We start from the raw sequence: 43,090 nt of genomic DNA, 5'->3' as shown, positions 1-43,090 counted from the left end.
GCACTGAAGGGCGGAAACCCTCCAACACTTAGCACTCATCGTTTACGGCGTGGACTACCAGGGTATCTAATCCTGTTTGCTCCCCACGCTTTCGAGCCTCAGCGTCAGTTACAGACCAGAGAGCCGCCTTCGCCACTGGTGTTCCTCCATATATCTACGCATTTCACCGCTACACATGGAATTCCACTCTCCTCTTCTGCACTCAAGTCTCCCAGTTTCCAATGACCCTCCCCGGTTGAGCCGGGGGCTTTCACATCAGACTTAAGAAACCGCCTGCGCTCGCTTTACGCCCAATAAATCCGGACAACGCTTGCCACCTACGTATTACCGCGGCTGCTGGCACGTAGTTAGCCGTGGCTTTCTGGTTAGATACCGTCAGGGGACGTTCAGTTACTAACGTCCTTGTTCTTCTCTAACAACAGAGTTTTACGATCCGAAAACCTTCTTCACTCACGCGGCGTTGCTCGGTCAGACTTTCGTCCATTGCCGAAGATTCCCTACTGCTGCCTCCCGTAGGAGTCTGGGCCGTGTCTCAGTCCCAGTGTGGCCGATCACCCTCTCAGGTCGGCTATGCATCGTGGCCTTGGTGAGCCGTTACCTCACCAACTAGCTAATGCACCGCGGGTCCATCCATCAGCGACACCCGAAAGCGCCTTTCACTCTTATGCCATGCGGCATAAACTGTTATGCGGTATTAGCACCTGTTTCCAAGTGTTATCCCCCTCTGATGGGTAGGTTACCCACGTGTTACTCACCCGTCCGCCACTCCTCTTTCCAATTGAGTGCAAGCACTCGGGAGGAAAGAAGCGTTCGACTTGCATGTATTAGGCACGCCGCCAGCGTTCGTCCTGAGCCAGGATCAAACTCTCATAATAAAAGTTAGAACAATCTTGCGATTGTTAAGCTCAATTTGTTTGCTAGCATATTGCTTGCTTGTTAAAAATGTTTGTTGTCTTGAATTGAATCAAGACGCCCTACACATTTGGTTCGTCTATTCTTTGTTCAGTTTTCAAAGGTCTACGTTACCTCGCAGCAACTTTTATATCATAACAAACTTTCGTTTGAATGTCAAGAACTTTTTTAAAAAAGTTTTTTAAGTTGTTTTGCTCGGTTGTTGTTGTCTGTTGTGACAACTTCTATATCTTATCATCTCGCTTGTTATTTGTCAACAACTTTTTTGTTGTTTTTTCAAACTTTTTTCGAGAGATTCGAAATCAAGAATTGTTATTTAATTATTGATTTCTGAATCGCTCAGCTGTGTGACTCGCCTTGCGACATGTAATAATATACCAAGATTTCAAGCATTGGTCAATCATTATTTTCACTTTTTTTGAACTTTTTTTCAATACCGATTATTCTTCCTTATCCGATTAGATAAAGTTCGTTTTTTTATCAGATTACCCATTCTTTTTATTACTCATCTTCGATTTTTTTAGAAAAAAAGAATTGGTTTCAATTGTTTTTTATTTAATTTTTTGCGAATACAAAAAAAAGATGCCCTTAAGGCATCTTTTTTTATCTCATTGTTGGGAATAATAATACATCACGAATTGATTGGGCATCGGTTAATAACATAACTAGTCGATCAATCCCAATACCTAATCCTCCGGTTGGTGGCAAGCCATATTCTAAGGCTTCGATGAAATCTTCATCTACTCCGTGTGCTTCATCATTTCCTTGTTCCCGTTCTTTTTCTTGTTCTTCAAAACGTTCACGTTGGTCAATTGGATCATTTAATTCTGTAAATGCATTAGCAAACTCTTTTCCGATAATAAATAGTTCAAAGCGGTCAGTGAAACGACCATCTTCTGGATTTTTCTTCGCTAATGGTGAAACAGCGACTGGGTGACCATAAATAAATGTTGGTTGTTGCAATGTATCTTCTACAAATGTTTCGAAAAATTCATTAATGATATGACCGACTGTCATGGCATCTGTAATTTCAACATTATGTTCTTTAGCCAACGCACGGGCTTCTTCTATCGTCATCTCTTGCCAAAAATCTACGCCCGTTTGTTCTTTGACCGCATCTACCATGTGTAGACGTTTGAAAGGACTGCCTAAATCAACCGCTTGACCATCGTACGTGATATCAGTAGTTCCTAAGACTTTTTCCGCAGCATTACGAATAATTCCCTCTGTTAAATCCATCACATCTTGATAATCAGTATAAGCGGTATAAGCTTCTAGCATTGTAAATTCTGGGTTATGAGTGGTATCGATTCCTTCATTACGGAAGACACGACCAATTTCATATACTTTTTCCATGCCACCGACAATTAAACGTTTTAAATGTAACTCTAGGGCAATGCGTAAGTATAAGTCCATATCTAATGCATTATGGTGTGTGATAAATGGACGAGCAGCAGCTCCTCCTGCTTCGTTATGCAAGACAGGCGTTTCTACTTCGACATAGCCATTGCCATCTAGATAACGACGGATTTCGCTAATAATTTGACTGCGTTTCATGAAACGATCAAAGCTTTCTTTGTTACTGATTAAATCCAAATAGCGTTGACGATAGCGTTGTTCCACATTCGTTAATCCATGGTATTTATCTGGCAATGGACGCAAAGCTTTAGTTAATAACGTAATTGTTTGAGCTTTAACAGTAACTTCCCCCGTATTGGTTTTCATTACTTGACCTGTCACACCAAAGAAGTCGCCTAAGTCAGCATGTTTAAATAGTTCATAGGCTTCGTCTCCAACTTGGTCCTTCCGAACATAAATTTGAATTTGGCCTTCACGGTCTTGCAAATGGGCGAAACCAGCTTTTCCTTTACCACGTTTTGTCATCATACGTCCAGCAACGCTGACTTCTGTATTCATTTCACTAAGTTCTTCTTTTGTATGATTATCATATTGTTCATGAAGTTCTGCTGAATTATGAGTGCGATCGAAACGTTTACCGAAAGGATCAATCCCTTCTTCACGTAAAGCTTCCATTTTTTCGCGGCGCACGAGCATTTGATCATTTAAATCCTCTAAATGCGCTTGTTGTTCTTCTGCCACTGTTGTTCCTCCATTCTTGATTTTAACCTATCCTAATAATGCCACAGTAATTCGAAAAAAAGCAAGCCGAATTTTACTTTCGGCTTGAATTTTTTATTCTTCTATAGTAGTTACAGCAACTTTGGAAATCTTCTCTACAAAGGCATCCAGTAAATCGACAACTGCTTGTTGTGTTTCAACTTGGTTAATCGCAACTTTGACTTTGGCCGCTCGCGAGATTCCTTTTAGATAGTAAGAAGCATGTTGGCGAAACTCACGGACCGCAATTTTTTCACCTTTTAAATCCACTAATCGTTGTAAATGAACTTTTGCAATATTGATTTTTTCAGCTGGTGAAGGCTCAGGCATCAATTCGCCCGTTTCCAAGTATTCTTTCGTCCGTTGAATCATCCAAGGATTGCCCAAAGCAGCTCGACCAATCATCACACCATCCGCTCCAACATATTCTAACATGCGTTTAGCATCTTCAGGCGTTTTGACATCGCCATTTCCCATAAAAGGAATGGTTAAATGCTTTTTCACTTCCTTTAAAACGTCCCAGTTGGCTGTCCCTTCGTACATTTGGACACGTGTTCGACCATGCATAGCAATTGCCGAAGCCCCTGCTTGTTCGGCAGCCAAAGCGTTGTCTACAGCATATAGATGATCTTCATCCCAGCCTGTTCGCATTTTTACAGTGACAGGCAAAGAAACTGCCGAAGAGACTGCGTGAACCATCTCATGCACTTTATTCGGATCTAGCAACCATTTCGCACCAGCTTCAGCTTTAATTATTTTATTGACAGGACAACCCATGTTAATATCAATAATCGCCGCTTGCGTATTTTCTTCAACAAACTTAGCAGCTTCCACTAATGTTTCTTTATCTCCACCAAAAATTTGTACACTTAAAGGATATTCCCGCTCATCAATATATAGCATTTCTAAGGTTTTTTTGTTTCTTAATTTAATTCCCTTATCACTAATCATTTCACAAACGACTAATCCTGCGCCAAATTCTTTTACAGTCACACGAAAAGCGGCGTTACTAATACCCGCCATCGGAGCTACGACAACACGGTTGGGGATTTCAACGTCTCCAATTTTCCACATAGTCTTTCCTCCTACTTTTGTTTCGTATTGCGAATCGCTTCATCGCGAAGTTCAATTAATTCTTCTTCACTATAGTGATATTTATTGTTACAGAATTGACAAACTGCTTCTGCTCCATGATCTTCATCAATCATCGCATTTAATTCATCGATCCCAACAGCAATCAAAGCGGTCGCAAATTTTTCTTTGGAACAGTCACATTTAAATTGTACAGGCATTTTTTCTAAAATTTCTACTTCGTCTTCTCCCAATAAGCGATACAAGACTTGTTCAGGTGTTTCTCCATTTTCTAGTAATTGTGAAATTGGTGGCACTTCCGCTAGACGCTGTTCAATAAAATCAATGGTACTTTCATCGGCACCTGGCATTACTTGAATCATAAAACCACCGGCTGCTTTCACAGATTCATCCGTGTCCACCAATACACCTAAACCGATAGCTGAAGGAACTTGTTCAGAGACCGCCATAAAATATGTAAAGTCTTCACCGATTTCACCAGAAACAATAGGTGTTTGTCCAGAAAAGGTTTCTTTTAATCCTAAATCTTTAATGACTGTGAAAATTCCTTCGTTACCGACAGCGCCACGTACATCAATTTTACCTGTTGCATTCAACTTTAAGCTGACATGTGGATTTTTAATGTAGCCTTTTGTTTCTCCACGGCCATTACTATCGACAATAATAGCGCCAGCTGGGCCATTTCCTTGTACTTTTACAGTTAATTTATCGTCACCTTTTAAAGTCGCTCCTAGTAAAAGGGCTCCAATCAATGTGCGCCCTAACGCTGCGGTAGAAGAACTCCATGTATCATGTCTTCTTTGCGCTTCACTAACAGTTTCAGTGGCACTGATGGCATATGCTCGAATTGAACCTTTATAACAAAGGGCTTTTACTAAATAATCTTCCATTCTTTTTCCTCTTCTCTTGGTGCTTTTTTGTCCATTAGTCAGATAATACTAGGAATCAGGTGTTTTTTCAACCAAATAATCTTCCTTCTATAGAATATCTTAATATTATAGAAGGTGCAGTATTCGTCATCTCGACAAATACTGCACCTTCTACTAATTGGTTATTTATAACGATCTTCGTAGTTATTGCGATCATATTCAGAATTGGAATCTGAATCTTTTTTCTCTTCAGATTGGACTTCTTTTTCTGTTTGTTCGCTTTCTACTTTGACTTCTTCTGCTTCATCATGTAATTCTTTTTTCGCTTCTTCAAAGTCTTGCTTTTCTTCAACTTGTTTTTGCGCTTCTTTTTCTTCTAAAGCACGTTTTGCTTCTTCGAATGTTTGCGCTTCTTTTTCACTAGGATAGTCGCTGTCAGCACCTTCAGGCATTTTACCTGTTTCAAATAATGATTTGATTGCTTTTGCATCTAATGTTTCATATTCTAATAGTTTTTCAGCGATTAGTTTATGTTGTTCACGGTGCGCTTCAATAATTTCATGCGCTTTTGTATGAGCATCCATTAAGATACGACGAACTTCCTGATCGATTTCAAACGCCACTTGTTCTGAGTAAGCTTTTGTTTGACCATAATCACGACCGACAAAGACTTGATGGTTTCCTTCATATTGAACAGGTCCTAATTTGTCACTCATTCCATATTCCGTTACCATGCTACGGGCAATCCCTGTTGCTTGTTCAAAGTCATTTGAAGCCCCTGTTGATTGAACGCCAAAGATAATTTCTTCTGCTGTACGTCCACCAAGTAAGCCAACGATTTGTTCAAACATATCTTCTTTAGTCATTAAGAATTGATCTTCTTTTGGTAAAGCAATCATATAACCGCCTGCGCGACCACGAGGGATAATTGTTACTTTATGGACAACACGGGCACGGCTTAAGACTAAACCAACGATTGTGTGTCCCGCTTCATGGTAAGCCACCATTTCGCGTTCTTTTTTATTAATCACGCGATCTTTTTTAGCTGGACCAGCAATTACGCGATCTTCGGCTTCATCCACATCAGAAGCATCAATTTTTTTCTTGTTACGACGAGCGGCAACTAAGGCTGCTTCGTTTAAGACATTTTCTAAATCAGCACCAGCAAAACCTGGTGTTTGTTGTGCAACAACTTTCAAATCAACGTCATCAGCTAACGGTTTGTTTTTCGCATGAACACGTAAAATCGCTTCACGACCTTTGACATCTGGACGTCCTACCAAGATTTGGCGGTCAAAACGACCTGGACGTAACAACGCTGGGTCTAACACGTCTGAACGGTTCGTTGCAGCAATTACGATAACTCCTTCATTGCCATCAAAACCATCCATCTCAACTAATAATTGGTTAAGGGTTTGTTCACGTTCGTCGTGTCCGCCACCCATACCAGCACCACGTTGACGACCAACTGCATCGATTTCATCGATAAAGATAATCGCAGGCGCGTTTTTCTTCGCTGTTTCAAATAAATCCCGGACACGGCTAGCACCGACCCCGACAAACATTTCAACGAAATCTGAACCTGAGATTGAGTAAAATGGCACACCTGCTTCACCTGCTACGGCTTTAGCAAGTAACGTTTTACCAGTCCCTGGAGGTCCTTCTAATAGTACGCCCGCAGGAATCCGTGCGCCTAATTCAGCGAAACGACGTGGATCTTTTAAGAATTCCACTACTTCAACTAATTCTTGTTTTTCTTCTTCCGCACCAGCTACATCTGAGAAGCGGACACGGTTAGCTTTTTTATCGGCTTCTTTGGCTTTTGATTTACCGAAGTTCATCACACGGCCACCGCCGCCACCGCCACCGCCTTGTTGGCTCATCATCATGTAGAAGAAGAAGAAAATAATCACTAATGGTAAGAAACTAAACAACAGTGACAACCAAGCGCCACTTGTTGATTGTTCTTTGACAACTAGCTTCACCTTGTTATTTTGTGCCGCATCTTGAATGCCAGCTAAGGTTGTATCACTAGGTAAAACGGTTGTTGTGAAGCCTTTTGACGACGCTTGCGTTGAGCCCCACAATGACAGACCACCTGTGTCTTTCACTTCTTGTTTTTCTTTATACTGACCTTCAATCCGGTAAACCCCATTGGTTGGTTGAATGGTCATGTCTTTGACTTTTCCGTCTTCCAATTGTTGTTGGAAGGTTGAGTAATCGATGTCTGGCGATTGTTGGTTGTTATTTCCAAAAATGAAATAGACAACCATGACCATGGCAAGTACTACTAAGACGTAGTATAAACCATTTTTCATGCCATTATTCTTTTTGTTCATGCCTGTCCTCCTTATGCTCATCATTACAATTCATGTTATTCTTTTATCAATCCTGACCTTTACATTGTAACACAATTAATTCCTTGATAGATATTAATTTGATTCGTAAACTTCAGGTTTTAAAACGCCAATATAAGGCAAGTTGCGGTACGTTTCTGCATAGTCTAATCCGTAACCGACCACAAACTCATTGGGCACATCAAACCCTACGTAGTCAGCTTTAATGTCTACTACACGGCCTTCTGGTTTATCTAATAAGGTAACAATTTTCACAGATGCAGCTTTACGGTATCTAAACAAATCTACTAAATACGCTAATGTACGACCACTATCGATGATATCTTCTACGATTAAAATATGTCTACCTTCGACATTTGTGTCCAAGTCTTTGACAATTTTTACTTCGCCTGAAGAAACTGTCGCGTTGCCGTAGCTAGATACATCCATAAAGTCCAATTCTAAATAAGTATTGATTTCACGAGTCAAATCAGCCATAAATGGTACTGCACCTTTTAAAATACCGACCACTAAAGGATTTTTCCCTTGATATTCTTCTGTCAGTTGCTTGCCAAGCTCTGCAGACTTCGCAAGAATTTCTTCTTTGGAGATTAGGACTTTCTCAATATCTTTTTCTATCATAGTGCGCTCCTTTCAGCATTACTCCTTTGTCTTAAAAAGGAGTCTGTAGTGTATTTTATCAGTTTCTAAAGGAATACTCAAATAGGAATTTGCAAATTTTGGTACCCAAATGATTTCCTCTTGCTCATCCGTAATGACCCAAGCACTCTCTCTCGCTTCATTTGGCACTTTTTGATCAATAAAAACTCTGCTTAATTTTTTCGTAAACCCTGGTTTTAATGTAATCCGATCACCACTTTGGCGATGACGAACGGTCAAAGGTGTGGCTGTGGTCAACGGGATCGCTAACAACTGACCCGTCCACTGATTAATCTCTTCAGGAAGAGGAAACGGTTTGTCTGTCGCAATTAATCCTAGCCACTCGGTTTCCGATAAATAAATCCCCGCGCCAGGTACTAATAAATGTGTAACTTCTTCTCGCAGTGCAACCTGTTTTTGTTCTAAGCACAGCCAATCGTAACTTTTAGCTAGTTGCCATTGCTGTTCTAACATAACCGAGCCTTGCGGTTGGCGTTCATCATTCAAAACTTTTAAAATTTGTGTCATCTGGCGTTGGTTTAACGAAACCCCTAATGGCACTAATGTTTTTTGGAAAAACGCGGTTAAAAAGAAGTGCTGGTACGCAGGCGTTTCTTTTAATAATCTCTTCAAAGGAATGCGCCAGCCTTGTTTGGTTGGTTCTACGGCTTCAGATAATTGAGGCTCAATTTGTTCTTGAATAAATTCTTGGGCAAAACGTTGTTCATTACTAAAAGAAGCAATCTGATCTAAGAATTGCGGATTTTCCTGCTTTAATAGCGGCAAAACCTGATTACGGAGCCGATTTCTCAAATATTCATTGGTTTGGTTCGTTTCATCCTCAAAATAAACGAATGCTTGGCGCTGTGCAAATTGATACAATTCTTCTTTTGGATAAATAAGTAACGGACGAATCAATTCCCCTGTCGCAAAAGGACGTCTCTCTTTAATGCCTGCGGAATGGGAAAAATTAGTTCCTCGAATCAGCTTCATTAAAATCGTTTCCGCTTGATCGTCTAGATGATGTGCCGTCATTAAGACCGCCGCACCTTCAATTTCCATGACTTCTTTAAAAAATTCATAACGAAATGTGCGCGCTTTTGCTTCTAAATTTCGTTGCTTTTCAGGGTCTTCCCAACGTGTTTCATAATACGTTAGCTCTCGCTGCTGACAATAGGTAGCGAGATATTGCGCTTCCTGTGCCGACGCTTCTCGCAATTGATGATTGACGTGTGCAACAACCAATTGTAATTGTTCTTTTTCTGCCACCTGTTCCATTAACGTCAAAAGGGCCATGGAGTCTACACCACCAGAAACGGCGACCACGATTGTTTGATGCGGTTGCCAAAATCCTTGTTCTTTTCCTCGTTTATAAAACTGCCAAAACATTGTTCGCCCTTCTTTCTTCCTTAGAATAAAAGAGGAACCGAGAAATAACCCATTCGTTATCCCCAGTCCCCCTATTTGTTTGTGCTTAGCCGCGACGTCCGCCACGTCCGCCACGTTTGCCTTCAGTATTACGTTTTAATGAAGATAAACGGTCATCACTATCTTTCAAGAAAGAGCTCATCAATGAGTCAAAATCTTGTTTATTGTTATTGTTATTTGCTTGTGGTTTATTGAAAGGCTTTTTGCCCCCTGCGCGTGGATTACGGTCACGATTCTCATAATTGTTTTCACGACGTTGAAATTCACGTTTTGGTTGTTGCCCTTCTGCTGGCTCTTGCGCTTTACGGATCGATAAGCCAATTTTGCCGTCGTCACCAACTGAGGTTACTTTCACTGTTACTTCGTCACCTACTGTTAATACATCATGAATATCTTTAACGAATCCATTAGACACTTCACTGATGTGTACTAACCCAGTTTTTCCTTCTCCTAAATCAATAAATGCACCAAAGTTAGTAATCCCTGACACTTTTCCTGGCAATTTAGCTCCTACTTCGATTGACATAAAAAAATTGTTCCTCCTATTTTTTCCCTAATTATAATTGCAGTTTATTCAGCTGAAGACTTAGTTGTTTCAGTTGAAGACTGTGATTGACTATTTTTTTCTGAACTGCTCTTGCTTTCTTCCGCTCCAGAAGTCTGTGTTTTTTTCATTTGTTCTGGTGTGGGATAAATCTGTTCGCCTTCTTTTGAGAGAAGGAAACGGCTACGTGCTAATTTTGCCACATAATCATCATCTTTTAACAAAGCAACGTCTTTTTTTAGATCCTTGACCTTCTTATCAACTGCTACGGATTCAGCAATTGCGTCTGCTCGTTCTTGTTTGAAAGCACCTAAGCGATGATAATCTTTCATCAATTGGATGCCAGAAAAGGCAAAAATAATGAAGGCCACGAGAAAAATCGCTGCCAAGCGTCTGCGTCTAAAAATCAATTGTTTCTGTTGTTTTTGGAATTCGACATACTGTTCTTTCGTGTAGTCATTTTCCAATGCCGCAACTTTCTTCGAGTTTTTTTCATTCTTTCCCATCGTCTCGCTCCACTCGCTTTGGATTGTCCGTTTTATTATACCAACATCTAAGAACCTTGTCTAATGTTAATTTCAGAGAAGTTAAAGAAAATCAAGCTTTTTTCTAAAATATTCTTTGCTTTTGAAATAACAGTGGTTGATTTATTAATTTTTTTCAAAAGCGGCGCGTCTGTTTCATTAAAACGCTGAAAGGATGAAGCGCTTGGAATATTCATCTTTTCAATGAACTTGCCAAGCGTTCCATCCTCACCTGTTTATTCTTCAGAGACACGTGTTTCTGATTTTATTTCATACATTTTTGTGGCATCTTCTTTTTTCGTAGAGTCATTCAGTTGCAGGACTTCTACTTCTAAAATTCTGTTCCCAAATTGAATTTTGACAAGGTCACCAATCTTCACAGTACTAGAAGATTTGGCTAAGACTCCGTTGATTTGAATCCGACCTTTATCAGCGACTTCTTTGGCAACTGTTCTTCTTTTAATAATGCGAGAAACTTTTAAAAATTTATCTAACCGCATCACATTCACCTCTTTTATTTTTTTTGTCTCATCCGTAAAATTTTTGCGCCATACGGTAAACTTAACCATTCACGTATCGTAAATAATTCTAACTTAATGATGGTGCTAATAAAAACTGTACCACCCACTGCAACACCTAAAACTGTAACGAAAAACGCTTGACTTCGGTGATGCACACCTTGGAACAAGATGGAGATAATTCCTTGATAGACCAGTAATGACAGCATCATGATTGCTAAACTAAGCAACAGTTTTTTCAAAAAGCTTCGTTCTCGAACAAAACAATTAATCGCTGCATCCGATTGTCGGACTAAAACGAATAACGTCGCTAGTAACCCAAGAATAGTAGACCAACTAGCACCTAATGTTCCCCAACGAATGGTGAAAAAGCCTGTTGTCAGTAACTTCACTAATAAGCCCACACCAGCTGCCACTAAAGGACCTTTAAAACGATTGCGACTTTGTTCAATACTTTGGTAGGCCTGAATAATGGCCATAAAAGCGATGGATAAAACATACACCCCTAAAACATCATTTCCTTTATAATCTTTAAAAAGTGTAAAGTTCATGTACGGCAATAACATCATCAGACCAATCGAAGCCGCCGATGCCAAGGTTGTGGTAAGACGCAAAAAGATTTTTGCAACTTGTAAAAATTGTTGACGGTCTTTTTTCATAAAATATTTTGTCAAACCTGGTAAAAAGGTCGAGCTTAAAGCTAAAGCAATTACCAATCCTAATTGAACTAGTGGTTGTCCTCTATCATAGACCCCTTTGTCCACTTTCGCAGCTAAATCAGAGAGCCCGAAAAGCATGAGAGCATTTTTTACTTTAAAGGAATCAATTAATTGAAATAGAATCAGAAAAGCACTATATAAAGAGACCAAACCACCCTCAATCATTAAACGTTTAAATAGTCCTGTGGTTTGAGGCATAATCTTCCATTGATGCAAGTATTCCGTACTTCCACTAAGAATTTTTCGATTGTAGTACCATAAGACAAGTACCGCTAAGACACCGCCAGCCAACGCACCACTCATGGCCACCGTCCCCGTTTGGTAAATGGAGCCACCAAAGTAATGATAGGACAACGCAGCTACTAGAATAACCCCAACACGCACAAACTGTTCCATCACCTGTGAAATACCACTAGGCACCATCAACAAATGTCCTTGAAAATTCCCACGATAGAAGGAAAGAATTGGAACGAGTAAAAAGGTAAAGGAAACAACTTCCATTAATGGTTGGAGTGCAGCATCCCCCATACTAATAGCAATTTCTTGACTACCAAAGAAAAAGAAGGCCCAACAAGCAATCGCTAACCATAACACATAGGGATATAGTTGGCGCAACACTTGTTTTTGACTCCGAATATCTGGTTGTTCAGCAACAATTTTGGAAATAAATTGCGGTAAGCCTGACAATGCTAATGTCATCGCAATCCCATAGATTGGATAAACTTGCTGATACACGTAAAATCCTTCATCCCCTACAAAGTTCTGAAAAGGAACGCGATAAAACGCACTCAACACTTTTGCAATGAAGGAAGCAACGGTTAACACAACGGCACCTTGCATCATTCGTTGCATTTCTTTTTGTGCCATCTTCTAGGCCTCCTTTTAAAGGGAATCCGTTTCTTGCGAATGTTTGTATTTTTCTTGTCGCAATGCGGTTGTAAAAGTAGCAATTTCTTGAATCCAAACAGCTTCTTTACAATCTTTCGGCAACTTCAAGGAAATAGTCATTTGTTCTTTCTCAACTGCTAGATCCGCTTTTAAGCTGGTGGCCGATAACGCTTCAAACAACTGCTCCACAGAGTATGTTTTTGTGCCAATTTTACTTAACACAAACTTGACTTTTTGGTCGCGTTTACGAATACTTTCTAACAAGGCACGGTCGCCATCCATTTTGATACGGCCAGTGGTTAATAAATGCGCCACTTCGTCAGGATACTCTCCAAAGCGGTCTAACAAGTCCGCTTCTAATTCTTCGTACATATCCATATTTTCTAATTGACGAATCCGTTTATAAATTTCAATTTTTTGTCGTTCGTCTGTAATGTACGTTCCTGGAATATAAGCATCAATGCCCAAATCAATTTCAACAGACGTTTTTTGGTCTTGGATATTTTTCCCTTGTTTACGAGCAACTGCCTCAGATAACATCTGTGAGTACATATCAAACCCAACCGAATCAATGAAGCCATGTTGTTGGGCACCAAGAAGGTTTCCGGCCCCTCGAATGGAAAGGTCACGCATCGCAATTTTGAACCCAGAACCTAATTCCGTAAAGTCTTTAATTGCTTCTAAACGTTTCTCACTAACTTCGTTTAGGATTTTTTGCTGTTCGTACATAAAATAAGCATAGGCCACTCGATTGCTACGCCCCACACGACCACGTAATTGATACAACGTAGATAAGCCCATGTAGTCCGCATTTTCTACAAACAAGGTATTAGCATTAGGAATATCTACTCCTGTTTCAATAATTGTTGTAGTGACTAATATATCATATTGTCCTTCAATAAAATCAAACAAAGTATTCTCGAGCTGTACTTCTGTCATTTGACCATGTGCATACGCAATTCGTGCATCTGGAACTAGTGCTTGTAACTCTTCAACTTTTCGTTCAATCGTATCTACTCGATTGTATAAATAAAAGACTTGACCATCTCGGGCCATTTCTCGCTCAATCGCTTCCCGAATCGCCCCAGGATTATTTTCCATGACATACGTTTGGATCGGATAACGATTCTCTGGTGGGGTTTCGATGACGGATAAATCACGGACACCTAACATCGACATATGAAGGGTCCTTGGGATTGGCGTTGCTGTTAACGTCAAGACATCCACTTGTGAACGCAATTGTTTTAGTCGTTCTTTATGTTTCACTCCAAACCGTTGTTCCTCATCAATAACCAACAAGCCTAAATCACTAAAATTAATATCTTGCGACAATAAACGATGGGTACCAATCACAATATCTACTTGGCCATGTTTAATTTTTTCAATTGTTTCATTTTGCTGTTTTTTCGTGCGGAAACGACTTAATAAACCAATTTCTACAGGAAAGCCCTCAAACCGCTCTTGAATCGTTTCGTAATGTTGTTGCGCTAAAATAGTTGTTGGCACTAAAAAGGCAACCTGTTTATTGTTGCTAACAGCTTTGAAAGCCGCTCGTAAAGCCACTTCTGTTTTACCAAACCCTACATCGCCAACTAACAAACGATCCATTGGTCGAGATTTTTCCATGTCGTGTTTAATTTCGGCAGCACTACGTAATTGATCATCTGTTTCAGAATACGGAAAAGCCTCTTCAAATTCTTTTTGATACGCATCATCTGGCGGAAAAGCATAGCCTTTTTCCGACTCTCTTGTCGCATAAAGTAAGATTAAATCATCCGCGATATCTTCAATTTTCGAAGCAACTTTTCGTTTAGTTTTCGTCCATTCACTGCCGCCTAGCTTGTTAATTTTCGGCGTTTTAGACTCGGAAGCAACGAACTTTTGAATCAAGTTCAATTGTGTTACTGGAATAAATAACTTGTCATCATTTTGGTACAAGATAGTCATGTAATCTTGATGAACCCCATCAACTTCTAAGGTTTCCATACCAATATATTTACCAATCCCGTGATTCGCATGAACAACATAATCGCCCGTTTTTAAGTCGCTGTAACTTTTCAAACGTTCCGCATTAGAGATTGTTTGACGACGTGCCCGTTTTTTGGTCGTTGTATGAAAAATTTCTTTTTCCGTAATCGCCACGAGCTTGTTTTTAGGTAATTCAAACCCTGTTTGTAATGCCCCTTGGACAATTTGGACATGCCCATCTAACAACTGATCCCAATTGCTTACTACGCTAGGTATGTCAAAGTCCTGAAATAGCTCTTCGACTTTTTGAATCCGTTCTTTCGTAGGAACAAAAACAACGACCGTTTGGTTTTGCTTTTGCCAACGGTCCACTTCCGCTTTTAGCAACGGCATTTGACCGAAGAATTGTTGCATTGAACGATATTGGAAATTATGGACTTCTTGGAAACGAAGATTCCCCATTCCTTTTTGAAAAAGTGAAAAGAAGGTCGTATTTCGTGCAGTTTTTCGCAATTGATCATGAAAGTCTACGCCAAAAGTTTGTTCAGAAAACACGCGCATTTCTTCAATTTTCAGGGTTTGCCATTTCGCTTCCTCTCTAGCGATTTCTCGCTCCGTTTCCATCATACGAGAATAATCATCCACAAAAAGCAAACTATTTTCTGGTAAATAATCTAACAGCGTAGTTTTTTGTTGGTACAGAAAATCTGTATAATAGTGAGCATTTTCTGTAGGAATCCCTTGTTCCCAAAAAGACAGCAACTGACCAAAATATTCTTCTAAAAAATCGGTCTCCGTTTGATCTTTAGCTGTCGCTAAACGTTTTTCTAGAGCATCTTGTAACCTCGTCATGCCATGATTCATATCTGCCTTTGAGAATACTAAATCAGTCATTGGTGAAATCGTTACTTCTTCAAGATTTTCTAATGAGCGTTGAGTATCCGCTTCAAAATAACGGATTGAGTCAATTTCAACATCAAACAGTTCCACCCGAACAGGGTATTCGGCATTTAGCGGATAGACATCAACAATGCTTCCGCGAATACTAAATTCGCCAGGCTTTCCGACCATCGATTGGCGTTCATAGCCCATTAACACTAAGCGTTGCGCGAGGATTTCAGGTTCTACTTCTGTCCCGATTTCCCAATGAAGTTGCGCATTTTGCCACGTTTCTTTCGTTGGCAAATATTTTCGTAGTCCAGCTACTGGTACGACCACGATTCCTGCATTCGCTGTCATCAGGAAATTTAACGCACTCACTCGATCTGCGCGCGCTTCTGGTGAAGAAAAGGCCATTTCGGCGGATAACACTTCATCTACTGGAAATAGATGAACTTGTTCTGAAGGTAAAATATTTAAAAAATCATCTACTAATTGATTGGCATAGTATAGGTTTGGTACCGCAATAACAATTTTTTGATGCGTCTTTTGTAAAGCGCCTGCCATCAGTAATGTTTTAGCAGAGCCTGATAACCCAGTAATTAGTTGGCGCGTTCCTGTTGTCATTAGTTGACTGCGCCATGATTTAGCAATTTCTGTTTGGCTAATTCGTTCGATAATATTCAAACAAGGGCCCTCCTTTCTGCTATTTTCCATTAAATTGATTCATTGTTTCAACAAACGTATGTCCTTCACATGCATATAAAGCGGCATCGGCTGCTTTTTTTACAGCAAGTAACATCTCTTCGTGTGTTTCTTTGGGAAAAGTACTTAGTACATGGTGGATAACTGTATCATTTTTTGAGGGCCGACCAATGCCAATTTTAATTCTAGGAAAGACATTTGTTCCTAAATGGGCAATCAGACTTTTTATCCCATTGTGGCCGCCAGCACTACCTTTTTGCCGTAAACGAATTTTACCGACCTCTAAGTCTAAGTCATCATAAATAACAATCAAGTCTTCCTCATCTACCCCAAAGTAGGTCAACAGCGGCCCAACAGAGCGACCTGATTCATTCATAAATGTTAATGGTTTCACTAACAATACTTTCTCAGTCCCTATAAAAAACTCTGCAATATCTGCTTCAAAATTACTATTATTAAACGAAACATTTTGCCGATACGCAATTTCATCTAGCGTAATAAAGCCAATGTTGTGTTTTGTTTCTTTGTATTTACTACCGGGATTTCCCAGTCCTACGATTACTTTCATCTTTCATTCTCCTTGGATTATAAGCTTGCCAACACAAAATGGCTGGGAAGCGTATGCGCTACCCAGTTTTATTCATTATACCATAGAAATAAAAAAACTCGCAGTCTTTGAAGATTAAGAAAGATGTAAAAAAATTTTTTAGAAATTTAAATATGCGCAAGATAGTGAAATTACGCACATGTAAGAGCTACCATTTTGAAACAGGTCTGAAAACTGTATCATTTTTACAATCAAAGTTCGTGACATTTTTTACAAACCATGTTACTATCACTTTAGCAACAGGAAATAAAAACTCGTTGCTCACGAAAAAGAATGTAGAGGAAGGAATGGTACACATGACTGCAGCCGCAGGGAATAAAGATCACCAAAAAGTAATTTTAGTCGGGGACGGTGCCGTAGGTTCTAGCTATGCCTTTGCTTTAGTAACTCAGAATATTGCTCAAGAAGTTGGGATTATTGATATTAATGTACCAAAAACTGAAGGAGACGCGTTGGACTTATCTCACGCATTAGCATTTACTTCTCCTAAAAAAATCTATGCTGCTACTTATGACGATTGCCATGATGCAGACTTAGTTGTCTTAACAGCTGGTGCGCCTCAAAAACCAGGCGAAACTCGTTTAGACTTAGTTCATAAAAACTTGAAAATTAATAAAGAAATCGTTACAACAATTGTTGATTCTGGTTTCAACGGTATCTTCTTAGTTGCCGCAAACCCAGTTGATATTTTGACTTATTCAACTTGGAAATTCTCTGGCTTCCCGAAAGAACGAGTAATCGGTTCAGGAACTTCACTAGATTCTGCTCGTTTCCGTCAAGCAATTGCCGAATTAGTTGATGTTGATGCACGAAATGTCCATGCCTACATCTTAGGGGAACACGGAGATACAGAATTCCCAGTTTGGTCACATGCGAATGTCGCTGGCTTACAAATTTACGAATGGGTGAAAAATAATCCTGACGTCGATGAAGAAGCAATGGTTAATTTATTCTTCAACGTACGCGACGCTGCTTACACAATCATCGAGAAAAAAGGAGCTACTTTCTATGGAATCGCGGTGGCACTAGCGCGTATCACTAAAGCTATCCTAAACGATGAAAACTCTGTGTTACCATTATCTGTTTATTTAGAAGGTGAATATGGTCAAAACGATATTTATATCGGTGCACCAGCGATCATCAACCGCCAAGGAGTTAAACAAGTCATTGAAATTCCATTAACAGATGCTGAACAAGAAAAAATGGAAGCTTCTGCTTCTGCATTAAAAGAAGTTATTGAAACAGCTTTTGCTAAATTTGAAGCAGAAGAAGCAAAATAACTCCTTCTATAATAGTCGAAAATTGAAAATAACCAAGAGTGACCACTATTGTTACTCCGCTTTAAAGCCTGGTACAAAAATCCAAAGTGATTTTTGCACCAGGCTTTACTTTTAATCTGTTTTACTTTACTCATCACTCAACTTTTTAAAAAATTATTGTTTTGTTTAGCTCGAAAAATAACAATAACCAAAAATAAGTTTGTTATCTAAAATTCACTACACTACTTAATACAGTCCATCTGCTTCTTCTTTTGTCACAATGTAAATATTTTTCATTTGCGTATAAGCATCTAGCATTGATTTATGCGTTTCTCGACCAATTCCTGATTTTTTATAACCGCCAAATGGCGCGCCCGCAGGCAATTGATTGTATGTGTTGACCCACATCCGACCTGTCCGTACACCACGAGCAACCCGTAATGCCACATTGATATCTTGAGAAAAGACGGCACCACCTAGACCATATTCAGAATCATTAGCTAAACGAATGACTTCTTCTTCCGTTTCAAATTTAATCACTGTTGCAACAGGACCAAAGATTTCTTCTTGGGCCACGCACATTGTATTCGTGCCGTTCGCTAATAACGTAGGTGCTAAAAATGCCCCCTTGTCTAGCCCATTTTCTGTTAAACGTTGCCCACCAGTAATCAGTGTAGCTCCTTCCTTCACACCAATTTCGACATATTTTAAAATTTCTTCCAATTGATGCTCATTGATCTGAGCGCCCATTTCAACATCTTTTTCCCACGGGAAACCAACGTTCACTTGTTCAAACTTTTCCTTTAAAGCTTCTACAAATTGATCATAAATACCTGACTGAACGAACACACGAGACCCAGCACAACAAACTTGCCCTTGATTGAATAAAATCCCTAACTGCACGCCTTCTAATGCACGTTCCCAATTGGCATCTTCAAAAATAATGTTGGCTGATTTTCCGCCAAGTTCTAAAGTGGCTGGAATTAGGCGGTCGGCCGCAGCTTTAGCGACAGTGTACCCCACCTCTGTTGAGCCTGTAAAAGCTAGCTTATCAAACCCTGGATGTGCCAACATATAATTTCCTGAATCAGAACCACGACCGGTGATTAAATTCACTACTCCTTTCGGCAAGACTTGATCAAAAATCTTAAACAATTCCAACAGACTTAATGATGTGCTCGAGGATGGATGAATCACAACCGTATTACCTGCTGCCAACGCTGGCGCTAATTTCCAAGCGCCCATTAATAAGGGGAAATTCCACGGAATAATTTGACCCACAACACCAATGGGTTCTTTCACAACAATGAATAACGTATCCTTATCAAATTCTTTGACAGACCCTTCTTCTCCACGAATCACACTAGCAAAATACCGAAAATGGTCTGCACTGGCAGGGACATCAATTGATTGCGTTTCCCGAAGCGGTTTTCCATTATCTAAAGTCTCCACCATAGCCAAATGTTCTTGATTTTCTTCAATCAAATCAGCAATTTTCAATAAAAGATTGCTTCTTGTTACAACATCAACATCTTTCCATGTCTGAAACGCTTCTTGGGCTGCTTCTACAGCTCGATCCACATCTGCATTTGTGGCATCTACAAATTCTGCTAATTTTTCACCATTACTAGGATTGTAACTAGCAATCATTTTGTTACCACTACCTGTTGTCCACTCTCCATTAATATACAATTGATAGCTACTGGCAACTACTTGATTTATTTCTTTTTTACTCATTTACCCACCTCTTTTTTTATTTTTGTATCCGCTTACAATTATAAGACATCTTCCACCTAAAAGTAAATGATTCTACCTAAAAAAAATATAGCTCTCAGCGACTGTTGCTAACTCATCCCGACCTGAAATCTCCTGGCAATATCTGAATGTATTAAACTTTATTGGAGAGAACTTTTGCCACAAAAAAAGCTAGCACTGAAGAATTAAAATTGCTTCTTCAGTGCTAGCTTTGATTTTTCCAACTCATTCGTTCTTATTGACAAAGAGCTGATTTTTTTATTTATCTTTTGGAACGATATAGTTCATTAAATGTGTTTCATCGGCTGAGATTGTACGTGTCGAAACAACGTTTAATCCCTTCACGTTCATTTCAGAAATTAAGATGCTACCATCTTTAAAGACTTTTTCCACAAATGCGACATGACCATAAGTATTGTCTGCGCCTAAAACGCCAGCTGGGAAGGAAACCGCTGCGCCTGCTTTTGGTGTACGACTTACTTTGTACCCGCGTGCACGACCTGTTTCGCCCCAATCTTGACCATTCCCCATTGTTAAGTCCACACGTTTACCTAATTGCGTAATACGGTTGTAGACATATTGTGTACAGTTGCCCCAAGCATAACTATTAAAGGTGTCATAGTTTTTGCCATTATAGGCTGGGAAATTTGATTCCATTGGTTCAACGGTTGCTTTTTCTTTATCATAATAAGTTAAATCGTATGTTTTAATTAACGCATTTAATTTCTTATGGTAATCTTTGTCCGTTGCGTATTTTCCTGTTAGGAAACGTGTCGCTTCTTTGTATGATTTGGCTTCCGTTTTCCAGACACCATGATAGAAATCTTTATTGGAATCTAAACCATTTTTCAATAATTTCGCATAATCTTCCATTGATTCTTTATACGTTGGATATTGACGGAATTTTGCTTCTACTGTGTATAGGTTACCGAAACCATTGTCTTCATAGGTAATAAAAGAAACAGATTGACCTTTGTAATCGCCTTTAATACCAAACAAATTGTAGTTTGGTTTCTGGCTTAATTTACTATTGCCGCTGCCACTTTCTAAAATTGCTTGAGCAATCATCACACTAGCATATAAGTTTTTGTCCTTGGCCACTTTCCGAGCAGATTCACCGATTTCTTGAATAAACTCTTCTGTCTTCTTCGTTTTGCTGACCGTAAACGTCTCATCGTCTTCCACTAACCCAACCGTTTCATTTGTAACCGGTGGGACTATTTCGGGCTGCGGTGTTGACGCTGCTGGTTGTTCTACTGGCTTTTCAGCTGGCGCTGTTGGTGTCACTGGTTTCGCCGGCTGTTTTGATTCAGAAGTACTCGTGCCAGGTTTTGGCTGTTCTTTAGAAGAACTTGGTGTAGTCGTCGGCGTGGTACTTGATTCAGTTGTACTTGTTGACGTAGAATCTGTGGTTGACTCTGTTGTACTCGTCGAGGCGGAGTCAGTAGTCGATTCTGTCGTACTTGTGGATGTAGAATCCGTTGTGGAATCTGTCGTTTCGGTTCCTGACGTTTCCGTGGACTCCGTGGTTGCAGATTCACTTGATTCGGTTGAACTTTCTGTTTCAGTTGTTGATTCTTCTGTCGCTTCTGTTGTTTCACTAGTCGCTGTCGTTTCAGTGGCTTCAGCAGTTGTTGCTTCTGCGGTTGTTTCTGCAACAGAACTATTTTCAGCTACCAAGTTATTACCTTCTGCAAATGCACCTACTGGCATTGATGAACCTAAAAGTAATAAGGTAGAGAACAGGGCAAATTGTTTTTTCATACTCATTCTCCTTTTTTATTTTTCTCCATTTATTTTTATGTACCAACATAATAATTGACATAGTTATTGTTTAAATGGCTCCTTTTTTAATAGTATACTGTTTCATAAAAAATTTCTAGCAAAAAGTTAAAAAAATAGAAGAAAATTCACAAATTCTTCTATCTTTTTTTGGTAATTTTCTAAGAAAAAAAAGAAAGGGCTTGAACAAACATCAACGTCCTCTCTTTTTCTCGTTATCCTTCAAACAAAATACTTTTTTTTCGAAGCGCCTCTTTGATTTCTTGGAAAGTTTCTTCGTCTGCACAGCGAATAGTATGCAGATGGACGCCTCCTGTTAAAACTGATAGTAATGTAGCATGCTCTTTTTGATACTTGTCCATAAATTTATCAATATCTTTCTCTGATTGAATGCGCAAACTGCCGATTAATTCCCCATAAAGCGGATGTGCAATACTCACATCTACCACTTCTCCACCTTTGGCAACAATGACTGACAATTCTTCTCTCGTTTGTTCAGGTGTATGTTGACAAGCAATTTTCCGTTCAATTCCTTCTAAAGGTTGTTCCAACATATACCCTCGAGCTGTTGCGACAATTTCGACCCCTGTCGCCCGTAATAGAGCGACATCTCCTACAATAATTTGTCTGCTGACATCAAAAGCTTTTGCAAAACGAGTGGCACTAATTGGCTTTTCGGTCTCTCTTAATCTTTTAACAATCTCTCTTCTTCTGATTTCTCCATCCACGACCTTCGCCTCACTCTCCTAAATGTTTTTCTTGGAAACGTTTAGAGGCGTCCATAATTCCCTGGAAAGTCTCAGATAATGTCTCTTCATAATCGGCATTTTCAACATGATTCAGAATAGTTTCTAATACTTGTTGTTCTCTTTCAGAATCAAAAACCGCATGACCTGCTTTCTTTTTCACTGCAGCAATCTCTGCGACGACGTCCATCCGCTGTTCTAATAAACGGACCAGTTCCTTATCGATTTGGTTAATCTTTGCTCGTTGTTGTTCTAAAGAAGTTGTTGGGGCGTCATCTTCAGTCAATTCTTTAATTATCCGTGCTGGATTACCTGCGATCACACAGTTTTCTGGGAACGATTTAGTCACAACAGCACCTGCTGCCACCACTACATTATCGCCTAATGTTACGCCAGGAAGGACAATCGCTCCACCGCCAATCCAAACATTGTTGCCAATGATAATTCGTTTCCCTGATTCCATTCCGCTATTACGCTTGGCCGCTTGTAATGGATGCTCGGCTGTATAAAGTTGCACATTGGGTCCAAACATACAGTTATCGCCAATTTCGATTGGACAAACATCTAAAAAAACGTTATTAAAATTGGCATAGAAATTTTTTCCCACAGAAATGTTGTAGCCATAATCAAATTGAATCATCGGTTCGATGTACGTCCCGACACCCACTTTTCCAAACGTTTCTTCTATTAATTGACGACGAATATATGTGTCTGGTTGTTGGTTAATTAACGCCATTTGTTCACGGGCTTTTTTGCGATCAGCCACTAATTCAGGATCTGAGGCAAAATATAGTGCACCTGCGATCATTTTTTCTTTTTCTGATTTAAATTCTTCCATTCCGTTACTCCTTTATCGTTAATTCTGCAAATATCGTTTCGGCTTTCGCTTCTAAAAAATAATAAGGTTGTTGTAAAAATAGCGGCGTTTGATTAATGGCTAAAATAGCTGCCGTTGGTTGTTTATAATGAATCAAATCGCAAAATGGATGCACTTGAAAACTCGTGCCGACAATCACGATTAAGTCGGCAGAAGCAACGGCCTGAATGGCTTTTTCGATTGCCTCTTCGGATAAGCCTTCTTCATACAAAGTAATAGCTGGACGGATTTGTCCATGACAATCAGCGTGCCGATCACTAAGCAAATAGTCTTGCCAAGGAACCGTTGTACCACAAGTTTGGCAATAACATTCATATAAATTACCATGAAAGTCCACCACTTCTTGGCTACCTGCTTTTCGATGAAGCCCATCAATATTTTGTGAAACAATTTTTCCCCGTTTCATTTGCTCTAATTGTGCCATTTTCTGGTGAATGATATTAGGTTGTGCGTCTGGATGATAGAGCGTTTTAACGAATTGATAAAACTTTTCTGGCTCTGTTTTTAAGCAAGTCCGGCTCAATAAGTATTCCGGTTGCTGGATTCCTTGATAGACACCTTTTAAGGAACGATAATCTGGCACACCTGAGGCTGTCGAGATACCCGCACCTGTTAAAAATGTGATTTTTTGTTGGGTTGCCAACCAATGAATTGCCTCAGCTTGCGTGATATCTTGCATATCGATTCAGCTCCTAATCTTCTATATTATAACGTATTTTAACATTAGCACCAAAAGTTTTTCCACTTTTTGAAAACTTCTTACCTATATATTGATTTATCTTGAAAGAGTTTGTGACAAATTTCTCAACTCGTGGTAAAATATGCATGAGTAAAAGTGAGGTGAAACAACAATGGTCGCATTTATTATTTATTGGGCTGCAATTATTGCCTGCATCGCTTGGGGCGTTTTAAGCATTTGGTTCTCTGTTTTTTATCTTTCTCGTAAAGAAAACGGAAATCTTTGGGCTTTTGCGTTCTTCAACGTTATCGCTATTATCGCCTTAGCAATTGTTTTATTAGTTTACAAAACTTGGGATTTCGGTATCTTAACTTACTCAAGTCTAATTTATACAATTTTAGCTTCTTTAGGTGTATTGACTGTTCTTCAAGCTATTTTAGGTCGTGAACCAAAAGCTGTCAAAGCTTAAGTAAAAAGCAACTGTTCCTTTAGGAATGGTTGCTTTTTTCGTATTAGTTTCTATTTCGTAGGGAAAATGTTACGCTAATTTCATGGTGTTTGTGTCCTCTTGATAAATTCCTTTGCTGGAACATATTGACTTTCTTCTGGATTTATCCTAAAATTAATAACTGAATTTAATAACTGAATAGTGCCTCAAAAAAGAGGTAGAGGTCGCGGTTTTTATTACGCTTGTGGAGTGAGAGGACACTGGGAAGCAAGTTTAGGATCAATCGCCGAAATGCATAACGGAGCCTCTTCTGTTGTGTGTTGGGACGTAAGTTAAGAGCTTGCGGACTGTCTTAGTAGTGATGCTAAGTTGTGCTATGTTTCGTTGAGGAATTTTTTTCGACATTACCTAGCAACCTTACATCTGTTTGGTTGTTTTTTTGTATTCAAAAATAGGTTGTGACAGAAGTATTCTCCTTTAAAAAGACAGAATCGCTTTTGCTCAGCTGATTATCAAAGCTTGTTGATTGAAAAAAGACAAAACGATCAATCAGACAAGAAATTTAAAGGAGAGAAAAAGATGAACAAAAAAGTTTTTTCATTCAGTCTACTACTTGTCACGCTATTTTCGTTACTTGGCATGACAACCAACGCTTCGGCGGAGGAAAATGGTGAATTTCGTGTCGGCATGGAAGCTGGCTACGCCCCTTTTAACTGGTCACAGAAAAATGACGCACATGGCGCAGTGCCTATTCAAGGCAACTCTTATGCAGGCGGCTATGATGTTCAAATTTCTAAAAAAATTGCCGATGGTTTAGGTCGTAAATTAGTAATCGTCCAAACCAAATGGGATGGCTTGGCGCCCGCCTTACAATCTGGAAAAATTGATGCCATTATCGCCGGAATGAGCCCAACCGCTGAACGAAAAAAAGAAATTGCTTTTACAAACCCTTATTATGAATCACAATTTGTCGTAATTGTAAAAAAAGATGGCAAATACGCTAATGCAAAAAGCTTGAAAGATTTAGCTGATGCTAAAATTACAGCTCAACTAAATACATTCCACTACGGATTAATTGATCAAATTCCAAATGTCAATAAACAGCAAGCAATGGATAACTTTTCAGCTATGCGAACAGCACTTGCTTCTGGCATGATTGATGGGTATGTTAGTGAACGCCCCGAAGGCATAACAGCAACTAGTGTCAATAAAGAATTAAAAATGTTAGAATTTCCAAAAGAAAATGGCTTTGATGCTAGCGCTGAAGACTCGCAAGTAGCAGTCGGCATGCGTAAAGGCGATCCAGACATTGAAAAAGTAAACAAAATTTTAGCAGGTATTTCTCAAGATGAACGGACAAAAATTATGGACCAAGCAATCAAGGATCAACCTGCAGCAACAGATAGTGATGAACAAAAAACAGGACTTATTAACGATTTCAAAAATATTTGGAATCAATATGGCGACATGTTTTTACGTGGTGCTGGTTTAACGCTATTTATCGCGTTAATTGGGACGGTCGTCGGAACAACCCTTGGTTTACTAATTGGTGTCTTCCGTACAATTCCAGATTCTGAAAACCCAGTCGCTCGTTTCTTCCAAAAATTAGGAAATTTAATTCTTTCTATTTATATTGAAGTTTTCCGTGGTACACCAATGATGGTTCAAGCAATGGTTATTTTCTATGGTTTAGCTCTAGCTTTTGGCATCTCTTTAGACCGAACAGTGGCCGCACTATTTATCGTTTCTGTGAATACTGGTGCCTATATGTCTGAAATTGTTCGCGGAGGTATTTTCGCAGTAGATAAAGGACAATTCGAGGCAGCACAAGCGATTGGGATGACCCATGGACAAACAATGCGTAAAGTCGTTATTCCCCAAGTATTACGTAATATTTTACCTGCAACAGGGAATGAATTTGTCATTAATATCAAAGATACAGCCGTGTTAAGTGTTATCGGTGTCGCAGATTTATTCTTCCAAGGGAATGCTGCTTCTGGCGCAAACTTCCAGTTCTTCCAAACCTTTACAATTGTCGGCATCATGTACTTGGTAATGACTTTTGTGATTACACGAATCTTACGTGTTGTGGAACGTAAAATGGATGGCCCTTCTGCTTACGTTAAAGTAGAAGAATTAACTGAAGAAGGAAAAGAAAGCTAGGAGGCAAACAGATGAGTGCAATTATTGAAATTGAACATTTACGAAAAAGCTTTGGCGAAAACGAAGTATTAAAAGATATCAATATGAACGTCAATAAAGGAGAAGTTGTCACCATTATCGGTTCTTCTGGTTCTGGTAAATCAACGTTATTACGTTGTATTAATTTGTTAGAAAAACCAACAGATGGCAAAATCATCTATAATGGTAAAAATGTTTTAGAACGTGGTTATAGTTTGCCCAAATATCGGACCCATTTAGGCATGGTTTTCCAATCATTCAATTTATTTAATAACATGAATGTCTTAGAAAACTGTACTTCTGGTCAGATGACTGTCCTAAAAAGAAACAAAGAAGAAGCCAAAAAAATTGCCTTAGAAAATTTAGAAAAAGTTGGCATGGCTCGTTTTATTGATGCCAAACCTGCTCAATTATCTGGTGGACAAAAGCAACGGGTAGCCATTGCTCGAGCATTATCAATGGATCCAGATGTTTTACTTTTCGATGAACCAACTTCTGCATTGGATCCTGAAATGGTTGGCGAAGTGCTAAAAACGATGAAAAATCTTGCCCATACTGGGCTAACAATGGTGATTGTAACACATGAAATGGAATTTGCGCGGGACGTATCCGATCGTGTTATTTTCATGGATAAAGGTGTCATTGCCGAAGAAGGGACCGCTGAAGATATTTTTGTCCATCCAAAAGAAGCTCGGACAAAAGAGTTCTTACATCGGATTTTAACGAAAAACTAGTAAAAAAGAGGCAGTCATTCTGGTTAGAGTGACTGCCTCTTTTGTTATTTTTTGTATTGACGAATCATTGGCGGTTCATAGGAATCAATAAATGCACCAATTTCTTCTAAGGAATCTGAAATGAAAATTTTAGCTCGATCCGCCGCTGTTAAGAAATTAGTTTCTACCATTTTATCAAAAAAAGCAGCTAATAAATCATAGTAACCATTCACGTTGTATAAAATACAAGGGTTCATATGTTCACCGACTCGGCCCCAAGAGATCACCTCGCTAATTTCTTCGAGTGTGCCGGGACCACCGGGTAAAGCTAAATACACATCTGCCAATTCAATCATTTTTTTCTTACGCGCATGCATATCACTGACTGTATGCATCTTTGTAATGCCATTATGTGCAATCTCCCGCTCCATTAAAAAAGTGGGCATGACACCAATTACCTCTCCACCTTCTGCTAAAAGCGTGTCAGCCACCGTACCCATTAGACCAACATTGCCACCGCCATAAACTAGATCATAGTGATTTTCTTTCATCCAAGCGGCTAACGCTACTGCAGCTTGCTGATAGATTGGCTCATTCCCCAGACTGGCGCCACAATATACTGCCATTTTTTTCACAAACATACCCTCCATTTAGATAGATTCTTTTTTACCATCTATCCTCTGGTAGCTATGGTAGCATATTTTGATTTTATCGAAAAGGTGCAGCCATTTTTCTTTTCGTTTTAAAAGTATTTGAATTTTCAGACAATAAATGCTATAGTCTTTTTATATTTTAAAATTTCAGAAAAAGGAGCCCTATTATCTTGTCTACCTCACTCACTATTCGCTTAGTTGCCGAAGCAGATTGGCCCGCATTACATGCCTTGGACCAAATCATTTGGACAAAAAAGAATACCCCTGCCGAGATACAACCACTCTCGCTTACGGCATATCAGGAAAAAATGAAAGATGAAACGATTTTTGTTGCCATCAGCGGACAACAACTCGCTGGATTTATTGAAGTCCATCCGCCCACTTCGTTAGCAGCTCATCAAAAGCAATGGCTACTAAGTATTGGCGTTTCGCCAGATTTCCAAGGACAAGGGATTGGCGGTTCTTTGCTGTCGTATGTCAAAGATATGGCTCAGATAAGCGGGATTCATAAGCTGAGTTTGCGAGTAATGGCTACCAATCAAGAAGCCGTTCGATTCTATGAAAAACATGGTTTTGTGCAGGAAGCACATTTTAAAGAAGAATTTTATATAAATGGACACTATTGTGATGATTATCAGTATGCTTATTTCATAGAAAAATAAGAAAACCAATGTTTTCTATAAAAACTGGTTGCTCTCTGTTTCTTCTTCTGTTATTTTAAATAATAAGACAATATTAAGGAGTGTGAATCTATGCAAAAAAAGTTAGTTTGGCGTGATTATCTATACGTTGGTTCAATGTTATTCGGTTTGTTTTTCGGTGCTGGAAATTTAATTTTCCCTGTACATATGGGACAAGAAGCGGGGGCTTCCGTCTTTTTAGCAAACTTGGGCTTCTTAGCCACTGGAATTGGCTTACCTTTTCTTGGTGTCATTGCTATGGGTGTTTCTAAAAGTTCAGGTGTTTTTGACTTAGCTTCTCGGATTAATCGTCGTTATGCTCTTATTTTTACCTTACTATTATATTTAACGATTGGTCCTTTCTTTGCTTTACCAAGGTTAGCAACTACTTCTTTTGAGATTGGTCTTGCACCATTTGTTCCGAAAGACTTGCAATGGCTGGTTCTTGCTGGTTTTTCCGCATTATTTTTCTTAGCTGTTTGGCTCTTCTCTAGAAAGCCAAGTAAAATCTTAGATTATGTGGGTAAATTTTTAAATCCGTTATTTTTAGCATTGCTAGGAATTTTGATTGTTTTAGCCTTTGTAAAACCATTAGGTCATGTGGCCAGTGCCGCTGTTGGTGAAAATTATATTTCAAGTCCTTTTTTTAAAGGATTTACAGAAGGTTATAATACGTTGGATGCTTTAGCTTCATTAGCTTTTGGGATTGTTGTCGTTTCCACTTTACGAAATATGGGCGTCGAAAAACCAGGAGATATCGCTAAAGGAATGATTAAGTCAGGTGCTTTCAGTGTTGTATTGATGGGGATTATCTATACCTTACTTGCTTATATGGGAACAATGAGTATCGGGGCTTTTCCAATCAGTGAAAACGGCGGGATTGCCTTAGCCCAAATTGCCAATTACTATTTAGGCCTACCAGGGAGTATTTTACTGGCTTTTATCGTAGTTCTTGCTTGTTTAAAAACCGGTATCGGCTTAAGCACAGCCTTTTCTGAGACTTTTGAAGAAATGTTTCCGAAAGTTTCCTATCAAAAATTCTTGGCAATTGTTGTTATTTTACCAGCTATTTTTGCAAATGTCGGCTTAACCAACATCATTCAATTTGCCGTTCCAGTCTTGATGTTCCTTTATCCATTAGCGATTACTTTAATGCTTTTGGTAATCATCAGTCCTATTTTCAAACATCGACGGGAAGTCTATCAAGCAACGACCTATATCACATTGATTGCTGCTGTTTTAGATGCATTAAATAGCGCGCCTGCCTTTATCAAAGATACGGCGTTTGTAACAACGCTTTTAGAAAAAGCCGGCCAATACTTACCATTGTTCACTATTGGCATGGGCTGGGTCGTTCCAGCAACGGTTGCTTTTCTAATTAGTTGGGTTTGGGTCATGATTTCTAAAAAAGATCCTATTCTTGATTAATTCTTACCAAAACGACACTAGAAAAAATGCGGAAGCGCATTTTTTCTAGTGTCGTTTTTATGTATATTCGTTGTACCAAACTCTTGACTATGGTAAATTGAAGTTACCAACAAGTACTGGAGGAAATTGCCCATGTTAGTTACAACAACCGAGAGAATTAGCGGTCAAGAATATGAAATTATTGGAGAAGTTTTCGGGTTAACCACACGTTCTAAAAATATGTTTAAAGATTTAGGTGCTGGACTAAAAAGCGTAGTTGGCGGTGAAATCAAAGGTTACACTGATATGCAACGAGAAGCACGCGACCAAGCAATCGAACGTTTAAAAGCAGAAGCCTCTAAATTAGGTGCAGATGCCGTTGTGATGATGCGTTTTGATTCTGGCACAATTGGTACAGACATGCAATCTGTCGTGGCTTACGGAACAGCTGTTAAATACATCTAAATTTTGCAACTAAAAAGACGCAGACCTTTTCTTGTAAGGTCTACGTCTTTTTAGTTTTCATATTTCACTTCTGCTAAATACAATCCTTCTGGATGAGCAGTCGGACCTGCTAAATTTCGATCTTTGGCTGCGATAATTGCTGGAATCGCGGTTGGTTCCAGCCGCCCATTGCCGATTTTCAATAGCGTACCAACTAAAATCCGAATCATTTTGTACAAGAAACCATCGCCCCGAAAAGTGAATGTTAATTCATCCCCCGTTTCATTGACATGAACACTGGCTTCATGAATAGTTCGGACTTTATCTTCTACCGAACTTCCTGAGGCACAGAAAGAGGTAAAATCATGGGTGCCTAATAAATCAGGCAAAGCTTGTTGGATTTTTTCGAGATCAATGGGATACGGAAAATAACTAGCATAAAAACGTCGAAATGGACTTCGCGGTTTGCCAATATCCACTTTAAATTGATAGGTTTTTTCGATCACGTGATAACGTGCATGAAAGTCTTCTGAAACACGTTCCACGCTGCGCACAGCAATGTCTTCGGGTGTTTGTGTATCTAACGCAAAGCGCATTTTTTCCAACGGACGTTCCTGCGGATAATCAAAGTGAATCACTTGGCCCATTGCATGAACACCTGCATCTGTTCGTCCTGAACCAAAAACCGTCACGGAGCGTCCATTATTCATGCGTGCTAACGTTTTTTCTATTTCTTCTTGAACGGTACGCTCATTAGGCTGCTTTTGAAAGCCATGAAAATGAGTGCCATCATAGGCAATGATTGCTTTATAGCGGGGCATAATTTTTCTTCACCTTTTCTAAGTTCTTAATACAAATAAGCCAATGGTTAACAAGACAAAGCCAAACATTACTATTGTATCTCGTAGGTGCCAATGAAGAATGCGGTATTTTGTCCGTCCTTCACCACCTTGATAACCTCTTGCTTCCATGGCAGTCGCTAAGTCTTCCGCACGATTAAAACTACTTACGAAAAGCGGAATCAAAAGTGGAACAATAGCTTTCATTTTTTGAAGTAAGTTTCCTTCACCAAAATCAACACCACGGGCACGTTGGGCATTCATAATCTTTTCCGTTTCATCCATTAATGTTGGGACAAAACGTAAGGCAATTGATAACATCAATGAAACTTCATGAACTGGAAATTTCACCACACGAAGTGGACGTAGCAAATATTCAATCGCATCTGATAACTCTAATGGTGCCGTCGTTAAAGTTAATAACGTTGACATGAAAATAATTAAAACAAAACGACAGAAAATAAATAGCCCATTCGTCACACCAAACTGGGTAATGGAAATAATTCCCCACTGAAAGTACACCTCTCCCCCTTGTGTAAACAAGGTTTGAAGAGCCACAGTAAACAGAATTAGCCATAATAATGGCCGAACACCGCGGATAAAGAAGCGGGCGCTGATTTTTGATAATGAAATAGCAAAAGCAGTAAAGGCTGCTATTAAAACATAACTCTGCCAATTATTTGCTAAAAAGATAATTCCAATAAAATAAAAACTAGCTAATAATTTTGCACGCGGATCTAAACGATGGATAAAAGAATCACCTGGAATATAGCGCCCAAAAATCAATTTATTCATCATTTTGCCTCACCTGCTTCCTGCATTTTTTTCAGAAGCTGATCGGCTAATTGATCGGCCGTTAATGGTAATTGCTCAAAAGAAAAGCCTTTTGCCACTAATTTTTCAGCAAATTCGGCTGCAGTTGGCACGCCTAATTGTTTTTCTTTCAACCATTGTGTCTCTTGAAACACTTCTTGTGGTGCTCCCGCTCGGACGATTCGTCCTTTTTCTAAAACAATCACATGATCTGCGTAATTAGCCACGTCATCCATCAAATGTGTCACTAAAACGATGGTCATATTATGTTCCTTATGCAGACGGCTAAACATCTCCATCATTTCTTTACGACCCTTAGGATCCAAACCAGCAGTCGGTTCATCTAATACTAAGACTTCTGGTTCCATCGCTAGCACACCAGCAATTGCAACACGGCGCATTTGACCACCTGATAACTCAAACGGAGAATGTTGTAAGTATTTTTCATCTAAGCCGACTAAATCAAGCATTTTCTTAGCTAATTTTTTCGCTTCTTCGTCTGAAACACCAAAATTTTTCGGTCCGAAAGCGATGTCTCGCTCCACTGTTTCTTCAAACAATTGTGCTTCTGGAAATTGAAAAACGATCCCAACTTTTTTACGAATTGGTTTTAAATTCTTATTATCAGTTTCTGGCGTAATTACACGCTCTCCAATTGTCACTTGGCCTTTAGTTGGTTTCACCAAAGCATTCAAATGTTGTAATAACGTTGATTTGCCACTGCCAGTATGACCGACAATTGCTGTATAAGAGCCGTCTTGAATCGTTAAATTAATATCGAATAATGCCCGTTGCTCAAAAGGAGTATTGGGTTGGTAAGTAAAATCTACTTGTTTAAAACGGATGTCCATAACCAATCCACCATCCCTTCTTCTGTTAAATAATTCGTTGGCACAACAACGCCACGCTCTTTCAAAGCTACTTTTAATTTTTCAGGAAACGGTAAATCCAAGCCCATTTCAACAAGCGCTTCTCCTGCAGAAAAAATCTTTTCTGGTGTTCCTTCGTTTGTCAATTGTCCTTGGCGCATCACTAAAATACGATTCGCATTAGCCGCTTCATCAATATCGTGGGTAATAGAAATAACTGTTAAATTGCTTTCTTCTTTAATCTTTTGAATGGTAGCAATTACTTCTGCACGACCTTCTGGATCTAACATACTTGTCGCTTCGTCTAAAATAATAATATCTGGTCGCAAAGCAACCACACCAGCGATAGCTACTCGTTGTTTTTGGCCGCCAGATAGCCGAGCAGGTTCTCGCTTGGCAAAATCTAACATACGAACCCGTTCTAATGCATCGTGAACACGTTCGACCATTTCATCACGCGGAATACCTTGATTTTCTAAACCAAAAGCCACATCGTCTTCGACTGTTGAACCGACAAATTGGTTATCTGGATTTTGAAAAACCATTCCTACCATACGCCGGATATCCCAGACGTTTGCTTCATTTAATTCTTTGCCGCCAACTTTGATAGTCCCAGCAGCTGGCAGTAACAGCCCATTGATCGTTTTGGCTAACGTTGATTTACCAGAACCATTATGGCCAATAATAGCGACCCATTCGCCTTGTTGAATGGAAAAAGACACATCTTTTAAAGCGGGAGAAGCATCTTCTGGTTGATAATTAAATTGGATATTATTTAGTTCAATGATTGGTTGCATCGCGTACTCCCTCAATCTATTTATTCTTTCTAACACTACCAAAAAAGTAGCGTTTTTTCAATCATCTGTTCTGATTCTTCACACTATTTTTTATTATACCAAAAGAACGGTCATTATGGGAGCTCTTATCTGTCTTGACAGGTCTATTTTTCATAAAAATAACTTCTTGTTCTCATAAAACAAGAAGTTACTGATTTTCTTTTAAAAATGTGTCTTCAAATATTCAAACGCATATTGGGCATATAACTCAGCACCCATTGCCATCGCATCTTCATCAATATTAAAACGACCATGGTGATGTGCCCATTCCGTATCTTTCTCTGGATTACCACTTCCCACTAAGGCAAAACAACCAGAAGCATGTTCAGTATAATAACTGAAGTCTTCACCACCGGTTGTCGGCTCTTCTTGTCTTAAGGCCGCTTCACCAAAATTTTCCTTAATTAGTGTTTGGGCAAACAAGGCATCCTGCTCATCATTAATCACCGGCAACGTTCCATATTGATAATCTAACGAAGCCGTCCCACCGTAAATAGCGGCTGTTTGTTCCGCATAGCGTTGCAGCGCCTGTTCTACTCGATTACGCGTTGCTACACTAAAGCAACGAACCGTTCCTTCTAAACGTGCATTCTCAGCAATCACATTAAAACGGGTCCCCACATCCATCCGTCCAATCGTGACAACTACTGGATCTAAAGGATCTGTCTCCCGAGAAACAATCGTTTGCAGATTCATCACGAAAGAAGAAGCTATGACTGCCGCATCAATACAAGCGTTTGGCATGGCACCATGGCCACCACGGCCTTTAAAATCAACAGAAAAAATATCTGCGGATGCGAAACTTGAGCCCACTCGACACGAAGCGGTTCCTACAGGCATTTGTGACCAGATATGTAAGCCAAATACTTCATCAACACCGGTCATTGCGCCTTGCGCAACCATTGCTTTAGCACCTTGCGCATTTTCTTCAGATGGTTGAAAAATTAACCTTACTGTTCCCTGAAGTTCTTCTTGGATTTCTTTTAATACTTTAGCTGCTGTTACCAACATCGCGGTATGGGAATCATGCCCACATGCATGCATCTTGCCAGCTTCTAAAGATTTATAAGCTAAATCTTCATTTAATTCCTGTACAGGTAAGGCATCCATATCCGCCCGCAGCGCAACCACTCGGCCTGGTTTGCCGCCCACAATTTCAGCAATTAAACCCGTCGGTTCTGTTTTGCGATAAGTAATTCCTAATTGATCAAGAACTGCCGCGACTTTTTCTGTCGTTCGAAATTCTTCAAATTGTAATTCTGGATGTTGGTGTAAATCCCGTCGAAAAGCAATCATTTCTTGTGCATGCTGCTTGACTAGTGCTTTGATTTTTTTCATACTTACGCCCCGTTTCTACAAACTTAATAAAATACTTGAAAAAATACCCGCTAAAATAACCGAAACAATGGTGACTGTTACGAAACCTGCCACTAACATCGGTGGCATTAAATGGCTCGTTAAAGCCGCCTGTTCTTGTTCATCTTCTGTCAATGATTGAATCACTTCATTCGTAATAATATAATCGGCTGGAAAGCCATATAAAGCTGTCAACGAAACAGCGAATGCCATCTCTTTACTCACACCTAATACACGACCAACAATTGCTGAAAAGATGTACATCCCGATAACACCAATCACAATAATCCCAATCATTGGTAAAAATAAATCCATCAACATTTCAGGTGTGGCTTGTTTTAAGCCATCAAAGACAAAAAGCATTAACCCTAAAATCGCAAAACCAAAGCTATTTGCTTTCTGCAATGGTTGCTTTTCTAAAAAGCCTAAAGACGTTGCAACCACGCCAAAACATAAACACAGCACAAAAGGACTAATCGTCACAAACGGTGCCGTCCACACAGAAACATAATAAGCAAGTGTGGCAACTAAGGCTAAACGTAAAATTCGTGAATAATCTGTATGATATCGTTTGGGTACTTTTTCAAATAGTTTAGGCACATCTGGTTCTGCTCCTGTTTCTTGCCCCTCTTGTTCATGAACTGGCTGCCATGTCCCTGCTCGATATTCTTGAAGCTTCCGCTTTCCTTCTTTTTTTAGAACAATTGAAGTTAAGGGATAACCAGCAAACCCTTGAATGACATAAATTAAAATTGCCAAAACCGAAAGTGAGGCTAAACCAGCTGATTGAGCCGCTTCTGACATTACTAATGAAGAAACTAAACCTCCTACTAACGGCGGGATTGCAACTAAAACTGTTTTTAAGTCAAAAACAAAAGTCCCTACAGCTAATAACAAGGCAATAATGCCCAGAATACCTGACAAAGCAATCACAATCGTTTTCCATTGATTAACCAATTCTTTAACAGAGAGCAGAGTGCCCATATTAGTAATCAACAGATACATTAATAAAGTGGCAACCACTGTAGGAATCCCTGCCACTTCCACAATATTTTGTGGAAAAATAGTCCAATAACCAAGAATAAATAAAACACCACAAACAAAAACAGATGGAATCCAAGCTTTTGTTTTGATAGAAACTACATCACCAATGTATAAAATAACCATCAGCAACGAAAAAGCAAACATTTGCGACATATAATTCCCCCTTCTACTAACTCAGATGTTTAATTATCTGAAAATTCCAATTAATAACCAGTATAACAAACCGGAAAAGCTTCTGCAATGCTTTTAAGAAACAAAAAAGCTTTGAGAAAACAGCGTTTTCCCAAAGCAAAAAAAAATCACCTTTATATGATGAGTGCTCCCCTGCTAAAGCCATCTTTAGCAGGGAAAGCAGAGCTAGACTCGGAGTCGCCTCCAACATCATAACACTCTAAAAGAAACATCTATAAAGTGATCGGTTTATTAATTATTTAACAAATTCGATAACTACCATTGGTGCTGCATCGCCGCGTCTTGGTTCTGTCTTCAAGATACGAGTGTAACCACCTTGGCGTTCCGCGAAACGAGGTCCTAAATCGTTAAATAGCTTTTGTAAAGCTGATTCAACAACGATAGACTCATCTTCTTCACGAACACTAGCAACTTCATTACGAACGAAAGTAGCTGCTTGACGACGTGCATGAAGATCTCCACGTTTACCTAAAGTAATCATTTTTTCTACAGTTGAACGTACTTCTTTCGCACGAGCTTCAGTAGTTACGATGCGTTCGTTGATGATTAAATCAGTTGTAATATCACGTAGCATAGCTTTACGTTGGCTTGATGTGCGTCCTAATTTACGGTAACTCACGTTGGGTTCCCTCCTTCGTTTCTGTTCTCACGAGCCACTGCTGTTAAGCAGGACTGGAAACTTCGTAAAAGTCTTAATCGTCCTTACGTAATCCTAATCCTAGATCATGCAATTTAAGTTTTACTTCTTCAAGAGATTTACGACCTAAATTACGTACTTTGATCATTTCTGGTTCAGATTTGTTTGTAAGTTCTTGTACAGTATTAATGCCTGCACGTTTTAAACAGTTATATGAACGAACTGATAAATCAAGTTCTTCAATCGTCATTTCTAGCATTTTCTCTTTTTGAGTTTCTTCTTTTTCCACCATGATTTCAGCGTTTTTCGCTTCGTCAGTAAGGTTTACAAAGATATCTAAATGCTCAGTCATGATTTTCGCAGCTAAACTTAGTGCTTCTTGAGGAATGATTGAACCATCTGTCCATATTTCCATTGTTAATTTGTCGAAATCATCACGACGACCAACACGTGTATTTTCTACTTGGTAGTTAACACGACGAACGGGTGTGTAGATGGAATCAACTGGAAGTACACCGATTGGCATATCTTCTTTTTTGTTTTCGTCTGCTTGAACATAGCCACGACCAGGTTTCACTGTTAAGCGAGCATGGAAAGTAGCTCCTTCAGCAACACTACAGATAACTAAATCTTTATTTAGGATCTCAACATCACTGTCCACGATAATATCGCCGGCAGTCACGGTAGCGGGTCCTGTAATATCGATCTCAAGGGTTTTCTCTTCTTCAGCATATAATTTCAATGCTAAGCCTTTAATATTCAAAATAATTTGTGTTACGTCTTCTCGTACACCTGGAATGGTTGAGAATTCGTGTAAAACACCATCGATTTGAATATTCGTAATTGCAGCTCCTGGTAAAGAAGACAATAAAATACGACGTAGAGAGTTACCTAAAGTAGTTCCGTAACCGCGTTCTAATGGTTCAACGACGAACTTACCATAATCTCTATTTTCATCAATTTTTTCGATTCTTGGTTTTTCAAATTCAATCATTCTTATCTATACCCCTTTCAAAACGAAAAGTGTCTTGTTCAATGACGTTCCTAATTCAAACTCAGAATGAGTGGCGCTCATTAAACACGACGGCGTTTTGGAGGGCGGCATCCATTATGAGGAACTGGAGTCACGTCACGAATTGCAGTCACTTCTAAACCTGTTGCTTGTAATGAACGAATTGCTGCTTCACGTCCAGAACCAGGTCCTTTAACTGTTACGTCTACAGTTTTAAGTCCATGTTCCATTGCCACTTTAGTTGCGGCTTCTGCAGCCATTTGAGCGGCAAAAGGAGTTGATTTTTTGCTTCCTTTAAAGCCTAATGATCCTGCTGATGACCATGCTAATGCATTACCATGTGTATCAGTAATCATTACGATTGTATTGTTGAATGTAGAATGGATATGTGCTACACCTGATTCTATATTCTTTTTGACACGGCGTTTACGACTAACTTTTTTTGCTGCCATGAAGTTCTAACCTCCTTCACTTAGGAATTATTTTTTCTTGCCTGCTACTGTTTTAGTAGGGCCTTTACGAGTACGTGCATTATTTTTCGTGTTTTGTCCACGAGTTGGTAATCCACGACGGTGACGGATTCCACGGTATGAACCGATTTCCATCAAGCGTTTGATGTTTAAGTTCACTTCACGACGAAGATCCCCTTCAACTTTTAACTTATCAATTTCCGCACGAATCGCATCTGTTTGTTCGTTTGTTAAATCACGTACACGAACATCTTCAGATACGCCAACGTTTGCTAAAACTTTTTTAGCTGTAGTGTTACCAATACCATAAATGTAAGTAAGAGAAACTACTACACGTTTGTCACGAGGGATGTCTACTCCTGCAATACGAGCCATTATTCGTTACACCTCCTAATTATCCTTGACGTTGTTTATGTTTTGGATTTGCTGGGCAAATAACCATAACACGTCCTTTACGGCGAATTACTTTACAATGTTCACACATTGGTTTTACTGATGGTCTTACTTTCATGATAATACCTCCTGTGGTTTTACGGAGTACAATTATTTAAAGCGATAAGTAATACGGCCACGCGTTAAATCATACGGTGATAATTCAACTGTTACTTTGTCACCAGGTAAGATACGGATGTAGTGCATACGGATTTTACCTGAAACAGTAGCAAGAACTTGGTGTCCATTTTCTAGTTCGACTTTAAACATTGCATTCGGCAAAGTTTCGACGACTGTACCTTCGACTTCAATCATATCTTCTTTTGCCACGCACAGTACCTCCTTGTACTTGTTTCGCGTTTTCACACGATAAAACGGCGGAAACTCCAGCTCCCACCTAGAAATTCTCAACTAACTTCGTTATTCATTTTGATGTCACAAAACTGTAGAAGTCGGACTGATATATTCTACCATATTTAGTTATGTTTTGGCAAGAGAAACTGAATACAACAACAGGGTTAAACTGCGGGCAATTGGAAATTAGTTTTCGTCAATGATTTTTTTCACATCAGAAAAAACAGTATCGATTTCGCGATTGCCATCGATTGTATGCATCAAGCCTTGTTCTTTATAGAAAGCTAAGATTGGTGCGCTACTTTCAATGTTGACTGCCAAACGATTTTTAACCGTTTCGGGCTTATCATCTTCTCTTTGGTAGAATTCATGTCCGCCACAGCGATCACAAGTGCCTTCAACTTTTGGCGGGTTGAATAATTTATGATACGTTGCGCCACATGTGCGACAGATGAATCGTCCAGCTAAACGCTCGATTAATACATCTTCTTCTACATGGATGTCAATGACAGCATCAATTTTTTTGTTTAATTCTTTAAGCATTGTATCTAATGCTTTTGCTTGATCCAGTGTACGTGGGAAACCATCTAATAGGAATCCTTTGTCTGTGTCTGGTTCAGCAAGGCGTTCTTTAACAATTCCGTTTGTTACTTCGTCAGGAACCAGTTCACCTTTATCGATATAAGATTTCGCTTCTAGGCCCAAGGCAGTTTCATTTTTCATTGCTGCACGGAACATATCTCCAGTAGAAATATGTGGAATGCCATACGTATCAATGATTTTTTCTGCTTGGGTGCCTTTACCTGCTCCAGGTAATCCCATTAAAATGAGGTTCATATATTCTCCTCCTAATTTTAAAGACCGGCTTATGAAGCTAGCCATATGTGAGAATGGTGCTGAGGTAAAACCTCAACACTCGATTCTTACTTATTGATAAAGCCGACATATTGACGTTTCATCATTAATCCTTCTAATTGTTTCGTTGTTTCTAATGCAACCCCGATAACGATTAGTAAACTTGTTCCACCTAAACCGATTGATTGAGGTAAGTTCCAAACCATTTGCGCAATGATTGGAAGTAAAGCAACAAGTCCTAGGAAAATTGAGCCGACAACACTTAATCTCATTAACACGCCAGATACATATTCTTCTGTACCTTTACCTGGTCGCACGCTTGGAATGTAGCTTCCTTGTTTTTGTAAGTTTTCCGCTAATTTCTCAGGGTTTACTTGAACAAATGCATAGAAGAACGTAAACGCAACGATTAGGACAGTATAGATGATTGCCCCTGGAACTGTGTTATAACTGAAGATTTTTGTCATAATGTCATACCAATTTTCACCAGCGAATTTTGATGAGAAAGCTTGTAAAATGGCATTTGGTGTTGCAATTAACGAGCTGGCAAAGATAACTGGAATAACTCCAGCAGCATTTACTTTCAACGGTAAATAACTACTTGTTGGTGCACCAGAAACACGTTTTGTATATTGGATTGGAATCTTACGTTCTGCTTGTTGGAAGAACGTTACGACTGTAACAATCACCAAAATAGCAACAACTAAGATTGCAATGAAAATAACAGATTGCCAAATGCGAGAAGACTCGATATTGACGAAGTAATCTTCATAGATTTCTTTGACTGCTCCTGGCAAACGAGAAATAATCCCGGCAAAGATAATCATTGAAACACCATTTCCGATTCCTTTTTCTGTAATTTGTTCACCCATCCAAGTCACAAACATCGTCCCAGCAGTTAAAATAACTGCAATCATCACAAAGGTACCTAAGGTTGGATTGTTGACAATCCCAGTTTGACTTAAGCTATTAAAACCAGCAGTGATCCCCATTGACTGAGCCACACCCAAGACAATCGTTAGATATCTTGTTGCTTGATTTAATTTCTTACGCCCAACTTCCCCTTGTTTTGACCATTCTACAAATCTAGGTACAATATCCATTTGCAATAGTTGAATAATAATAGAGGCTGTAATGTATGGCGAGACCCCCATCGAGAAGATAGAGAAGTTTTGCATGGCACTACCACTCACCATATTCAACATATTCAAAAAGGGTAAGCTACTTAAATCAGACAATCCCTTTGCATTCACCCCGGGCACAGTAATGTGCGCACCTAGGCGAAATACAAACAAGATTAAAACTGTAAATAAGATTTTTGATCTAATGTCTTTGACTTTAAAGGCGTTCTTTAATAGCTTGAACAATTAGATCACCTCGATTGAACCACCAGCAGCTTCGATAGCTTCTTGTGCTGATTTCGAGAATTTAGCTGCTTTCACAGTTAATTTTTTCGTTAACTCACCATCTGCAAGAACTTTGATTCCCGCTTTTTCGTTTTTAACGATTCCTGCTTCTTTTAGGACAACAGGAGTTACTTCTGTTCCATCTTCAAAACGGTTTAAAGTATCTAAGTTTACAACAGCGTAATCTTTACGATTAATGTTTGTAAACCCACGTTTTGGTAAACGACGGAATAATGGAGTTTGACCCCCTTCAAATCCTAAACGAACACCACCGCCTGAACGGGCTTTTTGCCCTTTTTGTCCACGGCCAGCTGTTTTACCATTACCAGATGAAGTACCACGTCCAACACGGTTACGTACTTGGCGTGAGCCCTCAGCAGGTTTTAATTCATGAAGTTTCATAGGTTTGGCACCTCCTTAAGCAATCTTCTATTACAAATCTATAAATCTTAAACTTCTTCTACGTCCACTAAATGTGAGATAGTGTTAACCATACCTTTGATTGCTTCATTGGCAGGTTTTGTAACAGTACTATTCACTTTACCTAAACCTAACGCTTTAACTGTAGCACGTTGGTTTTGAGGACGTCCGATAACACTGCGTTTTAAAGTAATTTTTAATTCAGCCATTATTTTTGTCCTCCTTAACCGATAATTTCTTCTACAGATTTACCGCGAAGTGCTGCCACTTCTTCGGCACGTTTTAATTGTTTTAGACCTTCAACAGTTGCGCGAACAACGTTAATAGGTGTGTTTGAACCTAGTGATTTAGATGTAATATCTGCTACACCAGCTAATTCCAATACGGCACGAACTGGTCCACCAGCAGCTACCCCAGAACCTTCTACTGCAGGTTTCATAAGGATACGGCCGCCACCGAATACGCCAATTACTTCGTGCGGGATAGTAGAACCAACCATAGGCACTTCAACTAAGTTTTTCTTCGCGTCTTCGATTGCTTTACGGATAGCTTCAGGTACTTCTTGTGCTTTACCAGTACCGAAACCAACGTGTCCGTTTTTGTCACCGACAACAACTAAAGCTGCGAAACGTAAACGACGTCCACCTTTAACAACTTTTGTTACACGGTTGATCGCTACAACGCGGTCTTCTAATTCCAAATGTTTTGGATCAATATAAACCATGAATGGTGTTCCTCCTTCTCCTAAAATTCTAGTCCATTTTCACGAGCAGCTTCAGCTAAAGCTTGCACGCGGCCATGGTAAAGGTATCCACCACGGTCGAAGACTACTTTTTTGATGCCTTTTTCAGCGGCACGTTCAGCAACTAGTTTACCAACAGCTGCAGCTGTTTCTGTTTTTGTTCCACCTGAAATTTCTTTATCCAAGGCAGAGGCACTTGCTAGCGTCACACCCGCTACGTCATCAATGACTTGCGCGTAGATGTTTTTGTTAGAACGGAAAATGTTCAAGCGTGGGCACTCAGCAGTACCAGAGATTTTGTTACGTACACGACGATGTCTCTTTTGACGTGTTTTGTTTTTATCTGGTTTTGTAATCACAATTTTCACCTCTTTGATTTAATGTTTACTACTAATATTTCAAGCAGTCAGCAGATTACGGAA

The 43,090-nt window shown here is 39.4% G+C and carries 44 protein-coding genes, 1 rRNA gene and 1 riboswitch (1 of these 46 only partly in view); of the genes, 7 read left to right on the top strand and 38 right to left on the bottom strand.

What is annotated here, in order from left to right; all coding sequences use genetic code 11:
* The 13 genes from IGJ90_RS01035 to pth form a co-directional block, all read right to left on the bottom strand.
* Positions 1 to 875 (bottom strand): 16S ribosomal RNA (locus tag IGJ90_RS01035); it reaches 686 nt to the left of the window's first position.
* Positions 876 to 1,515: 640 nt separating this feature from the next.
* Positions 1,516 to 3,012, bottom strand: a complete 1,497-nt coding sequence (gene lysS, locus IGJ90_RS01030; protein WP_002359372.1) for a lysine--tRNA ligase — start codon at positions 3,010 to 3,012, stop codon at positions 1,516 to 1,518.
* A gap of 93 nt (positions 3,013 to 3,105) precedes the next feature.
* Positions 3,106 to 4,104 (bottom strand): tRNA dihydrouridine synthase DusB, encoded by a 999-nt coding sequence (gene dusB, locus IGJ90_RS01025; RefSeq protein ID WP_002356263.1) that lies wholly within the window; start codon positions 4,102 to 4,104, stop codon positions 3,106 to 3,108.
* Between the two features lie 11 nt (positions 4,105 to 4,115).
* Complete coding sequence (gene hslO, locus IGJ90_RS01020; RefSeq protein WP_002359370.1) at positions 4,116 to 5,012, bottom strand: Hsp33 family molecular chaperone HslO; 897 nt, start codon at positions 5,010 to 5,012, stop codon at positions 4,116 to 4,118.
* A 161-nt stretch (positions 5,013 to 5,173) separates the two neighbouring features.
* The gene (ftsH, locus tag IGJ90_RS01015; RefSeq protein WP_002363441.1) at positions 5,174 to 7,330 is read right to left on the bottom strand and encodes an ATP-dependent zinc metalloprotease FtsH; all 2,157 of its coding nucleotides are present in this window, start codon (positions 7,328 to 7,330) and stop codon (positions 5,174 to 5,176) included.
* 93 nt (positions 7,331 to 7,423) lie between these two features.
* Entirely contained in the window at positions 7,424 to 7,969 is a 546-nt protein-coding gene (gene hpt, locus IGJ90_RS01010) for a hypoxanthine phosphoribosyltransferase (RefSeq protein ID WP_002356260.1), read from the bottom strand.
* An 18-nt stretch (positions 7,970 to 7,987) separates the two neighbouring features.
* Complete coding sequence (gene tilS, locus IGJ90_RS01005; RefSeq protein WP_002367649.1) at positions 7,988 to 9,376, bottom strand: tRNA lysidine(34) synthetase TilS; 1,389 nt, start codon at positions 9,374 to 9,376, stop codon at positions 7,988 to 7,990.
* Between the two features lie 85 nt (positions 9,377 to 9,461).
* Positions 9,462 to 9,941 (bottom strand): S1 domain-containing RNA-binding protein, encoded by a 480-nt coding sequence (locus IGJ90_RS01000; RefSeq protein WP_002356258.1) that lies wholly within the window; start codon positions 9,939 to 9,941, stop codon positions 9,462 to 9,464.
* A 44-nt stretch (positions 9,942 to 9,985) separates the two neighbouring features.
* Positions 9,986 to 10,465: an FtsB family cell division protein gene (locus tag IGJ90_RS00995; protein ID WP_002356257.1), complete on the bottom strand. Its 480-nt coding sequence runs from the start codon at positions 10,463 to 10,465 to the stop codon at positions 9,986 to 9,988.
* Positions 10,466 to 10,719: 254 nt separating this feature from the next.
* Complete coding sequence (locus tag IGJ90_RS00990; protein WP_002356255.1) at positions 10,720 to 10,983, bottom strand: RNA-binding S4 domain-containing protein; 264 nt, start codon at positions 10,981 to 10,983, stop codon at positions 10,720 to 10,722.
* A gap of 14 nt (positions 10,984 to 10,997) precedes the next feature.
* Positions 10,998 to 12,587 carry a putative polysaccharide biosynthesis protein gene (locus IGJ90_RS00985; RefSeq protein WP_002367647.1) on the bottom strand — a complete coding sequence of 530 codons (1,590 nt, stop codon included), beginning with the start codon at positions 12,585 to 12,587 and terminating at the stop codon, positions 10,998 to 11,000.
* Between the two features lie 15 nt (positions 12,588 to 12,602).
* A complete protein-coding gene (mfd, locus tag IGJ90_RS00980) occupies positions 12,603 to 16,142 on the bottom strand; it encodes a transcription-repair coupling factor (RefSeq protein WP_438767431.1) in 3,540 nt (1,179 codons plus the stop codon).
* A 19-nt stretch (positions 16,143 to 16,161) separates the two neighbouring features.
* Entirely contained in the window at positions 16,162 to 16,728 is a 567-nt protein-coding gene (gene pth, locus IGJ90_RS00975) for an aminoacyl-tRNA hydrolase (RefSeq protein ID WP_002361556.1), read from the bottom strand.
* A 335-nt stretch (positions 16,729 to 17,063) separates the two neighbouring features.
* On the opposite strand from pth, the gene IGJ90_RS00970 reads away from it, so the two are divergent.
* Positions 17,064 to 18,047, top strand: a complete 984-nt coding sequence (locus tag IGJ90_RS00970; protein WP_002356251.1) for an L-lactate dehydrogenase — start codon at positions 17,064 to 17,066, stop codon at positions 18,045 to 18,047.
* Positions 18,048 to 18,272: 225 nt separating this feature from the next.
* Here IGJ90_RS00970 and IGJ90_RS00965 read toward each other — a convergent pair whose 3' ends face one another.
* The 5 genes from IGJ90_RS00965 to IGJ90_RS00945 all read right to left on the bottom strand — a co-directional run bounded on the left by IGJ90_RS00965 (position 18,273) and on the right by IGJ90_RS00945 (position 23,865).
* A complete protein-coding gene (locus tag IGJ90_RS00965) occupies positions 18,273 to 19,763 on the bottom strand; it encodes an aldehyde dehydrogenase family protein (protein ID WP_438767429.1) in 1,491 nt (496 codons plus the stop codon).
* A 276-nt stretch (positions 19,764 to 20,039) separates the two neighbouring features.
* Positions 20,040 to 21,551 (bottom strand): glucosaminidase domain-containing protein, encoded by a 1,512-nt coding sequence (locus IGJ90_RS00960; protein ID WP_142961143.1) that lies wholly within the window; start codon positions 21,549 to 21,551, stop codon positions 20,040 to 20,042.
* Between the two features lie 227 nt (positions 21,552 to 21,778).
* Complete coding sequence (locus IGJ90_RS00955; protein ID WP_002356248.1) at positions 21,779 to 22,291, bottom strand: transcription repressor NadR; 513 nt, start codon at positions 22,289 to 22,291, stop codon at positions 21,779 to 21,781.
* Between the two features lie 10 nt (positions 22,292 to 22,301).
* The gene (locus IGJ90_RS00950) at positions 22,302 to 23,147 is read right to left on the bottom strand and encodes a chorismate mutase (RefSeq protein WP_010823379.1); all 846 of its coding nucleotides are present in this window, start codon (positions 23,145 to 23,147) and stop codon (positions 22,302 to 22,304) included.
* Between the two features lie 4 nt (positions 23,148 to 23,151).
* Positions 23,152 to 23,865, bottom strand: a complete 714-nt coding sequence (locus IGJ90_RS00945; protein WP_002408256.1) for an NAD-dependent protein deacylase — start codon at positions 23,863 to 23,865, stop codon at positions 23,152 to 23,154.
* A gap of 172 nt (positions 23,866 to 24,037) precedes the next feature.
* Here IGJ90_RS00945 and IGJ90_RS00940 point away from each other — a divergent pair, with 172 nt between their 5' ends.
* The 3 genes from IGJ90_RS00940 to IGJ90_RS00930 all read left to right on the top strand — a co-directional run bounded on the left by IGJ90_RS00940 (position 24,038) and on the right by IGJ90_RS00930 (position 27,228).
* Positions 24,038 to 24,334, top strand: coding sequence for a hypothetical protein (locus IGJ90_RS00940; protein ID WP_002356244.1), 297 nt, complete (start codon positions 24,038 to 24,040; stop codon positions 24,332 to 24,334).
* A gap of 189 nt (positions 24,335 to 24,523) precedes the next feature.
* Positions 24,524 to 24,698: riboswitch (Lysine riboswitch) on the top strand.
* A 194-nt stretch (positions 24,699 to 24,892) separates the two neighbouring features.
* Entirely contained in the window at positions 24,893 to 26,476 is a 1,584-nt protein-coding gene (locus tag IGJ90_RS00935; RefSeq protein ID WP_002381368.1) for an ABC transporter substrate-binding protein/permease, read from the top strand.
* Positions 26,477 to 26,487: 11 nt separating this feature from the next.
* Positions 26,488 to 27,228, top strand: a complete 741-nt coding sequence (locus tag IGJ90_RS00930) for an amino acid ABC transporter ATP-binding protein (protein WP_002356242.1) — start codon at positions 26,488 to 26,490, stop codon at positions 27,226 to 27,228.
* 44 nt (positions 27,229 to 27,272) lie between these two features.
* On the opposite strand, the gene IGJ90_RS00925 is transcribed toward IGJ90_RS00930, so the two are convergent.
* A complete protein-coding gene (locus IGJ90_RS00925; RefSeq protein ID WP_002394583.1) occupies positions 27,273 to 27,857 on the bottom strand; it encodes a TIGR00730 family Rossman fold protein in 585 nt (194 codons plus the stop codon).
* A 173-nt stretch (positions 27,858 to 28,030) separates the two neighbouring features.
* Here IGJ90_RS00925 and IGJ90_RS00920 point away from each other — a divergent pair, with 173 nt between their 5' ends.
* From IGJ90_RS00920 to IGJ90_RS00910, 3 genes are all read left to right on the top strand, one after another.
* Positions 28,031 to 28,522 (top strand): GNAT family N-acetyltransferase, encoded by a 492-nt coding sequence (locus tag IGJ90_RS00920; protein WP_438767426.1) that lies wholly within the window; start codon positions 28,031 to 28,033, stop codon positions 28,520 to 28,522.
* 90 nt (positions 28,523 to 28,612) lie between these two features.
* Positions 28,613 to 29,968 carry a branched-chain amino acid transport system II carrier protein gene (gene brnQ, locus IGJ90_RS00915; protein ID WP_002361550.1) on the top strand — a complete coding sequence of 452 codons (1,356 nt, stop codon included), beginning with the start codon at positions 28,613 to 28,615 and terminating at the stop codon, positions 29,966 to 29,968.
* A gap of 132 nt (positions 29,969 to 30,100) precedes the next feature.
* The gene (locus IGJ90_RS00910) at positions 30,101 to 30,412 is read left to right on the top strand and encodes a heavy metal-binding domain-containing protein (protein WP_002381365.1); all 312 of its coding nucleotides are present in this window, start codon (positions 30,101 to 30,103) and stop codon (positions 30,410 to 30,412) included.
* A 50-nt stretch (positions 30,413 to 30,462) separates the two neighbouring features.
* Here IGJ90_RS00910 and truA read toward each other — a convergent pair whose 3' ends face one another.
* From truA to rplR, 19 genes are all read right to left on the bottom strand, one after another.
* Entirely contained in the window at positions 30,463 to 31,212 is a 750-nt protein-coding gene (gene truA / locus IGJ90_RS00905) for a tRNA pseudouridine(38-40) synthase TruA (RefSeq protein ID WP_002370657.1), read from the bottom strand.
* An 18-nt stretch (positions 31,213 to 31,230) separates the two neighbouring features.
* Positions 31,231 to 32,028, bottom strand: coding sequence for an energy-coupling factor transporter transmembrane component T family protein (locus tag IGJ90_RS00900; RefSeq protein WP_002373841.1), 798 nt, complete (start codon positions 32,026 to 32,028; stop codon positions 31,231 to 31,233).
* The gene (locus IGJ90_RS00895; protein WP_010819703.1) at positions 32,025 to 32,894 is read right to left on the bottom strand and encodes an energy-coupling factor ABC transporter ATP-binding protein; all 870 of its coding nucleotides are present in this window, start codon (positions 32,892 to 32,894) and stop codon (positions 32,025 to 32,027) included. The genes IGJ90_RS00900 and IGJ90_RS00895 overlap by 4 nt, the downstream gene beginning before the upstream one ends.
* Positions 32,870 to 33,709, bottom strand: coding sequence for an energy-coupling factor ABC transporter ATP-binding protein (locus IGJ90_RS00890; protein WP_002359354.1), 840 nt, complete (start codon positions 33,707 to 33,709; stop codon positions 32,870 to 32,872). Before IGJ90_RS00890 ends, IGJ90_RS00895 begins: the two co-directional genes overlap by 25 nt.
* Positions 33,710 to 33,910: 201 nt before the next feature.
* Positions 33,911 to 35,086 carry a M20 family metallopeptidase gene (locus IGJ90_RS00885; RefSeq protein ID WP_002361547.1) on the bottom strand — a complete coding sequence of 392 codons (1,176 nt, stop codon included), beginning with the start codon at positions 35,084 to 35,086 and terminating at the stop codon, positions 33,911 to 33,913.
* A 15-nt stretch (positions 35,087 to 35,101) separates the two neighbouring features.
* Entirely contained in the window at positions 35,102 to 36,301 is a 1,200-nt protein-coding gene (locus tag IGJ90_RS00880) for a DUF819 family protein (protein ID WP_002359351.1), read from the bottom strand.
* 16 nt (positions 36,302 to 36,317) lie between these two features.
* Entirely contained in the window at positions 36,318 to 36,530 is a 213-nt protein-coding gene (locus tag IGJ90_RS00875; RefSeq protein ID WP_002411018.1) for a hypothetical protein, read from the bottom strand.
* 45 nt (positions 36,531 to 36,575) lie between these two features.
* Positions 36,576 to 36,959, bottom strand: coding sequence for a 50S ribosomal protein L17 (rplQ, locus tag IGJ90_RS00870; RefSeq protein WP_002356228.1), 384 nt, complete (start codon positions 36,957 to 36,959; stop codon positions 36,576 to 36,578).
* A gap of 73 nt (positions 36,960 to 37,032) precedes the next feature.
* Positions 37,033 to 37,971 carry a DNA-directed RNA polymerase subunit alpha gene (locus tag IGJ90_RS00865; RefSeq protein WP_002356227.1) on the bottom strand — a complete coding sequence of 313 codons (939 nt, stop codon included), beginning with the start codon at positions 37,969 to 37,971 and terminating at the stop codon, positions 37,033 to 37,035.
* An 80-nt stretch (positions 37,972 to 38,051) separates the two neighbouring features.
* Positions 38,052 to 38,441 (bottom strand): 30S ribosomal protein S11, encoded by a 390-nt coding sequence (gene rpsK, locus IGJ90_RS00860; RefSeq protein ID WP_002356226.1) that lies wholly within the window; start codon positions 38,439 to 38,441, stop codon positions 38,052 to 38,054.
* Positions 38,442 to 38,468: 27 nt separating this feature from the next.
* Positions 38,469 to 38,834 carry a 30S ribosomal protein S13 gene (rpsM, locus tag IGJ90_RS00855; protein WP_002356225.1) on the bottom strand — a complete coding sequence of 122 codons (366 nt, stop codon included), beginning with the start codon at positions 38,832 to 38,834 and terminating at the stop codon, positions 38,469 to 38,471.
* Between the two features lie 19 nt (positions 38,835 to 38,853).
* Complete coding sequence (gene rpmJ / locus IGJ90_RS00850) at positions 38,854 to 38,970, bottom strand: 50S ribosomal protein L36 (protein WP_002288710.1); 117 nt, start codon at positions 38,968 to 38,970, stop codon at positions 38,854 to 38,856.
* A gap of 32 nt (positions 38,971 to 39,002) precedes the next feature.
* On the bottom strand, positions 39,003 to 39,221 hold the full coding sequence (gene infA, locus IGJ90_RS00845) for a translation initiation factor IF-1 (RefSeq protein WP_002356224.1): 219 nt from the start codon (positions 39,219 to 39,221) through the stop codon (positions 39,003 to 39,005).
* 210 nt (positions 39,222 to 39,431) lie between these two features.
* Entirely contained in the window at positions 39,432 to 40,082 is a 651-nt protein-coding gene (locus tag IGJ90_RS00840; RefSeq protein ID WP_002356223.1) for an adenylate kinase, read from the bottom strand.
* An 86-nt stretch (positions 40,083 to 40,168) separates the two neighbouring features.
* On the bottom strand, positions 40,169 to 41,467 hold the full coding sequence (secY, locus tag IGJ90_RS00835) for a preprotein translocase subunit SecY (RefSeq protein ID WP_002376392.1): 1,299 nt from the start codon (positions 41,465 to 41,467) through the stop codon (positions 40,169 to 40,171).
* On the bottom strand, positions 41,468 to 41,908 hold the full coding sequence (rplO, locus tag IGJ90_RS00830) for a 50S ribosomal protein L15 (protein WP_002356221.1): 441 nt from the start codon (positions 41,906 to 41,908) through the stop codon (positions 41,468 to 41,470). It lies immediately after the preceding gene.
* Between the two features lie 47 nt (positions 41,909 to 41,955).
* Complete coding sequence (gene rpmD / locus IGJ90_RS00825) at positions 41,956 to 42,135, bottom strand: 50S ribosomal protein L30 (protein ID WP_002356220.1); 180 nt, start codon at positions 42,133 to 42,135, stop codon at positions 41,956 to 41,958.
* A 14-nt stretch (positions 42,136 to 42,149) separates the two neighbouring features.
* Positions 42,150 to 42,650, bottom strand: a complete 501-nt coding sequence (rpsE, locus tag IGJ90_RS00820) for a 30S ribosomal protein S5 (RefSeq protein WP_002356219.1) — start codon at positions 42,648 to 42,650, stop codon at positions 42,150 to 42,152.
* Positions 42,651 to 42,670: 20 nt separating this feature from the next.
* Positions 42,671 to 43,027 carry a 50S ribosomal protein L18 gene (gene rplR / locus IGJ90_RS00815; protein ID WP_002356218.1) on the bottom strand — a complete coding sequence of 119 codons (357 nt, stop codon included), beginning with the start codon at positions 43,025 to 43,027 and terminating at the stop codon, positions 42,671 to 42,673.
* Between the last annotated feature and the right edge of the window lie 63 nt (positions 43,028 to 43,090).

This window comes from Enterococcus sp. AZ129 (genome assembly GCF_051714505.1).
Lineage (GTDB): Bacteria > Bacillota > Bacilli > Lactobacillales > Enterococcaceae > Enterococcus > Enterococcus faecalis.
This window is presented reverse-complemented; position numbering and strand designations above follow the sequence as displayed.

What these genes read in the sequence shown, in the direction of transcription:
- IGJ90_RS00960 (WP_142961143.1), bottom strand. Translation starts at nt 21,551, where the DNA reads ATGAGTATGAAAAAACAATTTGCCCTGTTCTCTACCTTATTACTTTTA.
- IGJ90_RS00965 (WP_438767429.1), bottom strand. Translation starts at nt 19,763, where the DNA reads ATGAGTAAAAAAGAAATAAATCAAGTAGTTGCCAGTAGCTATCAATTG.
- IGJ90_RS00935 (WP_002381368.1), top strand. Translation starts at nt 24,893, where the DNA reads ATGAACAAAAAAGTTTTTTCATTCAGTCTACTACTTGTCACGCTATTT.
- dusB (WP_002356263.1), bottom strand. Translation starts at nt 4,104, where the DNA reads ATGTGGAAAATTGGAGACGTTGAAATCCCCAACCGTGTTGTCGTAGCT.
- rpmD (WP_002356220.1), bottom strand. Translation starts at nt 42,135, where the DNA reads ATGGCTGAATTAAAAATTACTTTAAAACGCAGTGTTATCGGACGTCCT.
- IGJ90_RS00990 (WP_002356255.1), bottom strand. Translation starts at nt 10,983, where the DNA reads ATGCGGTTAGATAAATTTTTAAAAGTTTCTCGCATTATTAAAAGAAGA.
- hslO (WP_002359370.1), bottom strand. Translation starts at nt 5,012, where the DNA reads ATGGAAGATTATTTAGTAAAAGCCCTTTGTTATAAAGGTTCAATTCGA.
- IGJ90_RS00880 (WP_002359351.1), bottom strand. Translation starts at nt 36,301, where the DNA reads ATGTCGCAAATGTTTGCTTTTTCGTTGCTGATGGTTATTTTATACATT.
- rpsK (WP_002356226.1), bottom strand. Translation starts at nt 38,441, where the DNA reads ATGGCAGCAAAAAAAGTTAGTCGTAAACGCCGTGTCAAAAAGAATATA.
- IGJ90_RS00970 (WP_002356251.1), top strand. Translation starts at nt 17,064, where the DNA reads ATGACTGCAGCCGCAGGGAATAAAGATCACCAAAAAGTAATTTTAGTC.
- IGJ90_RS00840 (WP_002356223.1), bottom strand. Translation starts at nt 40,082, where the DNA reads ATGAACCTCATTTTAATGGGATTACCTGGAGCAGGTAAAGGCACCCAA.
- IGJ90_RS00895 (WP_010819703.1), bottom strand. Translation starts at nt 32,894, where the DNA reads ATGGACATCCGTTTTAAACAAGTAGATTTTACTTACCAACCCAATACT.
- pth (WP_002361556.1), bottom strand. Translation starts at nt 16,728, where the DNA reads ATGAAAGTAATCGTAGGACTGGGAAATCCCGGTAGTAAATACAAAGAA.
- ftsH (WP_002363441.1), bottom strand. Translation starts at nt 7,330, where the DNA reads ATGAACAAAAAGAATAATGGCATGAAAAATGGTTTATACTACGTCTTA.
- IGJ90_RS00995 (WP_002356257.1), bottom strand. Translation starts at nt 10,465, where the DNA reads ATGGGAAAGAATGAAAAAAACTCGAAGAAAGTTGCGGCATTGGAAAAT.
- IGJ90_RS00985 (WP_002367647.1), bottom strand. Translation starts at nt 12,587, where the DNA reads ATGGCACAAAAAGAAATGCAACGAATGATGCAAGGTGCCGTTGTGTTA.
- rpsE (WP_002356219.1), bottom strand. Translation starts at nt 42,650, where the DNA reads ATGGTTTATATTGATCCAAAACATTTGGAATTAGAAGACCGCGTTGTA.
- IGJ90_RS00940 (WP_002356244.1), top strand. Translation starts at nt 24,038, where the DNA reads ATGGTCGCATTTATTATTTATTGGGCTGCAATTATTGCCTGCATCGCT.
- IGJ90_RS00910 (WP_002381365.1), top strand. Translation starts at nt 30,101, where the DNA reads ATGTTAGTTACAACAACCGAGAGAATTAGCGGTCAAGAATATGAAATT.
- IGJ90_RS00865 (WP_002356227.1), bottom strand. Translation starts at nt 37,971, where the DNA reads ATGATTGAATTTGAAAAACCAAGAATCGAAAAAATTGATGAAAATAGA.
- hpt (WP_002356260.1), bottom strand. Translation starts at nt 7,969, where the DNA reads ATGATAGAAAAAGATATTGAGAAAGTCCTAATCTCCAAAGAAGAAATT.
- rpmJ (WP_002288710.1), bottom strand. Translation starts at nt 38,970, where the DNA reads ATGAAAGTAAGACCATCAGTAAAACCAATGTGTGAACATTGTAAAGTA.
- IGJ90_RS00950 (WP_010823379.1), bottom strand. Translation starts at nt 23,147, where the DNA reads ATGGAAGAATTTAAATCAGAAAAAGAAAAAATGATCGCAGGTGCACTA.
- IGJ90_RS00890 (WP_002359354.1), bottom strand. Translation starts at nt 33,709, where the DNA reads ATGCAACCAATCATTGAACTAAATAATATCCAATTTAATTATCAACCA.
- IGJ90_RS01000 (WP_002356258.1), bottom strand. Translation starts at nt 9,941, where the DNA reads ATGTCAATCGAAGTAGGAGCTAAATTGCCAGGAAAAGTGTCAGGGATT.
- IGJ90_RS00885 (WP_002361547.1), bottom strand. Translation starts at nt 35,086, where the DNA reads ATGAAAAAAATCAAAGCACTAGTCAAGCAGCATGCACAAGAAATGATT.
- rpsM (WP_002356225.1), bottom strand. Translation starts at nt 38,834, where the DNA reads ATGGCTCGTATTGCAGGAGTAGACATCCCTCGTGACAAACGTGTAGTA.
- truA (WP_002370657.1), bottom strand. Translation starts at nt 31,212, where the DNA reads ATGCCCCGCTATAAAGCAATCATTGCCTATGATGGCACTCATTTTCAT.
- IGJ90_RS00945 (WP_002408256.1), bottom strand. Translation starts at nt 23,865, where the DNA reads ATGCAAGATATCACGCAAGCTGAGGCAATTCATTGGTTGGCAACCCAA.
- IGJ90_RS00900 (WP_002373841.1), bottom strand. Translation starts at nt 32,028, where the DNA reads ATGATGAATAAATTGATTTTTGGGCGCTATATTCCAGGTGATTCTTTT.
- IGJ90_RS00875 (WP_002411018.1), bottom strand. Translation starts at nt 36,530, where the DNA reads ATGTTGGAGGCGACTCCGAGTCTAGCTCTGCTTTCCCTGCTAAAGATG.
- IGJ90_RS00925 (WP_002394583.1), bottom strand. Translation starts at nt 27,857, where the DNA reads ATGGAGGGTATGTTTGTGAAAAAAATGGCAGTATATTGTGGCGCCAGT.
- IGJ90_RS00930 (WP_002356242.1), top strand. Translation starts at nt 26,488, where the DNA reads ATGAGTGCAATTATTGAAATTGAACATTTACGAAAAAGCTTTGGCGAA.
- tilS (WP_002367649.1), bottom strand. Translation starts at nt 9,376, where the DNA reads ATGTTTTGGCAGTTTTATAAACGAGGAAAAGAACAAGGATTTTGGCAA.
- brnQ (WP_002361550.1), top strand. Translation starts at nt 28,613, where the DNA reads ATGCAAAAAAAGTTAGTTTGGCGTGATTATCTATACGTTGGTTCAATG.
- rplO (WP_002356221.1), bottom strand. Translation starts at nt 41,908, where the DNA reads ATGAAACTTCATGAATTAAAACCTGCTGAGGGCTCACGCCAAGTACGT.